This is a genomic window from Campylobacter bilis (assembly GCF_016806695.1).
GTDB classification, from domain to species: domain Bacteria; phylum Campylobacterota; class Campylobacteria; order Campylobacterales; family Campylobacteraceae; genus Campylobacter_D; species Campylobacter_D bilis.
Genome location: NZ_WUED01000002.1, coordinates 57,672 through 115,342, shown reverse-complemented (window position 1 = coordinate 115,342; position 57,671 = coordinate 57,672). Strand labels below are relative to the sequence as shown.

The window sequence follows — 57,671 nt, the reverse complement described above, 5'->3', positions numbered from 1 at the left end:
TACTAGCGTTTTGTAATCTTTTTTCTAGTTGTATTATTGTATCAGTATTTCGCTTAATAAGTCTTTTTTTTAATTCTTCTTTATTTTTTGTAGTCACAAAGACAGACACGATATTATCTTGCATCTTTTCCTTTACAATCTTAAAACCTTGCACATCTATATCAAAAACAACTATTTTTCCTTTACATAAAGCATTTTTAGTATGTTTAAAAGAAGTACCATAAAAATTTTCATGTACTTTTGCCCATTCTAAAAAATAATCATTATTTATATCTTTTTGAAATTCTTCGCGGGAAACAAAATAATAATCAACTCCATTTTTTTCATCTTCTCTTGGTGCACGCGTTGTAGAAGAAATAGAAAAATAAAGTTCATCTTGAAATTCATCAAAAAGTTTTTTTAAAAGAGTTGATTTACCTGATCCACTAGGACCTGAAACCAACAAAATAAAACCTTGCAATTTCTCAATCCTCATTAAAACTAATATTTATATTTATATTCATATTCATGCCCTTAAGTGCTGCTTTTAAAGCATCACCTTTAATACTTGAAGTAATAGCTCCTGCTATACTCTGACTAAGCTCATTAACTATTTCTTCATTGGCATCATTTTTCAATTTTACAAGATGAGTTTTTTCATCTTTTACCAATACTTCTTCCCCAAGAGCTTCTTGTATCTCACTTTCTGTTAAAGCATCAAAATCATTAAAATGCGGCACAACAAGTTCCTCATCATGAGTTGGCAATTCTTCCTCATTTAAAATCGGCTCGTCTTTAAAGTCTTCTAAAACTTTATTACTATCATCATTTTTAAGATCATCAAGCTCATCAAGCTGTGCTAATTCTTCTTTAATTTGATCTTGAGTGCTTAAATTAGAAGCAAAATCTTGTATTTGTTCTTGTATCTGTTCTTCTACAACAGGATCAAATTCCTCTGTAGTTTCTTGTAAATTTTCATCTTCTTTTGCTTGACCTAAAAATTCAGCATCCTCAGGAATATCGTCAAAACTCATTTCTTTTTCTTGTTCTTCAACAGAAATTTCATCTAAATTAGGATCTAATGGAGTTTTTAATTCATGATCTTTTGCAAGTTCTTCTTCATTTTCTATAGTATGTAATTTTTCTTCTAAATTAGGCTTGTTTTGATCTTGAGATTGTTCTTCTTCTGTGTGATGATCTTGTAGTATTTGAGTTTTTTCTCCATCAACAAGACTTTCTTCTTCAATCTTATCATTTAAACTTAAGTCTTCTAAATCATTGTCTGAATTTATATTTAAGCTATCATCATCAAGCGTATCATCTAAATTTAAATCAGCTGATAAATCATCATCAATATGAGAATTTTCATCATTATTTAAAACTAAAGATTGCACTAAGTCAGGTTCTTTAACATCTTGATCATTAAACAAATTTAAAAAATCTGTAGGTAAAAAAGGTTTTTGCAAAATTTGCACATCAAGATCTATATCTTGATTACGTGGAGCTAAAAAAATCAATCTTTCACATTTTTCTTTAAGAATCTTTAAAGGTGCAGGAGTATCACTATCTACAACAATGACATCATAATGGGATAAATTTTCATTATAAGCATCAAGCTCTTCAAAATCACAAGACATTTTTTTTGCACTCAAACTCACAAGCCTTGAAACTACAGGGTTTTCATTTAAAAGTAAAATTTTCATCACTTTAATCCTTGAAAAATAATTATCATTTTACGATAATTTCATTTATCCTTTCCTTAGGAAAAAAAAAGAGTTTGCATATGTGTTAAAACTTCTAAAATTAAATTCTTAAAATATTGCATCATCACAAGCAAAATAGCCATCAAAACTACAAAACCTATGGCAATTTTTACAGGATATCCAATTACTAAAAGATTAAATTGTGGCATAGTTTTCATCAAAATTCCAAAAACAACGTCCGCTAAAAGCGAAATCGCAAGTATAGGAAAACTCATAGTAAAACCTATAATAAAAATATTTAACATACCTATATTTAAATAATGCATTAAATTTTCATGCAAATAAAACCCGCCTAAATTAATGTATCCTAAAGAATGGCTTAAAAATAAAAGCATTAAATGATGCCCATCAAAAGCAAGAAAAAATATCAAAGCCAATAAATTTAAAATTTGTGCTGTAATAGGCATAGCAATACCTAAACTTGGATCTAATACATTTGCTATAGTAAAACCCATAGTAAATGCGATTTGCTCACCCGCCATCATAAGAATAACAAAAATGATTTGTAGCATAAGTCCAGCTATCATCCCAAAAACCACTTCACTAATAAGCTGTAAAATAAAAAAACTATCCAAATGTAAAGACTCTAGCTTTGCCAAAGGATATAAATAAATAGTTAAAAAAAGAACTAAAGTACTTTTGATTATCACAGGAATAGAATTATGTGAGAAGAAAGGAAAAAAAACCATAAGACCACTCATTCTAGCAAAAAGCAACATAAAAGTTACAACATTTTTATCACCTAAATAATTAATAAATTCCATGAGTGTTTATAGTATAGGTTTTATCACAAAAACTTGCAAGCTTACTATCATGAGTAACAAAAAATAAAGCTGCATTATTTTCTTTAACATAAGAAATTAAAAGTTCTATCACATTTTGTGCGTTTTCAAAATCCAAATTTCCCGTAGCTTCATCTGCAAAAATAAGTTTTGGTTTTTTACAAAGTACACGTGCAATACTAACACGTTGTTGTTGTCCTCCGCTTAATTTGCTTATTTTTTGATTTAGAAGTTTATCAATGCCTAAATTTTTTAAAATTCCCTCATCCAAACTTTCTCCTGATAAAACGCTAGCAAGTTCGACATTCTCCAAAGTAGAAAAGCCTTTAAATAAATAATGCGTTTGAAAAATAATCCCAAAATCATAACGACGAATTTTAATTCTTTCATTATCGCTGACTTGATAAAGATTGCAACCTTTAAAAAAAACCTCACCTTTTTTTGGACGTAATAAAGAAGAAAGTATGTGTAAAAGAGTAGATTTACCGCAACCACTAGTGCCTTGTATAGCGACACAATCTTTCGCATTTAAATGTAAATTTAAATTATCAAAGAGCGGATAATCAAAACTATGCCCAATATTTTCCGCTCTTAAAAGTTCCATTTTAACTGTTTTTAAAGTTGCGCTGCAACTTCAGCTGCAAAATCTTCGGTTTTCTTTTCTAATCCTTCACCTACTTCAAAACGGATAAAATCAACGATTTTAATTTTCCCACCCCATTCTTGTTCTTTTTGACTAATTACTTGTTCTACGGTTTTTTTATCATCCATAACATAAAATTGACCCATTAAAGTAAGCTTACTATCAAGCTGCGAATTCTCCGCGATAAAACTATTCATTTTACCTGGAATAATATTATCCCAAATTTTTTCAGGTTTTCCTTGAGCTTTTAATTCTTCTTTAATAGCATCTTGGGCTTTTTTTAAAATCTCATCATTAAGTTGCTTACGGCTTGCAAATTGAGGAATTTTATGTTCAGGTTTATTAGGATCTTTAAGTCTGCGTCTTTCTTCATTTTCTTTTTCAAGTTCAGCAACCAAAGCCTTATATTCATTTTCTATAAAAGCCATATCTAAATCTTCATAACTCAAATAACTTGGTTTCATTGCAGCAATATGCATGCAAAGTTGCTTTAAAAAATCTCTTGATTTTAAAGCCATTTCAGCATTATCACAAGTAGCACCGATAATAACTCCTACACGTCCATTAGTATGAATATAGCCATTTACAACGCCATTTTCACCTGCTTTTAAAGTAGCAAATCTTCTTACAACTAAATTTTCACCTATAGTTGCAATTTGACTTTTTAAATATTCTTCAAATTGTACGCCTTTAATTGTACTTAAATAAAGTTCTTCTACAGTTTGCAAACCATTGTTTTGAATGTGAGTTGTTGTATCTTTTGTCAAAGCAATAAATTGATCATTTTTAGCCACAAAGTCTGTTTCAGAATTAATCTCACTTACAGTCGCACTTGTAAAATCATCGCTTATCTTTACACTCACCAAACCTTCAGCCGCAAGTCTATCAGCTTTTTTAGCAGCCTTACCTAAACCTTTTTCTCTTAAAAGCTGAACGGCTTTATCAAAATCACCTTGAGTCTCACTTAAAGCATTTTTACAATCCATCATTCCCGCTCCCGTGCTTTCACGGAGTTCTTTTACCATAGCAGCAGTAATTTCAGTCATTATTCTTGCTCCTCATCAAAGTCTTCTATAGCTTCATCTAAAACTTCTTTTTTCTCTTCATCTGTGATTTCTTTTTCTTCGTTTACTACAGGCTGATCATCTTGCTCTCTTAAAGCCTTGCCTTCATTAATAGCCTCAGCCATTTCTTGACAAAAAAGCTGTACTGAACGGATGGCATCATCATTTCCTGGAATTGGATAAGTTACCAAATCAGGATCACAATTAGTATCAAGCGGTGCTACTACAGGGATTTTTAATCTATTAGCTTCTTGAACAGCAATTTTTTCTTTTACCGTATCAATAACAAAAATCATATCAGGTTGTGTTTTCATATAACGGATACCACCAAGATAAGCTAATAATTTTTCTTTTTTTCGAGTAAGCATTAAAGCTTCTTTCTTAGTTAAAAGCTTAATACTTCCATCTTCTTCCATTTTTTCAATAACTTCTAATTTTCTAATAGATTGACGTATAGTTCCAAAATTTGTCATCATACCACCAAGCCATCTATGATTGACATAAGGCATACCGCATTTTTCAGCATATTCTTTTATCGCTCCTCCTGCTTGCTTTTTAGTTCCAACAAAAAGTATGGTTTTACCCTCAGCAGCAGCATCACGGACAATATTATATGTATATCTAAAATATCTTAAGGTTTTTTGTAAATCAATTACATAAATGCCTTTTCTTTCACCAAAAATAAATTTTTTCATTTTTGGATTCCAACGTCTTGTTTGATGCCCAAAATGAACACCACACTCTAATAAATCTCTCATACTGACCATAAAATTCTCCTTAACAATTTAGCTTTATTCCTCCGCATCCTTTAATTTTACAAGCTAAAAGGATTGATGCGTGTGAAATGAAAGTGTGATTATATCGAATTGAAGTTTAGTTTTTACTTATAAATATATTCTTTAGTAAGGCTTAAATTGTTATTGATTTCTTTAGTAATTAAAAATTGGAACAAATCTACACTTCCAATACGAAAAGCAGACGCACAAGAACGCAAATACAAATTCCACATTCTTATAAATTCCTCATCATAGTTTTTTCTCACCTCATCTAAAACTTGATTGAAGTTTTGCTCCCATAAATCCAAAGTTTTAGCATAATGAATTCTTAAACTTTCAGCTAAAAGAAGGTGAAAATCCCACTCGCTCATAGTACTTACAACTTCCCTTAAAGAAGGTAAATAACCCCCCGGGAAAATATACCTATCTATCCAAGCATTAGTATGACCTTCAAACATAGCTAAAATAGAGTGTAAAAGCATAGTTCCTCCTGGCTTTAACACTTGCTTAGCTTTCATAAAATAAAGCCCTAAATTTTCCTTACCCACATGTTCAAACATACCCACTGAAACAACTTTATCAAAATAATTTTCAAATTCTAAATCTTGATAATTTTGAAGCCTTATTTCTACTTTGTCCTCAAGTCCTAATTCTTTTACTCTTTCTTGAGCTTTTTTGCATTGTTCTTGCGAAATAGTAATCCCTAGAACTTTAACTCCATATTTTTGTGCCGCTGTTATAGAAAGCCAACCCCAACCACAACCAATATCTAAAAGCTTCTCATTTTGCTTTAAATCAAGTTTTTTAAGAGTGTGTTCTATTTTATTAATCTGAGCCTCATAAAGCGTATCATTGCAATTTTTAAAATACGCACAAGAATAACTCATCGTATCATCAAGCCAAAGTTTATAAAAATCATTGCCTATATCATAATGGCTCTTAATATTTTTACTTTCTTGTTTTTGATTGATTTTACTTAATACTTGTTCTTTATTTTTTAAAAAACGTCGATTAGAAAAATAATACAACACTTTAGCAATTTCATCATAATCACCTTCTATATCAAGTTTAGCTTCCATATAATGTTTAGCAAAAACTAAACTTGTATCCTCAAATAATTTTAAAAAAGGAATTTTTTCTTTAAAAATTAAAGAAAACTTACTAGGTTTTTTTCCAATAAAAACTTCTTCTTTATCCCAAAAAACAATTCTAAAATCTCCATAATTCCATTTTTTTAAAATAAATTTAATTAATTTTTTTTCTAACATAAAAAATACTCCTAAATATATAAAAATAATTTTACAGCGTAAAGTATCTCTCTTTGAATATTAAAATTTAATAAAAATGTAGAAAAAATGGGATTTTTTACCACTAAAAGGCAAATAGTGGTAAAAATGTAATATTAAAATGTTATATCAATGTAATTTAGACCAAACAGAACGTTTCCAAGCTACAGCAAAAACACTTAAAATCACAAAGAAAGCTATAATGTAAAGCCCAAGAATTTTTCTTTCTTCTTTTTTACTATCACCTACTTGTTCGATATAAGATATAACTTTAGCTTGTGCAGATTCTTTTAAGCCTACTCTTGGCATAGCAGTTCCTGGGAGAAGTTTTTGCGTATTATTGATAAAATCATGTAAATACTCTTGACCACGGGATCTAATCATCATAGAAAGATCAGGTGGAACCGACCCTAAATAAGCTTTTAAATCATTTTTATTTGATGGAGCAAAGAAATTATCATATTTCATATCATGACAACGTCCACAAGCCTCAATAAAAGTAGCTTTATTTTTAGCAAAAGCTATATCTTTTTGCATTAAAGCTAATTTTTGATCATTATTTTCCATATTAGCATATTTAACTTCAACTTCTTTTTTAATAGCTAAGTTCTGATTGGCTTCAAATTGAAGGCTTACTTCTTTAAGATAAGCAATAACATTAGCTATATTCTCATTTACAAGATCTTGGCTGTCTCCTGAAGTTTCACTATTATAAGCTGTCATGATAAAAGCATCTGCAAATTTATGATCAACTTTTAAAGCAAGTGCAGGATGCATGATCAAAGCAGCTAAAAACTTCTCATCAAATATAGCGCCTGCTGAACTAAGATCAGGTGGGACAACCCCCATAGAAGAATCAGTAATATTTGCCATAATTCCATCTTCTTTTATACCATGACATGCAAAACAATTATTATTAAAAAATTCTTTCCCTTTTTTTGCATCGCCTTTAGCAAAATCTATTTTTGCAACCTCAGCCCAAAGGGCTTCGATTTTATTTAAATTCGCTTTAGCCTCATCAAGTTCTTTTTGTGCACTTTTAATTTTTGCTAAATCGCCCAAAGCTTGTGCTTCTTTTAAAGCTAATTCCTTATTTTGGACTGTATTTTTTGCAAAAGTAGTATCTTCAACAGCAAAATCAAAATTAGCAGGAGTAACATGAGGTTTCATTACCGAGTGTGCATAAGGCTCTACGCCCCAATACACAAGTGCAGTAAAAACAACTACTACTAAAAATATTTTTAATTCTCTCATTATTTAGCTCCTTTTTTTTCCATAATTGTAATAATTGGTAAAACTACAATAAGCAAAAGTAAAAACACAACAGAAGCATAAAATCCAACCCAAGCATTAACACCTGTTGGAGGAAGTTTTCCATAAATTGTAAGAACAATCAAATCAATCAATAAAATCCAAAACCAAATAAAAAATAAAGGTCTTTCATGTGCTGGTTTTACAACATCGCTTCTATCAAGCCAAGGAAGCAAAAAGAAAATCACCTGGGCAATACCAAAAGCAAGCAAACCTATATCAAAAGCTTTAATACCAGCAATATCAAAGAAAAATCCTCTTAAAACCTCATAACTCCACAAAAAATACCACTCAGGATAAATATGTGCTGGAGTTTTAAGTGCATCTGCAGGATCAAAATTAATAGGATCCATTGCAAAATCGAATTTAAAACACACTAAATAAAAAAAGAAAATCATAAAAAAGCTTATATACATAAAATCTTTAGATAAAAATCCTGGCCAAAAAGGAATGACTTTAGAACTTTTTGTATCCCCTGCCATGTATTTTTCAGCTTCCAAATCAAAATCTAATTCCTCAGAAATTTCATTATTTACATGAGGAATTCTTAAAGAGTAAAAATGAAATACTATAATAGCTATAATAACTATAGGAAGTAAGCATACATGCAACATAAAAAATCTTGTTAAAGTCGGATCAGAAACTGCATAATCTCCGCGAATCCAAATCACAAGTTCAGGACCAATAAAAGGAATACCACCAAAAAGATTTGTAATAACTTGAGCTGCCCAATAGCTCATTTGACCCCAAGGAAGCATATAGCCACTAAAAGCTTCAGCAGAAAATACTACAAACAAAAGCATACCGCTAACCCAAATCATCTCACGGCCCTTTTTATAAGAACCATAATAAATTCCTGTTAACATATGTATATATATAATTAAAAATACAATTGAAGCGGCAACACCGTGCATATGACGCCAAAGCCAACCATAATCTACTTCTTGCATGATAGTTTTATTAACACTATCAAAAGCAAGTGCTGTATCAGGCTTATAATACATCACAAGCAAAAGCCCTGTAACAAAAAGCACTGCAAACAAAGTAGTTAAAATAACCCCCATGGCCCAAAGAAAATTAATTTGCTTTGGTATCCAATATTTTATCATCAAAACATCAAGTAATTTGTGTATTGCAAGTCTTTGATCAAGCCAATCTAAAAGACCATCAGCTTTTCTAATTTGTGCCATCTTAAGCCTCCGCTATCATTTTTTTATACTCAGAACCTTCTTCACCTAAAACAAGTTTGGTTCCATCAATTTTAAAAGGAGGAATTTCAAGAGGTTTTGGAGGAGGTCCAAAAACATTTTTTCCACTAGTATCAAATTCTCCACCATGACAGGCACATTTGAATAATTGCTCACTAGCTTGATAAGCAGGTATACAACCTAAATGCGTACAAAGCCCTATAACTACAGTATAAGCCGCATTTGCTACAATAACATCGCGTTTTGCATCTTTTGGCATATTTGCATCTTTTTTCAATATAAAAATGGGTTTTTTACGCCATTCTATAGTTCTAAGTTCTCCATCTTGCATTCCAGATAAATCTACTGTAGTAAAGCCTGCAGCTTTAACACTTGGAAGGGGATCCCAAGTTTTTTTCATCGCGACAAGCGAGAAAACACCGCCCACAGCAGCTACGCTTCCAAATGCGAAACCTATAAAGCTTCGTCTACTCTTAGATGTAGCCATAACTTGTCCTTTCGATTTTTAATTATTTAACAAAACTAGAATTCTATCCAAATTAAAATAAATTTTTTCTTTGTTTTGATTAAGTTTTGATTTTATGTATTAATAAAAATAAAGAAAGAAGACATTAGATAGAAAACTCAAAAAATTGAAAAAATACGCAAAATAATTTCATTAAATTTTTAAAAAACAAAATAAACTATAAAATAATAAAAATTAATTTTTTTTCTTTTGTATTTTTATATAAATTTGTAAAATATCAAGTGCTGCAGGAGTGATTCCACTGATCTGACTTGCAGCAAAAAGGGTGGGTGGCTTATGATAATTAAGCTTTTCTACAACCTCATTGCTTAAACCACTCACTTTCGCAAAATCAAAATCATGAGGAATTTTAAGCATATTTAAACTTTTCATTTTTTCTACCTGGGCTTTTTGCATACTTATATAATGGTAGTATTTTGCTTCATTTAAAATTTCTCTTAAAGAATGCTCATCCATAATTTCAAACATAGGATCGAGTTTTTTTAATTTTTCTATATTAAAACTAGATCTTGCAACAATTTTTTGAAGATTTACAATGGAAGAAATTTTATCCTCACCCAAGCTGTCTAAAAAAGCATTGTTTTGGTTATTTGGAGTCAACTCTGTAGAAAGCAAAAACCCAAGTCCTTTATCAAAATTATTTTTAATATTTTGAATATACATAAAATCTTCATCATTTAAAAGCCCCATATCATAGCCATATTTTCCAAGCCTAAGTATAGCATTCTCTTCCCTTAAAAGCAATCTAAACTCAGCTCTTGAAGTAAACATCCTGTAAGGTTCTTTTGTGCCTTTAATCACCAAATCATCAATTAAAACACCAATATAAGCCTCATCACGTCTTAAAATAAAAGGCTCTTTTGCATCTATACTCAAACACGCATTAATTCCGGCCATAAAACCTTGTGCTGCAGCTTCCTCATAACCTGTTGTTCCATTAATCTGTCCTGCACAATAAAGATTATTAATTTTTTTAAGCTCTAAAGTATGTTTTAATTGGGTAGGTTCTATATAATCATATTCTATAGCATAACCAAAACGCGTAATTTTAGCTTTTTCAAAGCCCTTTATTGTATGCAACATTTGAATTTGCACTTCATAAGGCAAAGAAGTTGAAAAACCATTAATATAATACTCTGTTGCATCAATAGTTTGAGGCTCTATGAAAAGATGGTGACTTTGCTTATCAGAAAAACGTTTGATTTTATCCTCTATAGAAGGACAGTATCTAGGCCCTACACCTTCAATCTGTCCTGTAAATAATGGAGCACGATAAAAATTCTTTTTAATAATTTCATGTGTGGTATCATTGGTACGTGCTATATAGCAAGGAAGTTGCTTGGGATTGAAATTTTTTGAACGAAAACTAAAAGCCTTAGGATACATATCTCCATTTTGAATTTCAAGTACGCTAAAATCAATAGTTTTTGCATCCACTCTTGGACAAGTTCCTGTTTTTAAACGCCCTATTTTCAAACCTAAAGTTTGCAAATAATTACCAAGTTTAAGCGAAGCTAACTCCCCTACTCTTCCTGCTTCAAGTTTATTTTCACCCACATGAATAAGACCATTTAAAAAAGTTCCTGTTGTAAGTATCACCTTTTTAGTAAGGTATTTATTTTCTAAATTTGTTTGCACACCTTTAACTTCATTATTTTCTAAAATTAAAGCCGTAGCTTGCTCTTGAGAAATTTCTAAATTTGACAATTTTAAAAGTTTATTGCGTGTAATAATACGATATTTATCCATATCAATTTGAGCTCTACTGCCTTGTACAGCCACGCCTTTACTTTCATTTAAAATGCGAAATTGTATCCCTGCTTGATCTGTAATTTCACCCATAAGTCCGCCCATAGCATCAAGCTCTTTTACTAAATGCCCTTTAGCAAGTCCACCTATAGCTGGATTACAGCTTGCTGCTCCTATTTGATCAATTAAAGTAGTTAAAAGTAAGGTTTTCTTACCCATTCTAGCGGCTGCAGCACTTGCTTCAATCCCTGCATGACCGCCACCTATAACAATGATATCAAACATATTTTGCCTTGAAAAATGATAAATTTTTAAGAAAGATTATATAATATTTAGACTTAAAACAAACTCGTTTTTAAATCTAAGAAGCCTTATTGATTTTCTTAGATATGTCAATAGTACTGTTAAGATTATTTGCAATTTGGGCTAATTTTTAATTTTTACACAAACTATTCTATATATCAAAATTGCTTTTTTTAATTCTTTAACAAAGAATTAAAAAATTTATCTCAATTTGTTTTAATCGCCAACCTTTTTTAACTTTATTGAAAAATAATAAACTATAATTAAAAAATACATCTTAATTTTATATTAATTATAAATTACAAAGTAATATTATTAGCAAATACTTCATCAACAATACCAAAACTCTCAAGCAATACATCAAAGTTATCATCACTCTGGGTGATAGACTAAATAACTTTAAAAATAATCAAAATAAATTTGTTCATAAAAAATATTGTTTCTTTAATACACTCTTAATAAAATATTTAGCCTAAAAAATGCCAAATATCAAAAATTAAAATACTTTTAAAAAATATTTTTTATAATTTAAAAAACTTTTAATTTGAAATGCAAATGTTTTATCTTAAAAATAAAAAGATCAAATCTCAAGGAGGATGCTTGGAAACTTTAAATCAAACTTTCACAAAAACAAATCCACCTTTATACAAACGTATTATAAAAAGCCTTGGATTTTGGGTCATTATAGGCATTATAACAGGTATTATACTTGGATATACAGATAAAGAATTAGCTATTGCTAGCAAACCAGGAATTGATTATTTTATACAAGCTTTAAAATTACTCATTGGTCCTATTATTTTTGTCACTTTGATTTTAGGGATTATAAGCCTTGAAAGCTTAAAAAAAGTAGGAAGCATAGGTCTTAAAGCAGGAATTTATTTTGAAGTTGTAAGCACACTTGCCCTAATTATTGGTATTTTTATGGCAAATATTATGCAACCTGGACACGGGATGAATCTTGATCCTAATAAAATAGACTCTAAAAGTGTAGAAAAATATATTGTTCAAGGCACTCAAGTTGATGCAAGTTCAGAAATCATACATATTTTAAAAAACGCCATACCTACTGATATCATCACGCCTTTCACACAAGGAAAAACTATACAAGTTTTATTCCTTGCTATTATTAGTGCTTTAATCATTTCTTTAATGAAAACAGAAGATAAACAAGCCATACAAAGATTTTTTGAAATCATACAAAATTTTGTCTTTAAAATCTTACAAATTATTATGTATTTTAGTCCTATTGCAGCATTTTCAGCCATGGCTGTACTCATAGCACAATATGGAATTAACTCTTTAATCAATCTTGCTTATTTGCTTTTAGTGATGCTCATTTCATGTCTTATATTTATATTTGGAATTTTAGGCCTGATTTGCTATTTTGCAAAAGTAAATATATTTAATTTCATGAGATTTATATCAAGGGAGGTATTGATTGTTTTTGCAACTAGCTCAAGCGAATCTGCTCTTGCTCCTTTAATGCGTAAACTTGAAAAAGCAGGAATTTCTAAAACAACCGTAGGACTTGTCCTATCCACAGGATACAGCTTTAATCTTGATTGTACCAATATTTATTTAGCTATGAGTCTTATTTTCTTAGCACAAGCTTATAATGTTAATTTAAGTTTAAGTCACGAAATCAGCATTCTAATAGTTTTAATGATAGCCTCAAAAGGTGCAGTAGGTGTCACTGGATCAGGCTTTATAGTACTAGGAAGCACCTTAACAGCTCTAGCAAACATGCAAATTGCCGAAGCAAATGCAACTTTAGCACAGGTGTTACCTGTAGCTGCAATAAGCGTTCTTTTAGGAGTTGATAAATTTATGTCTGAAATGAGATCTGTAGGAAATCTATGTGGAAACAGTGTCGCGGCTTTAATCGTTGCAATCTGGGATAAACAAATCAATTGGGAACAATTCAATTATGCTATAAATAATCCAGAAAAATTTCATAATGCAGGAATGACTTAATACGTTCTTTGAAGAAAATCGTATCGATTTATTTCTTTTAAAGCATTGTCTTTTTTTCTAAATTGTTTTAAAAAGTCTTCCTTAAAATTGAAGCTAAACCCCAATCGAACAACAGTATCATCAATGCTTTCTCTAGCATTGTAATCACGATGCAATAAATTTAAACTAAACACACTATAAGGAGAATAAGACATTTGATAATTTATTTTATCATTGTCTTTGCTTATATCAAAAGCAAAAGCCGTATAAGCAGGAATTACAAAACTTACTCCAAGTTGCAAATTCTTTTCTGCTTCATTAGGTATATAATAATTACTATAAGCTTTTATAAAATTACTATAGCCAAATTCTGCACCAAAACTTTTAGTATCTTTTTGTTCTTTTTGCTTGTCTATAAAACCATTAACTCCAAATAAAAAATCATCTTTTTCATAACGATTGATTAAACCTCCTGAGTAATTATAATTGCTTTGATCTATAAAAAGTTCTTTTTGAAAAAGCAAAGAATTATTCTCCCACTCATAAAGAGAATTTAAATTTTTAACTTGAGCATTTTCATTTTCAAAATCTAAATTTCCATCTGTTTTATCTATGCCATTATTGTTTTCTAAAACTTTTGAAAGTAAATTATCAAAAGTACTTTGCAAATCGATATTTTCTTCTGGAATTTGCGGTGCTTTTTTAATTTTTTTATAATCAAAATATTTCCAAGAATTTCTAGAATTATTTTTAGCTAAAGCATCTGCAAGCTCATCACAATGTAACAAAGAAAAAAATATAATAATACAAAAAACCCCTCGCATCTTTTCCATATTCCCTCTTTAATTATTGAAATATTATTATAAAAAATTAATACAAATAAAAATCATATCTTTCAAAGCTTGAAAAATAAACTTGCAAATTTAAAGCAAATATGTGTATAATTAAAATAAAAAAGGTTTGTCAATGCAAAAAGACAATTTAATAGCTTTTATTATTTTTATTATTAGTACTATTGCATTTATTATATGGGGCTTTGGCTATATTTCACAACATCAATTAATTCTTTTCCTTCTTGCTTCTATATTTGGTATTTTTATGGCATTTAACATAGGTGGAAATGATGTTGCAAATTCTTTTGGAACAAGTGTTGGTGCTAAAACTGTAACTATCAAGCAAGCTTTAATCATTGCTGCTGTATTTGAACTTAGCGGAGCAATCTTTGCTGGTGCAGAAGTTACCAAAACTATACGCAGTGGTATTGTTGTCTTTCCTAATTCTCTTGATCCTATGCTTTTTGTCATAATTATGCTTGCAGCACTCTTAAGTTCTGGAATTTGGATTTTTATTGCCACCAAAAAAGGCCTACCCGTATCAACAACACACAGTATAGTTGGTGGAATAGTAGGTGCTAGCATGATGATGGGCTTTTTGAAATTTGATGGAATTCAAACCTTTTCAATGGTCCAATGGAGTGAAATTTTAAAAATTGTTATTTCTTGGGTAGCTTCTCCACTTTTAGGGGGTATTGTAGCTTATATTATTTATTCTTATATAGACAAGAAAATCTTAAAACCCTCAGAAAAACTCAACAACACTTTAAAAAATATCAAAAAAGAAAAGAAAAAATTTAAAGAAGAATATTTTTTAGAACTGAAAAATAAAAGCTTTGAAGAACAAGTTAAAGAACTTAGTTCCATAGCCTTAGAAGAAGACGAGCAAGGAAACAATTTTTATAAAAACAAAATGAAAAATTTTAAAGAACAAGAAAAAAATATCGATATTTATTCCATTTTAAAAACCCACATACCAATCATTGGCTGTATTGCTGCTACTATTATTGCTACTATGTTTTTATTTAAAAGCTTAAACAATGTCAATACTTTAAATGTTTTACAAAATTTCTGGATTATAGGAATTATAGGAACTATAAGCTATGTAGGTACATTTGCCATAGTTAAAATCGTTAAAAAAACAGAACTTAATAAAACCACCAATAGAATTTTTTCATGGTTTCAAATATTCACCGCATCTAGTTTTGCTTTCTCTCATGGTGCTAATGATATTGCTAATGCTATTGGACCTTTTGCAGCTATTTTAGATGTTTTAAAAAACGGTGCTATAAATGCAACCTCTCCTGTACCTTTTGCGGCTTTAGCCATGTTTGGAGTTGCCTTAGTTACAGGACTTTGGTTTTTAGGCAAAGAAGTGATCACTACAGTGGGTTCAAAACTTGCAAATATACGTCCTACCACAGGCTTTTCTGCAGAACTTGGAGCAAGTGCTGTAATACTTCTAGCAACGCAATTTGGAATTCCAGTTAGCTCAACACACACTCTTATAGGAGCTATTTTAGGCATAGGAGTTTATAACAAAAACGCAAATTGGATTATGATGAAACCTATAGGATTAGCTTGGATTATTACCTTACCTGCTGCAGGTATTATAGCCGCATTGATATTTTTAGGATTTAAACTGTCTTTAGGAATCTAAAACATTTTTTCCTTTAATCATATGCATTTTAACTTTTCCAAAAAGTTTATCTTCCGCATAAAGTGAATTTTTTGGAAGTTCAAGTTCTTCATTTTCATCAAAAAAAATCAAATTAGCTTCTTTTCCTTCTTCTATAATGCCGCTATTAAGTCCTAAAAATTCACTAGGATTTTTACTTGTAAACTGACAAAGTTCTTGCCAACTTAAAAAATTATCCTTAATTAAAAAAGTATAGCAAAGACTTACAAAATCACAAATACTATGTATACCAAAAGCTGCTTCATCAAAGGCCAATTCTTTTAAAGAAAGGGATTTAGCACTATGTAAAGAAGTTAAAAAATGTATTTTACCATCCTTTAAAGCTTTTTTTAAAGCATAACTATCCTCTTTAGATCTTAAAGGTGGCATAAGTTTTGCTGCGGTATTAAAACCCTCACAAGCCATATCATTTTTAATAAGATGATGTATGCTCACAAGTTTTAAATCCTTTTCATGCAATAAATCTAAAGAATCTTGCAAACTTAAAAGATCAAAAACCGCTTTGTTTTTATAAAATTTAGCAAGTTCTTTCATTTTAGCTACTTGACTTGTTTCAGCAATTTTACTCATACCTATAAGCCCTAAATTAAAACTTATCTCACAATCATTCATCACACCATTATCATCAAAATCTTCATCATAGCAGCGTACTAATAATGGTGCATTTTTCATAAAAGCATATTGAGAAGCAATTTTTAAAGTATTTGCATCTAAAGCACTATCAAGTTCTAAAGCACAAGCACCTTTGTTTAAAAGAGTGGCTAGATTTTTAAGTTTACCACTTTTATTTTTAACACGTATACTTGAAAAAATTTGCACTTTTCTTCGGATTAAATTTTGCAAAAATAAAGCAAAACTTTCTTCATCAAAATCCATACAATCACGCAAAATTATAGCCGAAATTCCTCCCTTTAAACATTCCTCTTCAATAAGATCCAAATGGGCTAAAGAAAATTTATCATTCTTTAAATTTACACATAAATCTACAAAAGAAGGGAGCACACTCATACCCTTAGCATCTAAAATTTGCTTACCTTGTAAATTAGAAGCTATGGCCTTAATCTTTCCTTCTTCAATTTCTATATCTTGCAAATAAGTTCCATAAATTTTCGCATTCTTAATTATCATCAATTTTCCTCAATCATCATTTTGTCTTAATAATTTTTGCGTCGCTTCATAAACACTTTTACCTCTAAAAATCGCTACTATCTCATTAGTAATAGGAGTATAAATACCTTTAGACTTTGCCAATTTCTCAATAGCATAAGCTGTTTTAACCCCTTCTGCTACTTCTTGTAAATCATGTAAAATCTCTTCTAAGGTTTTATTTTGTGCCAAAGCTAATCCTACACGATAATTCCTAGAAAGTACACTAGAAGCTGTTAAAAACAAATCTCCTGCCCCACTAAGTCCTAAAAAAGTTTCTTCTTTAGCACCAAAATATTTTCCAAAACGATGCATTTCTATTAACCCTCTTGAAATCAATGCTGCTCTTGCATTATTGCCAAATTTTAAGCCATCACTAATCCCACTTGCAATAGCCAAAACATTTTTATAAGCTCCACAAATTTCAGCACCACGTACATCATCATCAATATAAGTTTTAATAAAATCAGGAAAAAAACTTGCAAATTTTTTACAAAGTTCTAAATTAGCACCACTAATCATTAAAGCTGTGGGAAGCTTTTGCATTACTTCAGCTGCAAAAGAAGGGCCACTTATAACACAAAAATTTTCCTTTGGTATAAAATCTAAAAAAATTTCATCTAAAAATTGACAAGTTTGATCTTCTATGCCTTTTGAAGCGATTAAAATTTTTTGTCCTTTATAAATAAAATGCTCCTTAAGCCATGCACGAATACCTTGAGAACTTAAAGCAAAAACGACATACTCACATTCTAAAGCCTGTTTTATACTTACAAAATCCTCCAAATCGCGCGGATGAGGAGAACTAATAAAGCAAATATGATTTTCTTTTAAAGCCAAATGTAAAGCACTGCCCCATTTTCCTGCACCAATAACTGCTATACTCATCAACCAAGCTTTGCTTTTAAAATTGTATTAACCTTACCAGGATTGAAAGCCCCCTTACCCTCTTTCATAACTTGCCCTATAAAAAATCCAAAAAGCTTATCTTTACCATTTTTATATTCTAAAACTTTATCTGTATTTGCATTTAAGATTTGTTCAATCACTACTTCAATAGCCAAATCATCACTCACTTGTTCAAGTCCTAATTGTTTAATGGCTTGATCAATCTCTATAGAAGTATTTTCAAAAACATAAGCTAAAACATCCTTAGCTGCTTTTGCACTTATAGTACCATCTTCTATGCGTTGGATCAATTTTCCAAGTTTTTTAGCATCTACAGGAGAATTTTCTATGGTAAGCTCTCCTTTTAAAAGTCCCATAAGCTCAGTATTTAGCCAATTAACACAAAGTTTAGGATTTAAATTTTGAGAAATCAAATTTTCAAAAAAATGGCTCATTTCAAGCGAACTTACAAGAATTTCTGCATCACTTTCTTTTATACTCAAATCCTTAATAAAACGCTCTTTTTTCTCATCAGGAAGTTCAGGGATTTTTATACTTAAAAATTCATCTTTTAATAAAACAGGTAGTAAATCAGGATCAGGGAAATAACGATACTCTGCAGCTTCTTCTTTATCACGCATGCTTTTTGTAATTAAATTTGTAGTGTCAAAAAGTCTAGTTTCTTGGATTACCTCTTTTTCATAAGTACCATCCTCCCAAGCCTCGCTTTGTCTTTTTATCTCATATTCTATAGCTTTTTGAATAAAACGGAAAGAATTAAGATTTTTAATCTCTACCCTAGTATAAAGCTTAGTGTCTCCTTTAGGTCTTATACTCACATTAGCATCACACCTAAAGCTTCCTTCTTGCATATTTGCATCAGAAATATCTAAAAAACGTATAATAGCGTGCAATTTTTTAAGATAAGCCACCGCTTCATCACTACTTTTAAGCTCTGGCTCACTCACTATTTCAAGCAAAGGCGTTCCTGCACGATTTAAATCTATTTTAGATAAATTATTTTCATGGATATTTTTTCCTGCATCCTCTTCTAAATGCGCCCTTGTAATACCTATGCGTTTGTTTTCTCCATTTACATTGATAAACAACTCTCCTTTTTCTACTATAGGAATGTCAAATTGTGAAATTTGATAAGCCTTTGGCAAATCAGGATAAAAATAATTCTTACGATTAAAAACACTTTTTTTATTAATCGTTGCATTTACAGCTTTTCCAAAAGCTAAAGCTTTTTTAACAGCTTCTTCATTTAAAACAGGCAAAGCCCCAGGCAAAGCTAAACAAGTAGGACAAACATTGGTATTAGCATTTTCTCCAAAAGAAGTTGCACATGAACAAAAAATTTTCGTTTTAGTATTTAATTGAGTATGAACTTCAAGTCCTATAACTACTTCAAACATGATTTTTCCTTGAAATTTTAATGCTTTATTTTATCGATTTTTCTTTTAGAAAGGCTTTAAATATTAGTTTTAAATGCTATAATCTTCAAAACAATTTATATATAAGGAGTTAAAATGCCATTACTTGATAGTTTTAAAGTTGATCATACTAAAATGCCAGCACCCGCTGTACGTTTAGCTAAAACCATGAAAACACCTAAAGGTGATGATATTAGCGTCTTTGATCTACGTTTTTGTATACCTAATAAAGACATAATGAGTGAAAAAGGAACACACACTTTAGAGCACTTATTTGCTGGTTTTATGAGAGATTATTTAAATTCTGACTCGGTTGAAATTATAGATATTTCACCTATGGGTTGTCGTACAGGTTTTTATATGAGTTTGATTGGAACTCCTGATGAACAAAGCGTTATTAAAGCTTGGGAAGCTGCAATGAAAGATGTTTTAAATGTAAGCGATCAAAGCAAAATTCCTGAACTTAATATCTATCAATGCGGAACTTATAAAATGCATTCTTTAGATGAAGCTAAACAAATTGCACAAAAAGTTTTAAATTCACATATAAGTGTGATGGATAATGAAAAATTAAAGCTTGAAAATATTTAAAGCTTAATCCTTAAAAATTTTAAGGATTAAGCTTTCTTTAATATATTTTCTTTTATAATCTTGCAAAATTAAATTCAACAACTAGGGAGAAAATAATGAAACTGATGTGTCAGATGTGTAGTATCTAGTACGTCCTTTGGCTTGGCATTATATTTCCAAAGGTTCAAAAGACGGATAAGGAGATGTAATGTAGAGAAAAGTCACAAAATTTATTTTTTCATGAATTTACAATCTTACTTATGGTTTAGAACCATCTAAAACTTTACTATCTTCTTATCCTTAAAATAAAATAATTTTTAAGGAAAACAATGAATCCACTCATATTTAGTTTAAAAAATTATAAAGTGAGTAAAACACTTTTAAGCTTTTTTATTTTTAAAATAGCAGCAATAAATTCAGCTTCACATAAGGAGGATAAATGACTGTATTTGCAAAAGTTTTTTGCGTAGCAACTCTTTTTAGCGGTTTTGTATGGGTAAATGAAGAAATAAAAATTGGATCTTCTATCACTCCACATGCTGATATTTTAAGATTTATTAAACCTACTTTGCAACAGCAAGGTTATAATTTAAAAATTTATGAATTTAATGATGGGGTAATTCCTAATATTATGGTCGAAAACGGTGAGCTTGATGCAAACTATTTTCAGCATGAGCCTTATTTAAAAGAATTCAATCAAAGAAAAGGCACTCATCTTATAAAAGTAGCTAGCATTCATATAGAACCTATGGCTATATACTCTAAAAAACACAAAGAATTCGCCCCTAAAGGAGGAGAAAAGATCTCTATACCCAATAATCCTACGAATGAAAGCCGTGCTTTAAGAATTATAGCAAGCACAGGACTTATAGAGATCAAGGGCAATGAGCTTATCATCCCTTTAGATATCACAAACAATCCTAAAAAGCTTAAATTCATAGAATTAAGAGACGCACAACTTGCTAGAAGTTTAGAGGATGTAGATTATTCTCTTATTAATAGTAATTTTGCTATTTTAGCAGGCTTAAATCCTGTAAAAGATGGACTCTATACAGAAAGCAAATACGCTGAATATAGCAATATCATTGCTGTAAAGCAAGGGAATGAAAACCTTCCTAAAATCAAGGCTTTAATCAAAGCCTTACAAAGCAATGAAGTTAAAAATTTATACAAGATACATACCAGGGTGCTTTAATCCCTACATTTTAAGGAGAAAAATATGAAAAATTCAATCATTTCTTACCCAAGAATAGGTGCAAATAGAGAATTAAAATTTGGCGTTGAAAAATACTTTAAAAATCAAAGTTCAAAAGAAGAACTTTTGCAAATTGCTAAAAATTTAAGAACAAAACACTGGCAAGAGATCCAAAACTTTGGAATTGATTTTATTCCTAGTAATGATTTTTCATTCTATGATAATGTTTTAGATGCTGCTGTGCTTTTTAACATCATCCACACAAAATATAAAAATTTAAATTTAGAACCCCTGGATGAATATTTTGCTCAAAGTCGCGGCTATCAAGGCAAAAATGGAGACACCACAGCTTTAGCAATGAAAAAATGGTTTAATACAAATTACCACTATTTAGTACCTGAATGCGATGATGCAAATGCCATAGCCTTAGTAGGGGATAAAATCTTTAAAGAATACCTTGAAGCAAAAGAACTAGGCATAGAAACAAAACCTGTTTTAATAGGAATTTTTACACTTTTTAAACTCATTAATTTTAAAGACGAAAAGACTAAAGAACTTGCTAAGGAAAAACTCCTAAAAGCCTATGAAGAACTTTTAACTAAATTAAACACATTAAAAGTGCAATGGCTCCAATTTGATGAACCTTATTTAGTTTATGATTTAGATCAAAATGATCTAGCTTTATTTGATCAATTGTACACAAAGCTTTTAAATCATAAGCAAAATCTTAAAATCTTACTTCAAACCTATTTTGGTGATGTAAGAGACATTTATCCTAAACTTTTACAAACTCAATTTGATGGCTTAGGGCTTGATTTTATAGAAGGAAAAGAAAGTTTAAAGCTGATAGAAAAATACGGTTTTGCCAAGGACAAAATACTTTTTGCAGGGATAATCAATGGGAAAAACATTTATGCTAATGATTACACAAAAAGCTTAAAACTCATTAAAGAACTTCAAAAGCATACTAAAAATATCGTTTTAAACACGTCTTGTTCGCTTTTACATGTGCCTTATAGCACAGAATTTGAAAAGCAATTAAACCCAAGTTATCTTAAAATTTTCTCTTTTGCAAAAGAAAAACTTAAAGAATTAAAAGAACTTAAAGAAATTCTAAATACTAATGAAGAAAATCCTCTTTTAAAAACCAATCAAGAATTATTTCAAAATATCCCTCAACGTACAGATGAAAAAGTTAAAGCCAGGCTTCAAACCCTCAAAAAAGAAGATTTTATAAGACAACCTGAATTTAAAAAACGTATTTTAATTCAAAAAGAATTTTTACAACTTCCTCTTTTACCGACTACAACCATAGGTTCTTTCCCTCAAAGTGCTGATGTAAGATCAAATCGTCTTGCCTTTAAACAAGAAAAAATTTCAGCTACAAGCTATACAGAATTCAATCAACAAAAAATTAAAGAATGTATAGCAATACAAGAAGAAATAGGACTTGATGTTCTTGTACATGGAGAATTTGAAAGAAATGATATGGTAGAGTATTTTGGAGAAAATTTAAAAGGTTTTTTATTTACTCAAAACGGTTGGGTACAAAGCTATGGAACAAGATGTGTAAAACCTCCTGTAATTTGGGGCGATGTATCCCGTATTAAACCTATTACCTTAGCATGGGCTAAATTCGCTCAAAGTCTAAGTAAAAAAATCGTAAAAGGCATGCTTACAGGCCCTGTAACCATACTAAATTGGTCTTTTCCAAGAGAAGATATTAGCCTAAAAGAAAGTGCCCAACAAATAGCCTTAGCTCTAAGGGATGAAGTTTTAGATCTTGAAAATGCAGGTATTAAAATCATACAAATTGATGAAGCAGCCTTAAGAGAAAAGCTGCCTTTAAGAAAAAGCGATTGGCATAGTCAGTATTTAGACTGGGCTATTCCTGCTTTTAATCTTGTACACAGTGGAGTAAAAACCGAAACACAAATCCACACCCATATGTGCTATAGTGAATTCAATGATATATTAAAAGAAATTGATGCTATGGATGCAGATGTGATATCTTTTGAAGCTTCAAGATCAAATCTTAGTCTTTTAGACACCTTAAAAGCTATCCATTTCCAAACCGAAGTAGGACCAGGAGTTTATGATATACACAGTCCTAGGGTACCAAGTGTAGAAGAATTAAGCATCACTATAAAACAAATTTTAAATAAATTACCTAAAAAACAAATCTGGATCAATCCTGATTGTGGACTTAAAACAAGATCTTATGAAGAAGTAATAGCAGCTCTTAAAAATTTAGTTATTGCTACACAAAAAATAAGAGAAAGCTTATAAAAGGAGGTTTTATGTGTAGTTTCTCTTTTGAGATTTTCCCACCAAGAAAAGATGAAAGCATTAAAAATCTCAATACTATTTTAGATGATTTAGGGCAATTAAGCCCTAATTTCATTAGTGTGACTTTTGGTGCTGGAGGTTCTGTTAATTCAAAAAACACTTTAGAAACTGCTACTTTAATTCAAGATCAATATAAATTCCCTAGCATAGTGCATTTACCTTGCATCCATGCTAATAAAGATAAAATTACAACTATACTTAAACAATGCAAAGAAAGAAAACTTGAAAAAATTCTTGCCTTAAGAGGAGATGTATGTAATAGTGTAGAAAAAAGCAAGGATTTTTCTTACGCAAGTGATTTAATCTCTTTTATCCAAGAAGAAGGAGGCTTTGAAATTTATGCAGCTTGCTACCCTGAAAAACACAATGAAGCTAAAAATTTCATTGAAGATATACATCATCTTAAAATTAAGGTCAATTCAGGAACTAACAAGCTTATCACTCAACTTTTTTATGATAATGAGACTTTTTATACTTTTAAACAAAATTGTGCCTTAGCAAATATCAATATCCCCATTTATGCAGGAATCATGCCCATTACTAACAAAAGACAAGTTTTAAAAATTTCTCAACTTTGCGGAGCTAAAATTCCGCCCAAATTTACTAAAATCTTGGAAAAATACGAAAACAATACTCTAGCTTTAGAAGATGCTGGAATTGCCTATGCAATAGATCAAATTGTTGATTTAATTACTAGCGGGGTGGATGGAATTCATCTTTATACCATGAATAAATCTAAAGCAGCTATTAAAATTTACGAAGCTGTGAAACATTTACTTAAGGAAGAACTTTGTGTTGAAAAACAAAGTTAATCCTTATTTTGATTTTTAAGCTCATAATTTTCTAAAAGCAAAATAAAAACCAAAGTTAGAAGTAAACCCGGAATCAGTCCTAAACAAAGATACAAAAAAGAATTGAATTTAAAAAAGAAAAAAAAGGCGGCAAAAACCATCAAGGCTAAAGACGCACCTTTAAAAAATTCCAAAAGATAAATCAATGACCTTCCTCAATCACAGTCGCACCTGCTAAATACACATAAGTTAAAATCATAAAAATAAAAGCTTGCAAAAAAGCCATAAAAGTTAAAAGCACATAAGCTGGAAGAGGAGCAATATAAGGAACAAGAGCTAAAATTACCATTAAAAATAAATCATCACCCTTAATATTTCCAAAAAGACGGAAAGATAAAGATATAACGCGAGAAAGATGAGAAACAATTTCTATAGGAAACATCAAAGGAGCAAGTAATTTAATAGGTCCCATAAAATGTGCAAAGTATCTTACAAAACCTTGCGTTCTAATGCCTTCAAAATGATAATAAACAAAAACGATAATTGCTAAAGATAGTGTTAAATTCAAACTTGCAGTTGGAGAATGAAATCCTGGAATAATACCTATAATATTACTAAAAAAAACAATAATCCCTAAAGTTGCTACTAAAGGAAGATATTTCCTTGCACTTTTTTCACTCCCCATGGTATCACGACCCATAGACAAAACTCCTTCTAAAAAAGCTTCGCCTAAATTTTGCATACCACGCGGAACAAGTTGCATAGAACGAGTAGCCATCATAGATACAATAACAGCAATCAAAGCTACTAAACCTAAATGGAAAAAATAAGAAAAAGTATGACTGGAGTCAAGCAAAGAACTAAATAAAAATAAATCTTTCATAATTTCCTCAAAAATTTTATTCTAAGTGCTTATTCTACTCAATCCTTGCTTATATTTTAATGAAAATCACATCCATTCTAAAACTTGAGTAAGTTCTTTAGTGATAAAGCATTTAATCCCCATATCTTCTAAAGGCTTAGAAGGAATGATAGCATTTTTAAATTTTTGCATTTTTGCTTCTTTCAAACGGACATCAAGACTAAAAACCTCTCTAATTTCTCCATTTAAACCAAGCTCTCCTATAAACACACTATCCTTACTTAAAGGGCGATTTTTAAAACTAGAAATAATAGCTGCAACCACTGCTAAATCCGCTGCAGTCTCACTCACTCTTACACCCCCACTAATATTTACAAACACATCATAATGACCTAAAGGAATTTCAAGTTTTCTCTCAAGCAAAGCCAAAAGCATATCAAGACGATTTTTTTCATATCCTGTAGCACTACGTTTAGGGTAAGAACTCTCACAAACTAAAGCTTGAATTTCTAAAACCAAAGCACGAGAACCTTCCATTACAACACCTAAAGCACTTCCTGAAATTGCTTTTCCACGAGTAAAAAATCTATTAGCTAAATCCTTAGCACTCATCAAACCTTTAGCTGTCATTTCAAAAATACCCACTTCACTTGTACCACCAAAACGGTTTTTAAAACCTCTTAAAAGCCTGATTTCTTTAGTAGCATCTCCTTCGAAATAAAGCACCACATCAACCATATGTTCAAGCACTCTAGGTCCTGCAATCGCACCTTCTTTAGTAATATGTCCTATAATAAAAGTGCTGATATTAAAAGCTTTACTTACACGCATAAGTTCAAAGGTAATTTCGCGCACTTGAGTAATACTTCCTGCTGCGGAAGTTATTTTATTAGAATATAAAGTTTGTATAGAATCAATAATGAGAATTTTATAATCTTTTTTATGCACTTCTTCTAAGATATTTTCAAGACAAAGTTCAGTAAGCAAAAATAAATTAGGCGTATTAGCTTCAAGTCTATCAGCTCTTAATTTAATTTGTGCTTTACTCTCTTCTCCGCTAACATAAAGGACTTTTTTACCTTGTTTAGCTAAATTCGAAGCAATTTTTAATAAAAGCGTAGATTTGCCCACACCAGGACTCCCGCCTATAAGCACTAAAGATCCTTCAACCAAACCCCCACCTAAAACCAAATCAAGCTCATCATCACCTGTGCTACATCTTGTAAAATGTTCAAGTTCTACATCTTCAATGCAAATAGCCTCACTAGCTTTGTGAGATAAACTAACAAGTTCTTTTAAAGCCTTAATTTGATCTGCTTTTAACTCTATAAAGCTATCCCAAGAACCACATTCTGGACATTTTCCAAGCCATTTGCTTTGCTGATTTCCACAAGCTTGACATTCAAAAAGTGCTTTATTTTTTGCCATTACTCAAAAATAGGATCTAATAAAGCATCTAAATAACTGTTTGCATCAAACTCTTGCAAATCAGTCATTTGCTCACCTACTCCCATATAAAGAATAGGAAGTTCAAGCTCTCTTGCTATACTAAAAAGGGCTCCACCTTTAGCCGTACCATCAAGTTTTGTAATAATCACTCCATCAAGTTTTACAAGTTCATTAAAAGCCTTTGCCTGCAAAATCCCTGCATTTCCTTGGGTACCATCAAGTACTAAAATTTTTCTATGCGGTGCTCCTTTTAAGGCCTTATCACAGATCCTGACAATTTTTTCAAGCTCATTTGCTAAATTCTTTTGATTTTGCAAACGCCCAGCTGTATCAATAATAACCCTATCAAAATCCCTTGCTATAGCCTTATTAATAGTATCATAAGCCACTGCTGAAGGATCATGGCCTTGCTGGGTTAAAACTATTTCCACTCCAATTTTATCAGCCCAAAGTCTTAATTGCTCAATAGCTCCTGCTCTAAAAGTATCACAAGCTCCTAAAATCACTTTTTGATTTTGCTTTTTATAAAGATAAGCAAGCTTAGCAATACTTGTTGTCTTACCTGCACCATTTACCCCTAAAACAAGTTCTATAAAAGGCTTAATCTGTTGTTTTTCAAATTTTTCATAAGAAAAATAAGCACCCATCACACGCTTTAAATCCGCTTTTTTTACTTCATTTTGAGGCGGCAAATAATAAATGATTTCTTCTACTATATCATAGCTCACATCCGCCTCAAGTAAAATTTCTTCAAGTAAATCTTTAGTTATTTTTTTATTTTCGCCCTTGATATTTACTATATTTTCAAGAGTCTTAGCCAGTCCTTTTTTTAAAAAATTAAACATTAAAATACAGCCTTTTGAATGTCAATTTCTAACATTTCTTCAGGAATAAGTCCTAAATATTGATTGATCAATTTAGCATGCTTATTATAAAGAAACATAGTAGGAATACCATTTACCTTGCCTAAAGCTTTGACTAGAAGATAATTATTCTCTCCATTGGCTATTTTATAAACTATTTTATGTTGCTTTATAAACTGATTGATTTCATCATTAGTTTTATCTTCTAATAAAACACCTATTATGCTAAAATCATTTTTATATTTTTCTTGCATTTTATTAAGGTGTGGAACCTCAGCAATACAAGGGGTACACCAAGTAGTAAAAAACACAAATAAAATTGCCTTATTTTTATTATCAAAATTTAAAACTGAATTTTCTTTTTTGATAAAAAAGGTGCCTCCATCGGTCAAATTAAGGCTAAATTTCATCTCATCACTTTGACTTAGACTAGAATCTATAGTAGCATTTGCATCACTTTGCTGCTTTGTTTTTTCATTACTACAAGCAACCAATAAATAAACTATAATCATCAATGAAAATATTTTTTTAATTTTCATCTTAACTTATTCCTTTATTCTCAATTATAAAATGCTAAAATTATAACATATATAAGATAATAAGTTTTTAAAAGGCATGTATTCATGGAAAAAACAGACTTTAGAATTTTACAAAAAACACGTCTTTCAAAACACAAAAAATCTCATTTTAAGCAAGATTTTAAAATATTTAAAGAATGCTTAAAAATAATAAAATTCTTTAAAGCTAAAAATATTTTAATTTTCATTCCTTTAAGTTACGAACCTAATCTATTAAAGTTTCGTCACATTCTTAGCAAAAATTATAAACTTTTTGTTCCATTTATGCAAGATAAAAGTTTAAAAATTGTAAAATTAAGGCTACCTTTTATTAAAAAAAGGTTTGGGGTTTTAGAACCTATGAATTCTTTTTTAAAAACAAAAATCGACATAGCTATAGTGCCTGTTATTGGTGTTGATAAAAATTTAAAAAGAATAGGACATGGGCAAGGTTTTTATGACAGATTTTTTAAAGATCTCAACCATAAACCTCATATAATATTTGTCCAAAGTATTGATGCTTTTACTCAACATAATTTAACACAAAAGCATGATATTTCGGCGAAATTATATATAAACCCTTATAAAAAATATTACAAGAAAGAAAGAAAAAATGATAGAATCACTTATCGCGCTTATAACTGCCGTAGTTGGAGTTGGTATAGGGTATTTGATCGCAAAAAAGATCAATGATACTAAATACGAAATTTTTGTAGAACAAGCTAAAGCTAAAGCTAAAGCTATAGAATATGAAGCAGAACTTGTCTTAAAAGATGCAAATAACTCAATTCTTAATGCTGAGTTAGAAGTCAAAAAAAAATATGAAGAAAAAGTTCATAAAATCCAAAAAGATTTTAATCAAAAATTTGATGAACTTTTTAAAAAAGAACAAAAACTTCAGCAAGAAGAAGAAAAATTAAAAGAAGATAAAGAACAGCTTTGTAAATCAAAAAAACAAATACAAGATCTACAATTTGACGTTAATAAACTAAAAAGCAATTATCAAGAAAAACTTGATGATGTTTTAAAAATTTTAGAACACTCTACAGGATTTACGCAAGATGAAGCCAAAGAGATCATCCTTAAAAAAGTAGAAGAGAATTCTCGCGAACAAATTGCACACATAGTAAGAAAATATGAAGAAGAAGCAAAAAATGAGGCTAAAAGAAAAGCAAATTATATTATCGCACAAGCCACCTCTCGTTTTGCAGGGGAATTTGCTGCTGAAAGACTTATTAATGTTATTAATATTAAAAATGACGATCTTAAAGGTCGTATTATTGGCAAAGAAGGCCGGAATGTAAAAACCTTAGAAATGGTCTTAGGCGTTGATATTATTATTGATGATACTCCAGGTGCTATTATTGTAAGTTGTTTTAATCTTTATCGTCGTGCTATTGCCACAAAGGTTATAGAACTTTTAGTCGAAGATGGAAGAATACAACCAGCACGCATAGAAGAAATCCATGAAAAAGTATGCAAAGAATTCGATAGTGCCGTCTTAGAAGAAGGCGAAACCATAGTCATGGATTTAGGTTTAAGTAAAATACACCCTGAAATTGTCAAACTCATAGGAAAACTAAAATACCGTGCAAGTTATGGACAAAACGCCTTAGCACATTCTTTAGAAGTAGCTCATCTAGCAGGAATTATTGCTGCTGAATGCGGAGGTGATGAAAATTTAGCACGTCGTGCGGGAATTTTACATGATATAGGCAAGGCTTTAACACATGATTTTGAAGGTTCTCATGTAGACTTAGGTGCTGAACTTTGCAAACGCTATAAAGAACATCCTGTCGTTATCAATGCAATTTATGCCCATCATGGACACGAAGAAGCAATAAGCATTGAATCAGCCGCTGTATGTGCAGCTGATACTCTTAGTGCTGCAAGACCTGGTGCTAGACGAGAAGTTTTAGAAGTTTTCTTAAAAAGAGTAAGCGAACTTGAAGAAATTGCCAAAAGCAAAGAAGGTATTAAAAACGCTTATGCAATTAACGCAGGAAGAGAAATCCGCGTCATTGCTAATGCTCAATTGGTCAATGATGATGAAAGCGTGCTTTTAGCAAAAGAAATAGCAGCCGAAATTCAAGAAAAAATGCAATATCCAGGCGAAATTAAAGTTAATGTCATACGCGAATTAAGAGCTGTAGAATATGCTAAATAAAGGCTTATTATGCAAGATATGATAGACACTTTAATAAAATATGGCTATATTGTTTTATTTTTTTATTCTTTAGGTGGAGGAATGGTTGGAATTTTAGCCGCAGGGGTTTTAAGCTCTCAAGGCAAAATGGATCTTAGTCTTTGTATTATTTTAGCTTTTATTGGCAATACTTTAGGTTCTACTCTTCTTTTTATTCTTGGGAAATACTACAAAAAAGACATCATGCCTTATTTTAAAAAACATCGACGCAAACTCGCTCTAGCTATGATGAAAATCAAGCAGTATGGAACATTCTTACTTATAGGTCAAAAATTTATTTATGGATTAAAAACCTTTATCCCTATAGCAGCAGGTATAGCAAAATATAATTTTACAAAATTTTTAGCACTTAACACTCTAGCTAGTCTCATATGGGCATTTACTTTAGGATTAATTGCTTATATATTTGGGCACATTATTGAAACCATTTTTGATAAAATTAGCTCTTATGCTTATATCACACCTTTATTTTTACTCCTACTTGCAGGAATGATTTGGTTTTATCTGAGTCGATTTTCCAAAAAATAATGCCTTTATGGAATTATTTTTATACAGTTTTTAAGGAATTGTGCTATTTATTCTTAGGTGTCTTTATTATTTTTACTTTCAATATCCTTTTAGAATATTATAATTTTTTAAATTTCAAAGCTCAAAAACATTATCTCATAGAAAATGCTTTACTCTTGCACCAATACACAAAAAGAATAAAAAAAATAAAAAATACTGGGTTTTAAAAATACAAAGTAAAAACTTTACCTTTTACACTACAAGTTTTAAAGACTTAAATTTAAGCAAAAACGAATATCTCAATCTCAAAATCATAACCCAAAATATCACTTTTAAAAATTATCTCAGCAAAAACTTTTACGCTCCTGCTTATGATTTTGAAAAATTACAAGAAAAAAAACACAATTTAATTGTATCTTATTTTTTAAACCAACACCAAAATGAAAAAATACGTGAATTTTATGGTGCATTATTTTTCGCATTGCCTATATCTTTAGAACTTAGAAATGATGTTAATTACTATGGTATTGCACATCTAATAGCAATTAGTGGCTATCATATAGGCTTACTTTTTAGCTTAATCTTTTTTATTTTAGCCTCTCTTTATGGTTTTTTTCAAAAAAGATATATTTTCCTCACAGGAATTTACGCTTTGATTTAAGTATTTTAGTTTTTTCCTTTCTTTTAAGTTATGCTTATTTAATAGGCTTTGTTCCTTCTTTTATTCGCTCTTTAATTATGGCTCTTTGGGTTTTTTTATTTAGCTTATAAAAATATAAAAATCGTTCATTTTTTTACTCTTTTTTCTAGTATTTTATTATGTATAGCCCTTTATCCTAGGCTTTTATTGAGTATTGGATTTTTATTTTCTATTTTAGGGGTTTTTTATATTTTTTTATATATACATCATTTTTCAACAAAACTTAATAATTTGACAAATATCATTTTTATTAATATTTGGACCTTTTTTGCTATGATTTTACCAGTGCTTTATTTTTTCCCTTTAATCAGTTATCAACAACTTTTAGGCATTATTTTGAGTGCGGTTTTTATAGTATTTTACCCCTTGACATTGTTTTTACATTTAATCAATCAAGGGGATTTACTCAATTTTGCTTTGGATGAGTTTTTCAAATTTAAACTCTATGGAACAAATATAAACATTCCTTTTTGGATTTTTATAACTTATCTTATTGCTTGTTTAATCTCAATACGTTTTAAATTTTTAGCCCTTCTTTGCGTTTTTACGAATTTTATTCCCTTCATCATAATTATGATTTAAAAAATAATAAAGCTTAAGACCAAAAAGATAAATAATCCATGAAATATAAATCCAAATAAAGAAAAACAATATAGTAGAAAAAGATCCATAAACGCTAGCATAAGTTTTATTATAAACTATATAATACACAAATAAATTTTTAACTATATACCAAATAACTCCAGCACCAAAAGAAACAAATATCAAACTTTTAAGGCTTCCTTTATGAACAGAACTTGAATAAGATATTAAAAATAAACCCCAAATGATCACAAAGGGTAAAATTTCAAAAAAATTAAAACCTATTTTATAATCGTCTAAAGCTTCTTGGATAAAACCCGAAATATAAAAACTCAATCCAAGTCCCAAAGGAACAAGAGTTAAAAGAGTCCAATAAGAACTAATGCTTTGCCAAAGCCCTTTAGATTGATTTTTAGTAATACGATTGATCACAAAATCATAACCTGAAAAAAAAGCCAAAGAAGTAAAAGTCATAGCAATAAGCCCTACTATACCCAAATTCACACTATTTTTCAAAAAAGTGTCAATATAAGCAGTCACAACATCTTGCTGTGCAGGTATTAAAAAGGCAAAAATCACTTGCTTAGCTTTTTGATAATAAACCTTAAAACTAGAAATCTGCGTAAAAACCGAAAAACACACAAATAATATAGGTATAAAGGATAAAATAGTATAAAAACTAAGTGCAGCTGCATAATTTAAAATTTCTTTATCGCGTAAACTCAATAAAATCATAAAAAATTTTTTCAAAGTTAATCCTTTTAAAGTCCCATTTTAAAAGGATTAAGAATGTTATTTGGATCAAAAGCTTTTTTAATATTTCTCATCAATTGCATTTCAGCATCTGAAAAAGCTAAATTCATAAAAGGTGCTTTAGAAAGCCCTATTCCATGCTCTCCACTTAAAGTCCCTCCAAGTTCTATAGTCAGCTTAAAAACCTCTTCAACAGCTTCATAGCCTCTTTTTATTTGCTCTTTATCATTTTTATCTGGAATCATTATATTAGTATGCACATTCCCATCTCCTGTATGGCCAAAACAAGGTATTTCAAAGCCGTATTTTTTAGAAATTGCATCTATACCTTCAAGCAAAGCAGGAAGTTTAGAACGAGGAACAGTAATATCTTCATTAAGCTTTAAAGTACCATATATAGCTATGCTTTGAGAACAATTTCTTCTTACAAACCAAATATCTGCGGCTTCTTGCTCATCTTTTGCTATTTTAAATTCACTAGCACCACATTCTAAAAAATAGTGCTCTAAATTTTTCAAATCCTCATCAATAGCTTCTTTCACATTACCATCTACATCAGCAATCAAAATAGCACCCGCATCAAGAGGCAAACCTTTTTGGAATTTTTGCTCCACTGCTTGGATGCTAAGATTATCCAAAAATTCCATAGATACAGGGCTTACACCACTTGCAAGACTTTTATACACTGCTTGCATAGCACTTTTAACACTAGGAAAAATAGCAAAAGCTGTTTTTTTAAATTTAGGCAAAGGCACTAATCTTAAAGTAAGTTCGCTTAAAACCGCTAAAGAACCTTCACTAGCAATCAAAATCCCTGCTAGATTATAACCTGCAACATCTTTAATAGTCTTCTTGCCTGCACGGATCAATTCTCCATTAGGTAAAATCGCTCTTAAAGCCATTACATAATCTTTTGTAATGCCATATTTAGCTGCTCTCATACCCCCAGCGTTTTCACTTACATTACCTCCTAAACTAGAATACTCCATACTAGCAGGATCAGGCGGATAAAAAAGACCGTATTTGGCTACTTCTTTTTGCAAATGCATATTAATAACACCAGGCTGTACTACTGCTACTAAATTTTCTAAATCAATTTCTAAAATTTTATTCATGTGCTTTTCAAAAGCAAGCACTATCCCACCATTAACAGCCAAAGCACCACCTGTAAACCCCGAACCTGAACCTCTTGGTATCACTATAATATTATTTTGATTGCAAAATTTTAAAATTTCAATTATGTCTTCTTCAGATCTTGGAAACAATACACCATCGGGTAAATAATGCTTCTTTGTCGCATCATAGCTATAAGCTCTTTTATGGATGGGATCAAAATAAGCATTTTCTTCTCCTAAAAGCTGTTTAAAATACTGCTCAAATTCTTTTTTCATGATTTTACTCTGTCTTAGGAAGATTAATTAAAGCATTATAATATTGATAATAATTGCCTATTTCTTGGATATTAAAGTCAAAAAAATTACTTTTATATCCACCTACACGGGAATAAAAAGGCACTTGAATGCTGCTTGCTTTACCTATAGGTATTTCATAAAGCTTACTAAAATCTTGACAATCAATCAACTCTGCTTTATTCTCCAAAGCTATGAGTAAAATACCCACTGCATTATCATCACAAAATTGTCTAAAATCCGATCGCTTAGGTGAAAGGGTTGCTGTTCTAATTAATTGTGCTCCAAAAATATCAACATGGATAAAGTATATCTGAGGAAAAGCTCTAATAAGCTCTTTATAAGTTTGCTCATCAGGTGCGATAACCAAACCCCTATCATAAAGAAAATTTAAAATCACTTCATCCCCTACTTGCGGCAAGACATTAGGCAAAGGCAAGGCTTCTTGTTTTAAAGCTGAAAAAACGCTAAATTCCAATTTTACCAAGCCGTTTTCCTTAGCCACAACACTTGCTCTAGCTATAATGCTTTGAGAATTTTTAAAATGCTGTATCACCACCCCACTAGAATGAAGCTTAATTTCAGGACTGTCTTTAATATAACCATAAATATCATCAACTTTTATAAGTTCACTTTTTATAGGTTTTAAATTCAACTCAACTGCAAAAAGACCAAAATTTAAAGCCAAAAAACATATCATAATTCTAAGCAAATTTGCTCCTTGAATAAAAATTAAATTAAAATTATAATCCTTTTTTCTTAAGTAATTGTAAGAAAAATAAAGTAAAATATAGCTTTTAAATTTAAAAATTCTTTTTAAAAATTAAGGCTATTAAATTATGAAAAAAATATTATTTTTATTTATCTTTGTAATTAAAAGTTTCGCAGCTTTAAGCGTTGAAGAACTCACTTGGGATAATGGGGACACTTTACTTAAATTTTTACAAAGAAATTCCATACCTATGTCACTTTATTATGGGCTTGATAGAGAAGATCAAGAACTTGCTTCTGATATAGCCTATAAAATAAAATATCAAGTTTTAAAAGACGAAAATAATAATATAGAACAAGTATTAATACCTATTAATGATGATTTACAAATCCATATCTATAAAAACAAAGATGGACAATATAATCTTGCTTTTACTCCTGTTTCGTATCAAAAAGAAGACAGAATCTTGCATTTAACCATCAAAAATTCAGCCTATCAAGATGTTTATGAAGAAAGCGGTAGCAGTACTCTAGCACGTGCTATGGTTCGTGCTTTTCGTGGAAGTATAAATTTTCGCAATATCCAAAAAGGCGATGAACTTACACTTTATTATGAACAAAAAAGACGCATGGGGAAACTTTGGGGCGATATTAATATCAAAATGGCAACAGTTGAAATCAATAAAAATGCTCAAGAAGTTTTTTCCTACAATGATATATTCTATGATCGTGATGGTAAAGAATTAGAATCATTTTTACTGACAAAACCTGTAAATTATACGAGAATTTCTTCTCCTTTTACAACAGCAAGATATCATCCTATACTCAAACGCTATCGTGCTCATCTTGGCATTGACTACGTAGCTCCTACTGGTACACCTGTAAAGAGTGCTGGAAAAGGAATCATCACCTTTGTAGGTACAAAAGGAGGATATGGGAATGTGATCCAAATAAAACATGACTCAGGTTATATGACCTTATACGCACACTTAAGCCGCTTTGCTAAAATTAAAAACGGACAAAGGGTAAACCAAGGACAAGTAATCGCTTATGTAGGTTCAACGGGCATGAGCACAGGCCCACACTTGCATTTTGGCGTATATCTTAATAACAAAGCTATCAACCCCGCATCTGTTGTTAAAATCACTAAATCAGAACTTAATGGCAAAGCAAAAGAAAATTTCAAGCATATCATAGCAAATTATGAACAAGTGGTTAAAAAAACCATAGCTTCTAATCAAGCAAATCCTCCAAAAGAAACAGATTTTGAAAACTATATAGAATTTTAATTACTCAATAATGCCTTATCTTTAGCATTGATTAAAGAATTAAGAAGCATCATAAGATCTTCTTTCTCTTTATTATCGATCTCTAAAAAATTTGCATCAATCAACTCAGATACTAAAACTTCATTTAGCAAATCTCCATCACCAAATTCTCTTGCTTTTTGAATGATTTTAAGCACTCTTAAATCTCTTTTTTCATACACAATCAGCCTTTTAAATAAACTACACTCGCAAAACGTTTTGAAGTTTGGTTTCTGCGATAAGAAAAAAAACTATCATTATCAAAACTACAAATTTCACAATCTTGGATATGGTTTATGCCTAAGTTTTTAGCTTGGAATTTTACCAAAGCTTTTAAATCCAAATTATTTCCTTTTATAAAGGATCCAAAATTTCGTTTAGCAAATTCTAAAATCTCTCCACTAAGCTCATAATTTTTCATACAAATACCTGGTAAAATAAAAAGATGAAATTGACTCAATTTTAAGCAAGGATTTTCTGAAATAATCTTATTTAAACATACTTTTAAAATATTTTCAAAACTCCCCTTCCTACCTGAATGCAAAGCTGCTATAATACCCTCTTCATGATATAAAATCAAAGGCAAACAATCCGCACTTAAAACACAAAGTGCGATTTTTTTCTCCTTGCTAATCAAACCATCACAACAAAGATTTTTCAAATTTTGGTCATAAAGCTTAACCTTATTAGAATGAATTTGATCCATAAAAACACATTGTTTTATACCCTGAACACCTAAATGTGAAAAAATATTTTCATAATGTATTTTAGCTTTAAAAGAATGATAATCTTTATCATAAGCGCAAAAAATACCTATTTTTTCATCGTCTAATAAAGATAAGAAATTCTCTCTACCTCTTCCCATGATAATCCTTCTTTGCCTTTTAATTGCACATGAATATAACGTGCAAGCAAATCGCTTTCTATATTGATTTTTCTTCCTATTTTATATTTTTTAAATAAAGTTTCTCTAAAAGTAATAGGTATGATTGTAAGTCTTATGCCTGTATGAAAAACTTCATTGATAGTAAGACTTACCCCATCTATACCTACACTACCTTTTTGTGCCATAAACATCATAGCTTCTTTAGGTAAAGAGATAAAAAAATTGATTCCATTTTCATCTTTTTGAATTTTTTCAAGCGTACCGATAAAATCAATATGCCCTTGCATTAAATGCCCATCGATCCTATCACCATATCTTAAAGCAGGTTCTATATGAACTTCATCTTTTAAATTTTCAACAACAATGCTTTTGCGTGTTTCATTACAAAGCTCTACTTCACAACCTTCTTTATCAATATTTATCACACTTAAGCAAGCCCCATTGACAGCTAAACTATCGCCCAAATTAGGACGGTATTTAGTCTTCAAGCTTAAGACATTAGCATGATAGGACCTTACCTTTGCAATCTCTCTAATCAATCCATTAAACATTACTTACCTTAAAAAATCATTTAATAATTCATTAATTGCTTTATCTGTTTTTTTATCAGGATCTTTAGAATCATTATTTGGTCTGACTCCAATAACATTTTTAATAGAATTAAGCACACTTTGGGCATTTAAACTGATCTTAGGATGCTCTGTGGTTCCTTTAATGCTTCCTTTAAAATTCGCTTTATCAAACTTAATATCAAAAGGTAAATTTAAAGCACCACTTTTAGAATCTAAAGCACCTGATTGAATCAACACATAGGAACGATCCGCTTTCATATTTAAATCTAATTGAATATTTTCTTTATTGATCAAAGCCTTAGCCTTAACGGTACTATAAACATCGTTTGTAATATCTCTACTGATTAAAATTTTTAAAGTATTAGTAATAAGATTAGGCTTTAATCTACCATCTTTCATATCCAAAAACACTTCTCCTTTTTCATTTAAAAGATTATAATTTGCTTTAAGATTTGCCTTACCTTGATAAATATCGATAAAATCCAAACTCTGAGCTAAATTACTTAAATCTATACTATTTGCATTAAGGGTTAAAAGATTGTCTTTAAACGTACTTTGAAGTCTTCCTTCAAAAAGATTTGCACTATTTATAGTAAAATCAAAACTTTTATCAAAAAGCAATTTCCCATCAAATTCTGCCTTACCCTTAAGTTTTCTATCAAGCAAGAAGCCTAATTTTGAAAAATCCTTCACATTTAAAATAAAATCTGAATTCAAAAGCATTTTACTTCCATCAAAAGTACCCTTAAAGCTTTTTAAATCAGCCAAAGAAGAATTTAAAACAGTATCAAATTCAATAATATTTTTATTAAAATTAAACCTAGTATTTAAATCATAATTTGTATTATTTGGAAATTTTTTACTTAAAATTTTACTTAAAACTGCAGCATTAAATACACCCTTAGCTTCCAAATCCATATTCCCGCTTAGATGATTTAAATCCAAATCATCTAAATTTCCTTTTGCATTAATAATCCCACTAGCATAATTTGGCATACCTGCTATGACAAAGAGTTTAGATAAATCAAGATTATCAATATTTAAATCCAGTTTTTTGCCCTTTGAAATAGCTTTGATTACACTATCTGCTAGCTTAGCATTTAAAGCTAAATTTTGTATTTTCTTATCTAAGACATGAACCTTAGCATTAATATCTGCTTTACCTTCTATATTTTGTCCATTTATAAAATTTAATTGGGATAAATCATCTATAAAAGCATTAAAATCTGCTATTAATTCACCATTTTTTAGATTATAATTCCCACTAAATTTTTTGATATTTAATACATTAGATGTTAAAACAGCATTATAAAAAATATCATTATTTTTAGCATTAGCCTTAGCATCTAAACTTAACATAGTATCAAGAAGCTTTATTTTAGCTATATTTTTAAATTCATTTGTATTTAATTTTACATTATCAATCTTTGCCTCAAAATCAAAATTAGAAAAATCTAAATCCGCATTAATAAGTTTTGCATTCAATTCCCCATTAATCAAATCCCCATAACCTCCAAGGGCTAATAATTTCTCAAGACGTGCTTTGTTAACAACAACGAAAAGCTTTTTATCTTCTAAATTTGCCTTTATTTCTCCACCAAGTCCTGTAAGTTGAGCATTTAAAGCTGATAAAGCATGGTTGGTTAAACTAGCTTCACCTGATATTAGCATGCTTCCATTAAGCCTTGTCTTAGTAAGCCTCTCAAGCTTTGCAAGAGAAGGAATATGAAGTGTAAAATCTGTATCCAAAGTATTTTTATTAATATCATAAAGAGTTTTTTTAGCCTGTAAGATAAAATAATCATTATAAATCTTGCTTACAACATGGATTTTATCATTTTTAATATCAGCTAGAATTTCTGCTTTAGGATTAGAATCAAGAGGCAAATCTAAAGAAAAATCTTTTTTTATAGCCTCATAGTTTATATATTTTGTATCAAGTTTAATGATAATATTTCCATCAGGTTTTAAATCTTGAGCTGAAATTTTCGCCTGAGCATTTAAAAAACCTTTAGCATAAACAGGATAAGATAAAAAATGCAATAATTCTTCAATTTTAATGTTTTTCGCATCTAAATTCAAAGCAATAAGATTATAATCATACACTCTAGCATCTAAAAATGCTTCAGATCCCAATAAATAGCCTTTACCATCTATAATAAAATCGCTTGCTTTGCCCTTAATTTTTCCAATGAAATTTGAATTTTGATCTGAATTTAAAGCTAAATTTTTAGCATGTTTTAGATCTAAAGCGATTTTATAATCTAAATCAAAAGCTAGTTTTAAAAGGCTTAAATCCCCCTCTATACTAAAATTAGCCACATTTGGAAGATTTGCCTTAATATCAAGACTTGAAAAACGCAGACTAAAATGCGTGATATTAAGATCTAATCCTGTGTTTTGTTTAATTTTATCCTGAGCTATATTAGCAATTATACCATTTCCAAAATTAGTAAAAAGCATGGTATAAACAATAATAAAAAACACAGCAATCAAAGCCACAAAACCATAAAAAAACTTTTTCATTTTTTATCCTTTAGTTTATTATATAAATAAATCTTAGTCTATTAAACTAAACTTTTATAAATATTTTTATTTAAAGTATTGACAAAATTCATTTTTTATAGTATGATTTTATCACTCAAAATTAAAGAGTGCCAAAAATCAATTTTTTAAGGATGGACAAAATGAATTTTCAACCTTTAGGAAAACGTGTTTTAGTTAAACGCGTCGAAGAAACCAAAACAACAGCTTCTGGCATAATTATACCAGATAATGCTAAAGAAAAACCTTTAATAGGAGAAGTAGCAGCAGTAAGTAAAGAAATAAACGATATATCAAATGGAGATAAAATTGTATTTGCTAAATACGGCGGAACAGAAATCAAGCTTGACAATAATGAATATTTAGTTTTAAATTTAGATGATATCTTAGGAATTTTAAAATAAAAGGATAAACAATGGCAAAAGAAATTATTTTTTCAGATGAAGCAAGAAACAAACTGTACGAAGGTGTTAAAAAACTTAATGATGCAGTAAAAGTCACAATGGGACCTCGCGGACGCAATGTTTTAATCCAAAAAAGTTTTGGTGCCCCATCTATCACTAAAGACGGCGTTAGCGTTGCAAAAGAAGTAGAACTTAAAGACGGTCTTGAAAATATGGGTGCTTCACTTGTAAGAGAAGTAGCAAGCAAAACAGCCGATCAAGCAGGTGATGGAACAACAACTGCAACAGTTTTAGCTCATGCGATTTTCAAAGAAGGTCTAAGAAACATCACAGCAGGTGCTAATCCTATAGAAGTAAAACGCGGTATGGATAAAGCTTGTGAAGCTATCGTAGCAGAACTTAAAAAGCTTTCTCGCGAAGTAAAAGATAAAAAAGAAATAGCACAGGTTGCAACAATTTCAGCCAATTCTGATGAAAAAATCGGTAATTTAATTGCTGATGCTATGGAAAAAGTAGGTAAAGATGGAGTTATCACTGTCGAAGAAGCAAAATCTATCAATGATGAACTAAACGTAGTTGAAGGCATGCAATTTGACAGAGGTTATTTAAGCCCTTATTTTATTACCAATGCAGAAAAAATGACAGCAGAACTTTCAAACCCTTATATCCTGCTTTTTGATAAAAAAATCACTAATTTAAAAGACCTACTCCCTATATTAGAACAAATTCAAAAAACAGGTAAACCTCTTTTAATCATTGCTGAAGACATTGAAGGTGAAGCACTTGCAACTTTAGTTGTCAATAAACTTCGCGGAGTGTTAAATATTTCTGCTGTAAAAGCACCAGGTTTTGGCGATAGAAGAAAAGCTATGCTTGAAGATATAGCTATATTAACAGGAGGAGAAGTGATTGCTGAAGAACTTGGAAGAACACTTGAAAGTGCTACCATACAAGATCTTGGACAAGCTTCTAGCGTAATCATCGATAAAGATAACACCACTATAGTAAATGGTGCAGGTCAAAAAGCAAATATTGATGCAAGAGTTAATCAAATTAAAGCACAAATTGCTGAAACAACTTCAGATTATGATAGAGAAAAATTACAAGAAAGACTTGCAAAATTAAGCGGTGGAGTTGCAGTTATCAAAGTAGGTGCAGCAACAGAAACTGAAATGAAAGAGAAAAAAGATCGCGTTGATGATGCCCTAAGTGCGACCAAAGCAGCGGTTGAAGAAGGTATAGTTATTGGTGGTGGTGCGGCCTTAATCAAAGCTAAATCTAAAATCAAACTTGATTTAAAAGGCGATGAGGCAATAGGTGCAGCTATTGTAGAAAGAGCTTTAAGAGCACCTTTAAGACAAATTGCTGAAAATGCTGGCTTTGATGCAGGCGTAGTTGTAAATAGTGTTGAAAATGCTAAAGACGAAAATACAGGTTTTGATGCTGCAAAAGGCGAATATGTTAACATGCTAGAAAGCGGAATTATCGATCCTGTAAAAGTAGAAAGAATAGCTTTACTCAATGCAGTTTCAGTAGCTAGCATGCTTTTAACCACAGAAGCAACCATTAGTGAAATCAAAGAAGAAAAACCAGCTATGCCAGATATGAGTGGCATGGGCGGTATGGGTGGCATGGGCGGTATGATGTAAGCTTGCTTAAGCCTTTATCAGCAAGGAATTTCCTTGCTGAACCTACCAACTTAGTTTAAAAACACTTCCTTTATTTTCCACTGAGTTACAAATAATCTTAATAGCATTATCTTCACACACTCTTTTAACCAAAGAAAGTCCTATGCCAAAGCCTCCCTTATCAGCATTAAATCTTGCATATCTATCAAAAATATGTTCTAGATTTTTTTTAGCAATGCCATAGCCCGTATCAGCAATACTTAAAAAATTAATTCTCAAACAAATAGCAATTTCTCCACCTTTTTTATTATATTTAATCGCATTGCTTAAAAGATTATCTATTAACTTAGAAATTTGATTTTTAGATGCAAAGATACTTGCTTGATGCAAATCTAATTTTAAGGTAATTTTCTTTTGTTCAAAAAAAACTTTAAAATATTCTAATCTCTCTTCTAGTAATAATTTTAAATCAAGCTGTTGCTTTGTATTTTCTAAAGCATTAGGAAAATTATAAAAAACAAGATCAGAATACACTTGAGATAGACTTTTTGCAGCCAATGTTATTCTTTTGAATTTAGCTTCATTTTCCCAATTTTGACATTTAAGCTGTTCTATACTTGCTAAAATAACACTCAAAGGAGTGTTTAACTCATGCATAGAATCTTTAATAAAACGATCAAGCGTGCTGATTTTATCTTCTAAAGGCTTTAAAGCAATCTTAACTAAAACATAAGCCACCAAACCCAACACACAAAAAGCCATAATAGCAAAACCAAAAACCTTCACTCTAATCCAAAACAAACTCTTACTAACATCTTCACCTTGTATTAAAATTTGCAAGCTTTCATGCGTATTAGCCTCTTCATTACCAATATGCCTTAAAAAATAATAATCCGTACTCATAGGGGCAAGAAAAAAGACTTTATCATCATAAATTCCTTTGCCTTCAAGGTCGGTTTTTGCTTTTCTAAAATCAAAATCTAAATTATTAAAAAGCGTTTCATTAGTGTCAAATATGGCAAATTTTAAAGCTGTGCTTTGAGCAATATTTTTTGCACTTACTTTTATAGGAGTAAAACGAGAATTTATAATACTAAGGACAATGTTTCTGTGATTTTCTCTTAAAGATATGCCTTTTAATAATATAAGCTCTTCATTGAGTTTTTGATACCATAATGTAAAAAAAATAGTTAAAAAAACACCCGTAGTAGTAAGATAAATGACTAAAATTTGTCGTATGACTTTTTTAGCCATAACAATACCCTCTGCCTCTTTGATTGATAATTTTTTCTTTTCCTAAAAGTTTACGCAAATTCTTTACATAAGCCCTTAAGCTTAACTCACTAGGCTCTTCATCATAATCCCAAAGTTCTTCAAAAATTCTTTCCACACTTAAGAAATTATTCTTATTTTTAAGTAACAAAGATAAAAGTTTAATCTCTTTACTAGGTAAAGCTAAAGCCTTATTACCACAATAAAGAATCTGAGAAACTAATTCAAACCTAAATCCATCGCCCAAATCTTCAAAATCTTCATTTTTATGAGAAAAGGATCTCTTAAGCAAAGCCTTAACTCGTACGCAAAGTTCAGCAAGCTCAAAAGGCTTTTTAATATAATCATCACAACCTGCATCAAAACCTTCTTTTAAATCATTAGTTGAATTTAAAGAAGTCATAAAAATAGCTGGGGTTTGCTTAGCATTCTTTCTTAATTCTTTAAGTAAAGAAAATCCATCACCCAAAGGTATCTTAACATCCAAAATCCAAAGATCAAAATGCTTTTCATAGGCTAAATCAAAGGCTTCTTGTGCATTATCGCACAAACACACCTCATATCCTTCATCGTTTAAAAACTCTTCAAGAATTTCACTCAAACTTAAATCATCTTCTAAAAGCAAAATTTTAGTACCCATACTTTCATCTTTCTTAATTTAGGATCTTTGCACCATTGTATCAAAAATCTTATGAAATATTGAATAAAATTTCATTTTTATTTAATTTACTTTTACTATAATCTTTAGGTATAAACAAATTATTCCTTAAAGAGTCAAAATGCTTCCAAAATGGGATAACAGCTGCAGTGTGCACAATGCTAAAATTGACAATCAACATAAAAAACTTTTTGAACTCGCTGCAAAAGTTGAAATCGCATCGGACAGATCTGTAAGCAAAAATGAAATAAAAAAACTTTTAACCGAATTTTTCAATTACATGAAAAATCATTTTCATGATGAAGAAAAATACATGCAATTAATCAACTATCCTAATTTAGAAGAACACCGTCAAATCCATAAAGAAATCATCCAAACCATGATCAATCTCATCAAAGATGTCAAATCCACTAATGATCTTAAAGAAAAACTTTATATCATAGTCAAAAAATGGCTTTTAGAACATATACTCTATGAAGATATGAAAGTTGAAAAATGGAGAAGCTTATCTTTAAGTACCGATGATGAAAGCGATATTAGCTTTGAGGCTATTGAAAAAGAGGATAATGAACAATTGCAATTTTATCTTTATACTTGCCATTGCCCTAATAAAATCCACGATGTTCCTTATAATATTCAGCAAAAAATAGAATTTGAAGGCCACAATTTTACTTGTAAAACGTGTAAAGAAAGCATTAAATTTTATAAAAAGCATTTGGATAAGATAAATCAATAAAAATAAAATATCTGGCTCCGGATGTAGGATTCGAACCTACGACCAATCGGTTAACAGCCGACTACTCTACCGCTGAGCTAATCCGGAATGTAGAAAATAAAATGTGATTATATTGAAATTAAGAAACTTTGTCAAGAGTTTTAATATAAAAATATATTTTCATCACCCATTATTCTTTGACAATAATATTTTTAAGATTTCTAAAATAGAAGAAATTCACCCCATTTTCATATAAATAATCAAGCTTCATACCATGCGATTGCAAAATAGTGTTTACAATGTAAAGCCCAAGCCCAAAACTTGATTTTTGCTTTGAACCCTGAGTAAAAGCTTGAGTATAGTATTCTAAAGTATTATTTAATTCTGGTCCACGATTTTTAAAACAAATATAATCATCTATAATATCAATTTGCACAAAACCATCTTCAGAATGTTTAATACCATTATCTATCATATTTTTAATAGCTGTAGTAAAAAGTTTAAAATCCACATTTACAAAAAAACTTCCATCCATAAAAATACGTATATTGCTATCATCTCGCATTGCAATTTCTTTAGCTTCATCTAAAACATCTAAAATATTATACTTCTTTCTATTGATAAAAGCCGCACCTGAAGTAATTTGCTCAATAGCAGCAAACTCATTAATGAGAATTTCAAGCCTATTAAATACCCCATTTAAACGCTGCTTATATTTATTATCTTCTATCATTTCAAGAGTTAAAAGACCTTTAGTAATAGGTGTTTTAAGCTCATGCATGATATTTCTTAAAAAAAACTGACGGGATTGATTTAATTTTCTAATTTGCACAATAGCTTGATAAAAAGCCTCACTAACTTGTGAAATTTCATCAACTCCAGTGCTTACATCTTCTATATCATTAAGCTTTCCTTGTGCGAATTTATCAATTTGTTTTTTAAGCCTTTTAAGGGGTTTTAATTTTTTAAATATATAAATATAAAGCAATACAAGGATACAAATGACAGCTACAGCTATAGCCTTAATAATAAAATATCTATAAGTTTGATAATCTTGATCTTTATAAAGATGAACTTTACCATCATAAATAATGTTTAAATAAACTTGTCTATTATACGAAATGATTTCAATCAAACCATTATTAACTTCAACCCTAGCCAAAACATCACCTCTAAAAAGAACTCTACGAATTTGTTTAGCTTCTGTTATTTCATCCATTTGATTATAATTTTTGGTTTGCTCTTCAAATTCTTTTTCACTAATAACTCCTGCAAAATTTAAAAGCCGTGCATTAGCTATTAAAGAATACTTGGTATTTAATTCCCTTGTATAATTTTGCTGATCGTATTCTATTAGCCATAAAAAACCTAAAACAACACTAACGCCAGCAAAAATAAAAATAAAAGTTATAGTATAAAAAATCGAAGACTTATTCATTGAGTAAGCTTATAGCCTATTCCCCGAATAGAATGGATATATTTAGGAGTTTTTGGATCATCGCCCATTTTTTGTCGGATCCTGCTAATGATTACATCTATGCTTTTATTACTAGAATCCTCACTGATAGAAGAACAATTATAAACCAACTCTTCACGACTTACCACACCACCTTCTTTTTTAATCAAATAACTCAAAATATCAAATTCAGCATTCGTTAAAGTAAGCTCTTGACCTTTCATAGTAATAATATGTTTGTATTGATCATACACTAAATCTTTAACACTTTTTGCTATAGCACTTTTAGTATTTAAAATGCGTCTTAAATGACTTTTAATACGTGCTTGAAGCTCTTTAGGATTATAAGGCTTTGGCAAATAATCATCCGCACCTAATTCTAAAGCATTGACCTTATCTGTAATATCATGTCTAGCACTTGAAATAATAATAGGCGTATCGTATTTTTTACGAATTTCTTCACATACCTCAAGCCCATCAAGTCCTGGCAAAGAAAGATCTAAAATAATAAGCTGATATTCTTTTAACGCAAGTTTAGAAAGTCCTATATAAGGCTCATGTGCTATGTCTACTTTCATATCGAATTTTTCCAAATATTCAGCTGTAATCTCTGCTAATTCTAAATCATCTTCTATCATAAGGATATTTGTCATTGCATTCCTTTATTTTAAACTTGATTTTAATTTTAAACTAAAATTTATAACGAAAGGAAATTCCTTTCGTAGTTTTTACTTAAGTATAAGTAAAGTCGCAAAACCATTACGATATACCCAAACTTTAATCAATTCTTTTTTATTTGCCTGTTTTAAGGCTTGATCAAGATCTTTTAAATTTTTAATCTCATTTTGTCCAACACCTATAATGATATCCCCTTCTTGAAAACCAGAATTTTTACCCTTACTCTTTTCTTTAACACTATCAACTAAAACACCATTAATGTCTTTTGGAATTTCAAAACGTTCTTTAAATCTAGGATCTAAATTTCTCAAACTCAAACCATCTATTAAATCACTTTGCACACCTTTAGGATTTTCTTTTTCTCCTTTAAGAATAAAAGTGGTTTGTCTGTTTTCTTTATCCCTTTCATAGCTTAATGAAATCTTTTGACCAATTTCTAAAGTCCCTATATAGTTTTTAAGATCAATAGGGTTTTTAATCACTTTATCATTAACTTTAATCACCAAATCTCCACGTTTAAGCCCTGCTTCATCAGCACTTGAACCTTTTTGAACATCAGTAATTAAAGCTCCTTCTTGATTTTTATAAGCTTTTTTAGTATCCCCTTGCAAAGCTAGAATAGTAACACCTAAAAATCCTCTATCAATCTTACCTTTTTCTATAAGCTTTTTAGCTATATCTTTAACCATGTTTGAAGGTATAGCAAAACCTATGCCATTATTTCCTCCACCGCGTGATAAAATTGCAGAATTAATTCCCACTAAATAACCACGACTATCCACTAAAGCTCCACCTGAATTCCCAGGATTAATAGAAGCATCTGTTTGAATAAAATTTTCATATTGGTTTAAACCTATATTATCCTTATTTAAAGCTGAAATAATCCCACTAGTCACACTAAAACCAACCCCAAAAGGATTCCCTAATGCAAAAACAACATCCCCTTCCATCAAATCATCTGAATTGGTGAAAGTGATAGCTGAAAGATTATTAACTTCGATTTTAATTACAGCTAAATCTGTTTTAGGATCTTTACCTATAAGCTTAGCCTTATACTCAGTATCACTACCTAATAAATTCACACTAATACTATCTGCATCCTCAACAACATGATTATTAGTTACAATATAGCCATCTTTTGAAATAATCACTCCTGATCCTAAAGAACTCACCACTTCTTTATCGCTTTTTCCTTTTCTTTGTGGAAAATCAAAATCAAAAAATTGCTTAAAATAAGGATCATTAAAAAAATCATCCAAAGGACTAGGACGATTTGAACGAGTAACGGTTTTAGAAGTTGAAATATTTACAACTGATTTTTTAGCATCTTTAATAGCATCATGGTAAGAAAGCACCACATTTCCAGCAGCTGGATTAACACGATTGGCCACTGTAGTAGACTCATTAAAATTAATATTTGCAGCAAATAAAACCCCTGCTAAACTCAACGATAAAAGAATTTTTTTCATTTTTACCCCTTTTTGCTTTATTAAAAAATAAATTAGTTCGTAAAATATTTTACTATGTTTATAAGTATAAAACCGAAAATTTACAAAATTGTAAATAAAACCTTGAGTGATAAAAATTTATAAAACTTGATTGACTTAGGCTAAAGTTTATGCTATAATATTTTCCATAAATATAATTGAAGAAAAATTTTTCTAAGGAAATATAACATGAATAGTTTATATCAAACCCTAGGGGTTAATAAAAATGCCAGCACAGATGAAATCAAAAAAGCCTATCGTCGTCTAGCTAGAAAGTATCATCCTGATATCAACAAAGAAAAAAATGCTGAAGAAAAATTTAAACAAATCAATGCAGCTTACGAAATTTTAAGCGATGAAAAAAAACGTGCGCAATACGACCAATATGGCGATTCCATGTTTGAAGGAAAAAGCTTTCAGGATTTTTCAAGAAACGCTGGTAGTGTCAATTTAGATGATATTTTAAAAGACTTATTTGGTGGAGGCTTTGGCGGGCAAACAAGAGGTGGTTTTAGCGGTTTTTCTTCAAAAGGATTTAATAGTAGTTTTAAAGACTTTGAAGAAGAAAATCTAGATACTAATTTAGAACTTCGCATTCCCTTTGAAAAAGCTGTTGTAGGAGGAGAACATAGTTTTAGCTTTGAAGGTCAAAGTATTAAATTTAAAATCCCACATGGCATAAAAGAAGGCGAAAAACTTAGAATCCGCTCCAAAGGCAAACAAGGATACAATGGGATGCACGGGGATTTAATTATTATTGTTAAAATAGAAGAAAATCCTCGCTATGAAAGAGATGATGATGATTTATATCAAAAAATAGACATCCCTCTTAAAACCGCACTTTTTGGAGGAAAGATAAGCGTACAAACTCTAAAAGAGAATAAAAAAGAAGTCACAATTAGTATAGCACCTAATTCTAAAAACGGTCAAAAAATTCGCTTAAAAGGCTATGGAGTTCAAAACAGAAAAAACGATATTTATGGAGACATGTATTTGATTTTAAATGTCATTTTACCAAATACAGAGAGTTTTGATGAAAAATTCATAGAACTCTTAAAAGAAAAATTACCTTAAAAGAAAGGAGTGAAAATGGATCACCATTATGATGAACCTGTATATTTAATCAGCGTTGTGGCTAAGGTTTTAAGTATACATCCTCAAACCTTAAGACAATACGAAAGAGAAGGCTTAATCGAACCAAGCAGAACCGATGGAAAAATCAGACTATATTCCCAAAGAGATATCGATCGCATTAAGCTTATATTACGTTTAACACGAGATATGGGAATCAATCTTGCTGGAGTTGATGTGATTTTAAAATTAAAAAACCAACTTCACGAATTTGAAAATCTCATTGATGAATTACGCTTAGAATTAAGCAAACAACAAGACAAACAAAGCACAAGTAAAGCTATAATTAAACATAAAAATAGTTTTGATTTAATTTTTTATGAGAAAAAATAAAAACATATGGATAATTTTTTAGAAATTTTTTTAATCACCGTTGCCATAGCTATAATTTTAAATGTCATTTTTAAGAAATTTGAAATTCCAACCATCATAGGATATATAGCAGCAGGAGAAATTATTTCTGAAATTTATCATTTAAGCGCTAAAGGAGAAATAACTCATATAGCCGAATTTGGCATAGTATTTTTAATGTTTACTATAGGACTTGAATTTTCTTTTAAACATCTCATGGCAATGAAACAAGAAGTATTTTTAAATGGTTCTTTGCAAATGCTTACTTGCGGCTTTGTTTTTATGCTTCTTGCTATAGGAATTTTAGGACTTGGCGATAAAAGTGCTATAATAGCAGGCTTTGCCTTAGCACTTTCATCCACAGCTGTTGTACTTAAAATTCTAAATGACAATGGAGATATTAATGAACAATATGGAAGGAAAGCTTTAGGAATTTTACTCTTTCAAGACATAGCTGTAATTCCTCTGCTTTTGCTTGTAGATATTTTCTCATCTAACAACCAAAACATAGAAAAACTTCTTTTTACCACACTCATTTCAGTGCTTATTTTAATTGCATTATTGTTTTTCATAGGCAAATACTTAGTAGATAGAATTTTCAGACTTATTGTGCGTACCTCTTCTCAAGAAATTTTTATTAGCACAGTTTTATTTATGGTCATTGGCGCAAGTTTTTTAGCAAATTATTTTGGATTTTCTTATTCTTTAGGAGCTTTTATAGCAGGGGCTTTGATCGCAGAAACTAAATATAAACATAAAATCGAAGCAGATTTAATCCCTTTTAGGGACTTGCTTTTAGGACTTTTTTTTATTACAGTAGGGATGCAAATTCAACTTGATATTGTGACTCAAAATTGGTTTTTAATCATAGCTTTAACCCTTCTTGTTATGGCTTTAAAATTTGGGATAGTCTTTGGCTTTTTATTTCTTTATACCAAAAAAAGAGTGGCCTTAAAAACAGCTTTTTCTATAGCACAAATAGGCGAATTTGCTTTAGCTATTTTTTCTCTTTTGCAAGCAAAAAATATGCTAGATATTAAAACTTCTCAAATTCTCATTGCAGTTTCTATTCTAACAATGATCATTACTCCTTTTATACTAAACAATATAAGAAAAATAGCCAATGTCGTAGAAGATATCACCTTAAACACAAATACAGTGAAAAACATCGATAATAATCTCAAACTTAAAAACCACATCGTTGTTTTTGGCTATGGACGTTTAGGGCAAGAAGTTGTGCAAAAAATAAAAAATACTGGGGTGCCTTATTTGGTACTTGAAAGCGATTTAAATTTAGTAGAATTAGGAGTAAGCCGCGGCGAAAATGTGGTTTTTGCCAATGCTGCACAAGAAGAAACTCTAAAAATTGCTAATATTGAAGAATGTGCTGTAGTAATTATCACAGTAAGCAATGAAGCCAAATTAGAAATTCTTTGCCAAGTTTTAGCCAATTATCCAAAACCTATAGATATGATAATCCATGTTAATGGTACTTTAAAAAAGATGCTTTTTTCTAGTATAGATGAAAATATACACATTATCCGTTCAGAAAAAGTCATAGCTAGAAATTTAGTCCAAGAAGCACTAGAATGCAGAATCCACAAAAATACCTAAGGAAGAATTTTAAAAAAAATGAAGAAAAAGCCTTGCGTGTGAAATATCTAAGGAATCTTGAAAAATTTTTTAAAGGTGCTATTTGTGCATTAAAAAAAGAAAATTTTGATAAAATTAAATTTCAAGAAAGAATGCTAAAAAATGCGAAATTTTTCGAAAAAAGCTGTGCTGTAAACCTTAATTCAAATTATGCAAAAAATCTTGAATTTTTTGTAAATGCTTGCTTAGATTTTTCCAAAGAAAAAAATGAACTTTTAAACCTTGCTAATGCTTTAGACAAGGAAAAAAAACAAAGCCAAAGAAAAGAAAAACACAAAAACTATTTAAAGGACTATGAATGATCAATGTATTTTTTGACATGGATGGAACTTTAATTGACAGTGCTAATGCTATTACTTGCGCTATTAATGAAATACGCAAGGATTTGAACCTCAACGCACTTTCAAGACAAACCATTATGCAAACAATCAATACACCTAATATCAACTGGGCAAAAGAACTTTATAATATAGACAATTTCCATCATTCAAGCTTTAAAGAAGGCTATGAAAAATATTTTATAAAACACTATGAACAAAGCGTGGTGTTATATGATGGCATTAAAGAATTATTACAATTTTTAAAAAATAAAAATTGCTTTTTAGCCATTGCTACAAATGCTCCTCAAAGCTCGCTTGCTAATATATTAAAAAAACATGGCATCATTCCTTATTTTGATAAAATTTTAGGCGTAAGTTTTGATATAAAACCAAAACCTCATCCTATGATGCTAGAACTTTTAAAAAATGAAGCTGTTTATAAAACAAGTCTTTTTATAGGTGATAGCCAAAAAGATCAAGAATGTGCAAGGAATGCTAATTTACCTTATTTGCATGCTAAATGGTATCAAAAGGATTTAAAAGAAAATGAATTTAGCAATGTTGATGAACTTAAAAGCCTTTTGCAAAAGTATTTATAAGTTTTTTAATGAAATTAAGTTAAAATAAAACAAATTTTTAAAAGAGTAGATCATGAGTGAATTATTAATAGAAATAGGCACAGAAGAATTACCTGCTTTTCCTTTATTAAAAGAATTAAAACATATAGAAACAAAATGGAAAAAGCTTTTAGAAGAATATCGCTTAATAAGTGATTTTAAATTTTATTACACCCCGCGTCGCTTGGTATTTTTTCATGAAAATTTCCCAAATAAACAAGAAGACACTCTTGCTGAATTTATAGGTGCACCTAGAAATCTTGCGTATAAAGATGGTATTTTAACACCTGCAGGCGAAAGCTTTTTACAAAAAACAGGTATAAGTGAAAAAGAACTCGAATTTAAGCAAATCAAAGGCAAAGAAGTCTTATATCATCAAAAAACCATCAAAGGCTTGCAAAGTGAAGAAATCTTAGCTCAGATAATAGAAAGTTTTCTTAAAAACTTGAATTTTGGAAAAAGCATGCGTTGGGGGGCTAATACTTTTGAATTCATTCGTGCTATCCGTTCTATAGTCTGCATACTTGATGATAAATTGGTTAATTTTCAAAGCTATGGCGTTAAAAGCACTAAAAAAACCTTCGTACACAGAAGCATAAGCTATGATTTACAAGAATTTAACACCGCAAAAGAATATTTTAAACTCTTAGAAAAAAATTTCATCATCTTAGATCCTCTTAAAAGAAAAGAAAGAATACTCGAACAATTTAGACTCTTAGAAAGTCAAAAAAACATTCAAATCTGTGAAGATGAAGAACTTTTAGCCGAAGTTGTTGCTATTACAGAGTATCCAAACGCACTTTTGGGTAGCTTTGAAGAACAATACCTTCAAATTCCTCATGAAGCCATTATCACTTCTATGAGAGAAAATCAACGCTATTTTGCAGTATTTAATGAAACAAGTTTAAGCAATCATTTCATCGTAGTTAGCAATGCAGTATGCAAAGACTACTCAAAAATCATCCATGGAAACGAAAGGGTTTTACGTGCAAGACTTAGCGATGCTATGTTTTTTTATCAAAATGACATACAAGATGGCCTAAATCCCGAAAAACTTGCCACAATAACCTATCTTGAAGGCTTAGGAACCATGCAAGATAAAAGCTTAAGAGAGATAAAGATCGCTGAAATTTTATGCCAAATGCTAAAAAATGATAAAATCTCAAATATCACTACAGCAATCAAATACTCCAAAGCAGATTTAACTACACAAATGGTTTATGAATTTACTAATTTACAAGGCATTATGGGAAGTTATTATGCACGAAAAATGGGCTTAGATTATGAAATTTGTCTAGCCATTAAAGAACAATATCTTCCAGATTCAGAACAAGCCCCTCTTCCAAGTACTGAATTTTCAAGCATAGTTGCCCTTGCAAACAAGCTTGATAATCTTATGGGACTTTTTAGTATAAGCAAAATTCCTAATGGAACAAAAGATCCTTATGCCTTAAGACGTGCTGCTAATGGGATCATTAAAATCATTTTAAATTTAAACAAAGAATTAGATCTGCAAATTTTACTAGAAAAACTCGCAAACCAATATAAAAAATTTGACATACAAATTTTAAAAGATTTTATTTTTGAAAGGCTTTATACCTTTTATGAAGTTAACACTTCTTTTATTAAAGCAGTTCTTAGCTCAAAAAATACCGATCTTATCCATATTAACCAAAGTGTTAATGCCCTTATCAAACTTAGTAAAAAAGCTAATTTTAACGAAAATTTTGCTACTTTTAAAAGATTGGCCAATATTGCACAAACCTCCTTATGCCAAATCGATGAAACACTTTTTGTAGAAGAAGCAGAAAATAAACTTTATGAAGCTTTTAAAGAAAAACTTCAAACCCATTCTTTAGAAGAAAAACTTGAAAATCTCTTCGCACTCAAGCCTTTTATTGATGAATTTTTTGACAAAGTCATGATCAATGATCAAAATGAAAAACTCAAAAACAACCGTCAAGCTCTAGTTTATAGAATTTACCAAGAGTTTTTAAAGATTGCTGATCTTAAAGAGTTGAGTCTATGAAATTTTTTTTGGTTTTTTTAAGCTTTAGCCTTTGGCTTTTTGGTTCACAAAACCTAGAACTTATTAAAGGCCAAACTCTCATTTTAGATTTTAATAAAAAAGATTTTATTGCTTTAAAAAAAAATGATCAAAATATCCCCACTTTTACACATCCTAAAAATCAAGAAAAAATTCTAGCTATATTTGCTTTATCTTATAAAAATCCACCTTTAAATACAAAACTCATAGCATTTTACAAAAACAAAAAAGAAGAAATCCTGATAAAAACCCTACAAGGACACTATAAAAGCGAAAAATTAAATGTCGAAAATAAAAAGATTTTTCCTCCTAAAACCGAACAAAAACGCATTGCTAAAGAATTCCAACAAGCTAATGTCATTTACAATTCTTATACTCCAAAAGCATTGTTTGACAGCACTTTTAATATGCCTTTAAATTCTGCTATTACAAGCGATTTTGGAAAAGCAAGAACTTTTAATGAAAAAGTAGCAAGCTATCATAGCGGGACAGATTTTAAAGCTTCTATAAACACTCCTATTTACGCGACTAACTCAGGCATAGTAAAAATCGCTAAAAATCGCTATTTTGCAGGAAATTCAGTAGTAATTGATCATGGCTTGGGAATTTATTCTCAATACTATCATCTTTCTAAAATCATTGTTAAAGAAGGACAAAAAGTCAAAAAAGGTGAACTTCTAGGGCTTAGTGGAGCTACAGGTAGAGTAAGTGGACCACATTTGCACTTTGGAATCCTTGCTGGAGGCAAACAAGTTGATCCTTTAGATTTCATTTCCAAATTTAATGCATTATTTCAATGAAATTTAGTGACTTTTTTCATATTTGGCTGCATGAAAACTACTATAAAAATGGAGTAAATATAGGCAAAAATGGAGATTTTTTCACTGCTGTTAGCGTGGGAAATCTCTTTGGCACACTTTTGGCAAAACACTTTTTATACTTAATCGATCAAAAAATTCTAAAAACGCCTTTAGAACTTGTTGAAATAGGAGCTAATGAAGGATATTTAAGTCGTGATTTTCTATCTGCCTTACTCGATTTAAGACCACAAATTTTCCCAGAACTTTCTTTTTTTATCATAGAACCACATGAAAAATTAAGAATCTTACAAAGAAAAACTCTACATGCAGTCGATTTCACTCACAAAAGCAGTCTTAAAGAATGCCATTTTAAAAATGCTTTTTTCTTTTGTAACGAACTTTTTGATAGTTTTACTTGCGAATTAATAAATGATGATAAAATGGCCTTTGTTGAAGACTTTAAACTCATTTTTAAACCTATGCATAAAGATTTAAAAAGAAAATGCCTAGCCTTAAATCTCCAAAAAGGAGAATACAACACCCAATTAGAAGATTTTTTTAAAGATTTAAACGAGGCTTGCGAACAGTTTATTTTCGCGGGTTTTGATTATGGTAGCTATGATAATACACGCTTTAGTATAAGAATTTATCGCCAACACGAAGTCTTTAACCCTTTAGAATGCAATTTAAAAGATTTCTTTGGCAAAAGCGATCTTACTTATAATGTTAATTTCAATCACCTTCAAAAACTCATAAAAGAATTAAATTTTAAACTTTTAGAATTTAAAAAACAAAGCCTTGCTTTAATTGATTTTGGTTTTGAAACGCTGCTTAAAGAATGTAAGGATAAAAATCAAAAAAGTTATGAAAATTTCCTCTTGCAAAGTAAAATTTTATTTTTTAATTTCGATGAAAAATTCCACTTTTTTGAATTTCAAAAAACTAAAACTTGATATTTTTCATACTTGCTAAACAAAGCCCCTCTCTTAAGCCCTCATCAATGACTAAAAGTTTATGCCTGTCAAATAAGGCATAAAAAAGCAAACATCCTGCACTTAAATATTTATTTCGCATGCTTACTTGTTTCATAGTCTTATGCTCTTGCATATAAAATAACTTAATAGCATAATTTAAAAAATCCTTATGGCAAAGCCGCGTGCCATTTATCTTACTTGCTTCATAGCCCTCATAAATTCTATTTTGCTTTAAAGCGCTTAGCATGGTAGGAACACCCGAATTTAAAATCACAGTTTTTACCTTAAAAGATTTAAGAACTTTTTTTATTTTATCAACCTCATCAAAAGCTTTAAAAGCAAGATATTTTAAACGATTATCTTTGATTAAAAAATGAATTTTTAATTTTTTATCTTTTATACGCGTGATAAATTGTGGATATTGTTTAAGAATTTTATTATAAAAAGTATTTGTTTTAAAACCTAAATATTGATTTTTTTCATAAAAACTAATAATACCAAAATCAAAACTTATAAAAGAATTTTTAAAAGCCAATTCACAAGAAGCACCACCTAAATCACAATACGCAAATTCTCCCCAAATTCCAAGCTCTAATAAACCTGCTTGCATGCCTAAAACACTCATTTTAGCCTCGATTTTAGGATCGATGAGTTCAAAAATAATTCCAAATTCTTCTTTAAGATTATCAAAAATCTCTTGGGTATTACTTGCCTTCCTAAAAGCCGCTGTGGCAACAGCTTTTGCTTTGCTTAAATCTTGCTCTTTGGCTAAAACCTTTAAAACATCTTTTAATTTTTTTATAGCTTCTTGAGAAATTTTCCCACTTTGATTTAAATTCCTTGCTGCACCCACAACAAATTCATATTCTTTTATTTTTTTGAATTCTTCATCCATTTGCACAGCTCTTAAAGTATTTGATCCCAAATCTATACCTAACATCGCCTTCCTTATTTAAATTTTATAGTATAATAGCGAAAATTCTATTAAGGAAAAACATGCTTTTGGGTATAAATATCGATCATATAGCTGTTTTAAGACAAGCTAGAATGGTAAATGATCCAGATCTCTTAGAAGCTGCTTTTATAGCCGCAAAATTTGGCGATCAAATCACCTTACATGTAAGAGAAGATCGACGCCACGCTCAAGATTTTGACCTAGAAAATATTATCCGTTTTTGCAAAAGTCCTATTAATTTAGAATGCGCTTGTAATGATACGATTTTAAATCTAGCTCTTAAACTCAAACCCCATCGCGTTACCTTAGTACCTGAAAAAAGAGAAGAACTCACCACAGAAGGCGGAATCAATTTAAATCATAA

General features: G+C 30.2%; 54 protein-coding genes, 1 tRNA gene and 2 pseudogenes (2 of these 57 cut by a window edge). 23 read left to right on the top strand and 34 right to left on the bottom strand.

Features of this window, described 5'->3' with window-relative positions; genetic code table 11:
• From gmk to mnmG, 11 genes are all read right to left on the bottom strand, one after another.
• Positions 1 to 475 carry the 5' portion of a guanylate kinase gene (gmk, locus tag GRQ01_RS01390; protein ID WP_158334066.1) on the bottom strand. 158 nt of this gene lie to the left of the window's left edge, so the window shows 475 of its 633 coding nt (coding positions 1-475); its start codon is at positions 473 to 475; its stop codon lies beyond the left edge, outside the window.
• Positions 465 to 1,682, bottom strand: a complete 1,218-nt coding sequence (locus GRQ01_RS01385; protein ID WP_158334065.1) for a hypothetical protein — start codon at positions 1,680 to 1,682, stop codon at positions 465 to 467. The genes gmk and GRQ01_RS01385 overlap by 11 nt, the downstream gene beginning before the upstream one ends.
• Positions 1,683 to 1,738: 56 nt before the next feature.
• On the bottom strand, positions 1,739 to 2,506 hold the full coding sequence (fliR, locus tag GRQ01_RS01380) for a flagellar biosynthetic protein FliR (RefSeq protein WP_158334064.1): 768 nt from the start codon (positions 2,504 to 2,506) through the stop codon (positions 1,739 to 1,741).
• Positions 2,493 to 3,128, bottom strand: a complete 636-nt coding sequence (locus GRQ01_RS01375) for an ABC transporter ATP-binding protein (protein WP_158334063.1) — start codon at positions 3,126 to 3,128, stop codon at positions 2,493 to 2,495. The genes fliR and GRQ01_RS01375 overlap by 14 nt, the downstream gene beginning before the upstream one ends.
• 11 nt (positions 3,129 to 3,139) lie before the next feature.
• Positions 3,140 to 4,213: a translation elongation factor Ts gene (tsf, locus tag GRQ01_RS01370; protein WP_158334062.1), complete on the bottom strand. Its 1,074-nt coding sequence runs from the start codon at positions 4,211 to 4,213 to the stop codon at positions 3,140 to 3,142.
• Complete coding sequence (gene rpsB / locus GRQ01_RS01365; RefSeq protein WP_158334061.1) at positions 4,213 to 4,998, bottom strand: 30S ribosomal protein S2; 786 nt, start codon at positions 4,996 to 4,998, stop codon at positions 4,213 to 4,215. Before rpsB ends, tsf begins: the two co-directional genes overlap by 1 nt.
• Before the next feature lie 113 nt (positions 4,999 to 5,111).
• Positions 5,112 to 6,275 carry an SAM-dependent methyltransferase gene (locus tag GRQ01_RS01360; protein ID WP_158334060.1) on the bottom strand — a complete coding sequence of 388 codons (1,164 nt, stop codon included), beginning with the start codon at positions 6,273 to 6,275 and terminating at the stop codon, positions 5,112 to 5,114.
• A gap of 147 nt (positions 6,276 to 6,422) precedes the next feature.
• Positions 6,423 to 7,547, bottom strand: a complete 1,125-nt coding sequence (locus GRQ01_RS01355) for a c-type cytochrome (protein WP_158334059.1) — start codon at positions 7,545 to 7,547, stop codon at positions 6,423 to 6,425.
• Positions 7,547 to 8,794 carry a cytochrome b gene (locus tag GRQ01_RS01350; protein WP_158334058.1) on the bottom strand — a complete coding sequence of 416 codons (1,248 nt, stop codon included), beginning with the start codon at positions 8,792 to 8,794 and terminating at the stop codon, positions 7,547 to 7,549. Before GRQ01_RS01350 ends, GRQ01_RS01355 begins: the two co-directional genes overlap by 1 nt.
• A 1-nt stretch (position 8,795) precedes the next feature.
• A complete protein-coding gene (gene petA, locus GRQ01_RS01345) occupies positions 8,796 to 9,299 on the bottom strand; it encodes a ubiquinol-cytochrome c reductase iron-sulfur subunit (RefSeq protein ID WP_158334057.1) in 504 nt (167 codons plus the stop codon).
• A 213-nt stretch (positions 9,300 to 9,512) separates the two neighbouring features.
• Positions 9,513 to 11,372 carry a tRNA uridine-5-carboxymethylaminomethyl(34) synthesis enzyme MnmG gene (gene mnmG, locus GRQ01_RS01340; protein ID WP_158334056.1) on the bottom strand — a complete coding sequence of 620 codons (1,860 nt, stop codon included), beginning with the start codon at positions 11,370 to 11,372 and terminating at the stop codon, positions 9,513 to 9,515.
• 618 nt (positions 11,373 to 11,990) lie between these two features.
• On the opposite strand from mnmG, the gene GRQ01_RS01335 reads away from it, so the two are divergent.
• Positions 11,991 to 13,367, top strand: a complete 1,377-nt coding sequence (locus GRQ01_RS01335) for a cation:dicarboxylate symporter family transporter (RefSeq protein WP_158334055.1) — start codon at positions 11,991 to 11,993, stop codon at positions 13,365 to 13,367.
• Here GRQ01_RS01335 and GRQ01_RS01330 read toward each other — a convergent pair.
• Positions 13,364 to 14,170: an inverse autotransporter beta domain-containing protein gene (locus GRQ01_RS01330; RefSeq protein ID WP_158334098.1), complete on the bottom strand. Its 807-nt coding sequence runs from the start codon at positions 14,168 to 14,170 to the stop codon at positions 13,364 to 13,366. The genes GRQ01_RS01335 and GRQ01_RS01330 overlap by 4 nt on opposite strands.
• 142 nt (positions 14,171 to 14,312) lie before the next feature.
• Here GRQ01_RS01330 and GRQ01_RS01325 point away from each other — a divergent pair, with 142 nt between their 5' ends.
• Positions 14,313 to 15,839, top strand: coding sequence for an inorganic phosphate transporter (locus GRQ01_RS01325; RefSeq protein ID WP_158334054.1), 1,527 nt, complete (start codon positions 14,313 to 14,315; stop codon positions 15,837 to 15,839).
• On the opposite strand, the gene GRQ01_RS01320 is transcribed toward GRQ01_RS01325, so the two are convergent.
• From GRQ01_RS01320 to gatB, 3 genes are read right to left on the bottom strand one after another with little or no spacing between them, the layout of a single operon-like run.
• The gene (locus tag GRQ01_RS01320; protein WP_158334053.1) at positions 15,828 to 17,006 is read right to left on the bottom strand and encodes a metal-dependent hydrolase; all 1,179 of its coding nucleotides are present in this window, start codon (positions 17,004 to 17,006) and stop codon (positions 15,828 to 15,830) included. The genes GRQ01_RS01325 and GRQ01_RS01320 overlap by 12 nt on opposite strands.
• A gap of 9 nt (positions 17,007 to 17,015) precedes the next feature.
• The gene (locus GRQ01_RS01315) at positions 17,016 to 17,915 is read right to left on the bottom strand and encodes an NAD(P)H-dependent glycerol-3-phosphate dehydrogenase (RefSeq protein ID WP_158334052.1); all 900 of its coding nucleotides are present in this window, start codon (positions 17,913 to 17,915) and stop codon (positions 17,016 to 17,018) included.
• Positions 17,912 to 19,330 (bottom strand): Asp-tRNA(Asn)/Glu-tRNA(Gln) amidotransferase subunit GatB, encoded by a 1,419-nt coding sequence (gene gatB, locus GRQ01_RS01310; protein WP_158334051.1) that lies wholly within the window; start codon positions 19,328 to 19,330, stop codon positions 17,912 to 17,914. Before gatB ends, GRQ01_RS01315 begins: the two co-directional genes overlap by 4 nt.
• 114 nt (positions 19,331 to 19,444) lie before the next feature.
• Between gatB and luxS the strand changes: the two genes are divergently transcribed.
• From luxS to metF, 4 genes and pseudogenes are all read left to right on the top strand, one after another.
• On the top strand, positions 19,445 to 19,939 hold the full coding sequence (luxS, locus tag GRQ01_RS01305; protein WP_158334050.1) for an S-ribosylhomocysteine lyase: 495 nt from the start codon (positions 19,445 to 19,447) through the stop codon (positions 19,937 to 19,939).
• 418 nt (positions 19,940 to 20,357) lie between these two features.
• Positions 20,358 to 21,127: pseudogene (locus GRQ01_RS01300) on the top strand (MetQ/NlpA family ABC transporter substrate-binding protein).
• Positions 21,128 to 21,137: 10 nt separating this feature from the next.
• Entirely contained in the window at positions 21,138 to 23,402 is a 2,265-nt protein-coding gene (gene metE / locus GRQ01_RS01295) for a 5-methyltetrahydropteroyltriglutamate--homocysteine S-methyltransferase (RefSeq protein ID WP_158334049.1), read from the top strand.
• Positions 23,403 to 23,413: 11 nt separating this feature from the next.
• Positions 23,414 to 24,274 (top strand): methylenetetrahydrofolate reductase [NAD(P)H], encoded by an 861-nt coding sequence (gene metF, locus GRQ01_RS01290; protein ID WP_158334048.1) that lies wholly within the window; start codon positions 23,414 to 23,416, stop codon positions 24,272 to 24,274.
• Here metF and GRQ01_RS01285 read toward each other — a convergent pair.
• The 5 genes from GRQ01_RS01285 to GRQ01_RS01265 form a co-directional block, all read right to left on the bottom strand.
• Positions 24,271 to 24,459: a hypothetical protein gene (locus tag GRQ01_RS01285; protein ID WP_158334047.1), complete on the bottom strand. Its 189-nt coding sequence runs from the start codon at positions 24,457 to 24,459 to the stop codon at positions 24,271 to 24,273. The two genes, metF and GRQ01_RS01285, sit on opposite strands and share 4 nt — an antisense overlap.
• Positions 24,456 to 25,136, bottom strand: a complete 681-nt coding sequence (locus GRQ01_RS01280) for a F0F1 ATP synthase subunit A (protein ID WP_158334046.1) — start codon at positions 25,134 to 25,136, stop codon at positions 24,456 to 24,458. The genes GRQ01_RS01285 and GRQ01_RS01280 overlap by 4 nt, the downstream gene beginning before the upstream one ends.
• Positions 25,137 to 25,202: 66 nt before the next feature.
• A complete protein-coding gene (gene radA / locus GRQ01_RS01275; protein ID WP_158334045.1) occupies positions 25,203 to 26,543 on the bottom strand; it encodes a DNA repair protein RadA in 1,341 nt (446 codons plus the stop codon).
• Positions 26,543 to 27,409: a signal recognition particle-docking protein FtsY gene (ftsY, locus tag GRQ01_RS01270; RefSeq protein ID WP_158334044.1), complete on the bottom strand. Its 867-nt coding sequence runs from the start codon at positions 27,407 to 27,409 to the stop codon at positions 26,543 to 26,545. The genes radA and ftsY overlap by 1 nt, the downstream gene beginning before the upstream one ends.
• Positions 27,409 to 27,966, bottom strand: a complete 558-nt coding sequence (locus tag GRQ01_RS01265) for a TlpA family protein disulfide reductase (RefSeq protein WP_158334043.1) — start codon at positions 27,964 to 27,966, stop codon at positions 27,409 to 27,411. Before GRQ01_RS01265 ends, ftsY begins: the two co-directional genes overlap by 1 nt.
• Before the next feature lie 84 nt (positions 27,967 to 28,050).
• Between GRQ01_RS01265 and GRQ01_RS01260 the strand changes: the two genes are divergently transcribed.
• From GRQ01_RS01260 to GRQ01_RS01245, 4 genes and pseudogenes are all read left to right on the top strand, one after another.
• On the top strand, positions 28,051 to 28,677 hold the full coding sequence (locus tag GRQ01_RS01260; RefSeq protein WP_158334042.1) for a 5-formyltetrahydrofolate cyclo-ligase: 627 nt from the start codon (positions 28,051 to 28,053) through the stop codon (positions 28,675 to 28,677).
• Positions 28,598 to 30,151 (top strand): ribonuclease Y, encoded by a 1,554-nt coding sequence (rny, locus tag GRQ01_RS01255; protein WP_158334041.1) that lies wholly within the window; start codon positions 28,598 to 28,600, stop codon positions 30,149 to 30,151. Before GRQ01_RS01260 ends, rny begins: the two co-directional genes overlap by 80 nt.
• A gap of 9 nt (positions 30,152 to 30,160) precedes the next feature.
• Positions 30,161 to 30,718 carry a DedA family protein gene (locus tag GRQ01_RS01250; protein ID WP_158334040.1) on the top strand — a complete coding sequence of 186 codons (558 nt, stop codon included), beginning with the start codon at positions 30,161 to 30,163 and terminating at the stop codon, positions 30,716 to 30,718.
• A pseudogene (locus GRQ01_RS01245) lies at positions 30,718 to 31,979 on the top strand (ComEC/Rec2 family competence protein). The gene GRQ01_RS01250 and the pseudogene GRQ01_RS01245 overlap by 1 nt, the downstream one beginning before the upstream one ends.
• On the opposite strand, the gene GRQ01_RS01240 reads toward GRQ01_RS01245, so the two are convergent.
• The 3 genes from GRQ01_RS01240 to GRQ01_RS01230 are packed head-to-tail and all read right to left on the bottom strand — an operon-like array spanning position 31,923 to position 34,841.
• A complete protein-coding gene (locus GRQ01_RS01240) occupies positions 31,923 to 32,729 on the bottom strand; it encodes a YihY/virulence factor BrkB family protein (protein ID WP_158334039.1) in 807 nt (268 codons plus the stop codon). The pseudogene GRQ01_RS01245 and the gene GRQ01_RS01240 overlap by 57 nt on opposite strands.
• A gap of 11 nt (positions 32,730 to 32,740) precedes the next feature.
• Entirely contained in the window at positions 32,741 to 34,123 is a 1,383-nt protein-coding gene (locus GRQ01_RS01235; protein WP_158334038.1) for an FAD-linked oxidase C-terminal domain-containing protein, read from the bottom strand.
• Positions 34,124 to 34,127: 4 nt separating this feature from the next.
• Positions 34,128 to 34,841: a plasminogen-binding N-terminal domain-containing protein gene (locus GRQ01_RS01230; RefSeq protein WP_373447879.1), complete on the bottom strand. Its 714-nt coding sequence runs from the start codon at positions 34,839 to 34,841 to the stop codon at positions 34,128 to 34,130.
• A gap of 139 nt (positions 34,842 to 34,980) precedes the next feature.
• Between GRQ01_RS01230 and pgp5 the strand changes: the two genes are divergently transcribed.
• Complete coding sequence (gene pgp5 / locus GRQ01_RS01225) at positions 34,981 to 36,141, top strand: peptidoglycan metallopeptidase Pgp5 (protein WP_158334036.1); 1,161 nt, start codon at positions 34,981 to 34,983, stop codon at positions 36,139 to 36,141.
• Here the strand turns inward: pgp5 and GRQ01_RS01220 are convergent.
• The 4 genes from GRQ01_RS01220 to GRQ01_RS01205 are packed head-to-tail and all read right to left on the bottom strand — an operon-like array spanning position 36,138 to position 40,143.
• Positions 36,138 to 36,341: a hypothetical protein gene (locus GRQ01_RS01220; protein ID WP_203121125.1), complete on the bottom strand. Its 204-nt coding sequence runs from the start codon at positions 36,339 to 36,341 to the stop codon at positions 36,138 to 36,140. The two genes, pgp5 and GRQ01_RS01220, sit on opposite strands and share 4 nt — an antisense overlap.
• A 2-nt stretch (positions 36,342 to 36,343) precedes the next feature.
• On the bottom strand, positions 36,344 to 37,024 hold the full coding sequence (locus GRQ01_RS01215) for a purine nucleoside phosphorylase YfiH/LACC1 family protein (RefSeq protein WP_158334034.1): 681 nt from the start codon (positions 37,022 to 37,024) through the stop codon (positions 36,344 to 36,346).
• Positions 36,988 to 37,596, bottom strand: a complete 609-nt coding sequence (gene ribE, locus GRQ01_RS01210; RefSeq protein ID WP_158334033.1) for a riboflavin synthase — start codon at positions 37,594 to 37,596, stop codon at positions 36,988 to 36,990. The genes GRQ01_RS01215 and ribE overlap by 37 nt, the downstream gene beginning before the upstream one ends.
• A gap of 3 nt (positions 37,597 to 37,599) precedes the next feature.
• The gene (locus tag GRQ01_RS01205; protein WP_158334032.1) at positions 37,600 to 40,143 is read right to left on the bottom strand and encodes a translocation/assembly module TamB domain-containing protein; all 2,544 of its coding nucleotides are present in this window, start codon (positions 40,141 to 40,143) and stop codon (positions 37,600 to 37,602) included.
• Between the two features lie 161 nt (positions 40,144 to 40,304).
• Here GRQ01_RS01205 and groES point away from each other — a divergent pair, with 161 nt between their 5' ends.
• Together groES and groL are read left to right on the top strand one after the other, a co-directional pair.
• Positions 40,305 to 40,565 carry a co-chaperone GroES gene (groES, locus tag GRQ01_RS01200; RefSeq protein WP_158334031.1) on the top strand — a complete coding sequence of 87 codons (261 nt, stop codon included), beginning with the start codon at positions 40,305 to 40,307 and terminating at the stop codon, positions 40,563 to 40,565.
• Between the two features lie 11 nt (positions 40,566 to 40,576).
• The gene (gene groL, locus GRQ01_RS01195) at positions 40,577 to 42,214 is read left to right on the top strand and encodes a chaperonin GroEL (RefSeq protein WP_158334030.1); all 1,638 of its coding nucleotides are present in this window, start codon (positions 40,577 to 40,579) and stop codon (positions 42,212 to 42,214) included.
• Between the two features lie 42 nt (positions 42,215 to 42,256).
• Here groL and dccS read toward each other — a convergent pair whose 3' ends face one another.
• The gene (gene dccS, locus GRQ01_RS01190) at positions 42,257 to 43,447 is read right to left on the bottom strand and encodes a two-component system sensor histidine kinase DccS (RefSeq protein ID WP_158334029.1); all 1,191 of its coding nucleotides are present in this window, start codon (positions 43,445 to 43,447) and stop codon (positions 42,257 to 42,259) included.
• On the bottom strand, positions 43,440 to 44,105 hold the full coding sequence (gene dccR / locus GRQ01_RS01185) for a two-component system response regulator DccR (protein WP_158334028.1): 666 nt from the start codon (positions 44,103 to 44,105) through the stop codon (positions 43,440 to 43,442). Before dccR ends, dccS begins: the two co-directional genes overlap by 8 nt.
• Before the next feature lie 139 nt (positions 44,106 to 44,244).
• Between dccR and GRQ01_RS01180 the strand changes: the two genes are divergently transcribed.
• Positions 44,245 to 44,859 (top strand): bacteriohemerythrin, encoded by a 615-nt coding sequence (locus GRQ01_RS01180; RefSeq protein WP_158334027.1) that lies wholly within the window; start codon positions 44,245 to 44,247, stop codon positions 44,857 to 44,859.
• 12 nt (positions 44,860 to 44,871) lie between these two features.
• Here GRQ01_RS01180 and GRQ01_RS01175 read toward each other — a convergent pair.
• From GRQ01_RS01175 to htrA, 4 genes are all read right to left on the bottom strand, one after another.
• Positions 44,872 to 44,946, bottom strand: a tRNA-Asn gene (locus GRQ01_RS01175).
• 82 nt (positions 44,947 to 45,028) lie between these two features.
• Positions 45,029 to 46,276: an ArsS family sensor histidine kinase gene (locus GRQ01_RS01170; protein WP_158334026.1), complete on the bottom strand. Its 1,248-nt coding sequence runs from the start codon at positions 46,274 to 46,276 to the stop codon at positions 45,029 to 45,031.
• Positions 46,273 to 46,947, bottom strand: a complete 675-nt coding sequence (locus tag GRQ01_RS01165) for a response regulator transcription factor (protein ID WP_144674326.1) — start codon at positions 46,945 to 46,947, stop codon at positions 46,273 to 46,275. Before GRQ01_RS01165 ends, GRQ01_RS01170 begins: the two co-directional genes overlap by 4 nt.
• 75 nt (positions 46,948 to 47,022) lie before the next feature.
• Positions 47,023 to 48,441: a serine protease HtrA gene (gene htrA / locus GRQ01_RS01160; RefSeq protein ID WP_158334025.1), complete on the bottom strand. Its 1,419-nt coding sequence runs from the start codon at positions 48,439 to 48,441 to the stop codon at positions 47,023 to 47,025.
• 207 nt (positions 48,442 to 48,648) lie between these two features.
• Here htrA and GRQ01_RS01155 point away from each other — a divergent pair, with 207 nt between their 5' ends.
• Genes GRQ01_RS01155 through GRQ01_RS01120 form a run of 8 tightly spaced genes read left to right on the top strand, consistent with a single transcriptional unit; the run spans position 48,649 to position 56,331 of the window.
• Entirely contained in the window at positions 48,649 to 49,533 is an 885-nt protein-coding gene (locus GRQ01_RS01155) for a DnaJ C-terminal domain-containing protein (protein ID WP_158334024.1), read from the top strand.
• A 15-nt stretch (positions 49,534 to 49,548) separates the two neighbouring features.
• Positions 49,549 to 49,923, top strand: coding sequence for a heat shock protein transcriptional repressor HspR (locus tag GRQ01_RS01150; protein ID WP_158334023.1), 375 nt, complete (start codon positions 49,549 to 49,551; stop codon positions 49,921 to 49,923).
• A 6-nt stretch (positions 49,924 to 49,929) separates the two neighbouring features.
• Positions 49,930 to 51,555, top strand: a complete 1,626-nt coding sequence (locus tag GRQ01_RS01145; RefSeq protein ID WP_158334022.1) for a cation:proton antiporter — start codon at positions 49,930 to 49,932, stop codon at positions 51,553 to 51,555.
• Complete coding sequence (locus GRQ01_RS01140) at positions 51,531 to 51,896, top strand: hypothetical protein (protein WP_158334021.1); 366 nt, start codon at positions 51,531 to 51,533, stop codon at positions 51,894 to 51,896. Before GRQ01_RS01145 ends, GRQ01_RS01140 begins: the two co-directional genes overlap by 25 nt.
• Entirely contained in the window at positions 51,893 to 52,513 is a 621-nt protein-coding gene (locus tag GRQ01_RS01135; protein WP_158334020.1) for an HAD family hydrolase, read from the top strand. The genes GRQ01_RS01140 and GRQ01_RS01135 overlap by 4 nt, the downstream gene beginning before the upstream one ends.
• Before the next feature lie 52 nt (positions 52,514 to 52,565).
• On the top strand, positions 52,566 to 54,560 hold the full coding sequence (glyS, locus tag GRQ01_RS01130; protein ID WP_158334019.1) for a glycine--tRNA ligase subunit beta: 1,995 nt from the start codon (positions 52,566 to 52,568) through the stop codon (positions 54,558 to 54,560).
• Positions 54,557 to 55,378, top strand: a complete 822-nt coding sequence (gene pgp3, locus GRQ01_RS01125) for a peptidoglycan metallopeptidase Pgp3 (protein WP_158334018.1) — start codon at positions 54,557 to 54,559, stop codon at positions 55,376 to 55,378. Before glyS ends, pgp3 begins: the two co-directional genes overlap by 4 nt.
• Positions 55,375 to 56,331: an SAM-dependent methyltransferase gene (locus GRQ01_RS01120; RefSeq protein WP_158334017.1), complete on the top strand. Its 957-nt coding sequence runs from the start codon at positions 55,375 to 55,377 to the stop codon at positions 56,329 to 56,331. Before pgp3 ends, GRQ01_RS01120 begins: the two co-directional genes overlap by 4 nt.
• On the opposite strand, the gene GRQ01_RS01115 is transcribed toward GRQ01_RS01120, so the two are convergent.
• Entirely contained in the window at positions 56,321 to 57,292 is a 972-nt protein-coding gene (locus GRQ01_RS01115) for a Ppx/GppA phosphatase family protein (RefSeq protein ID WP_158334016.1), read from the bottom strand. The two genes, GRQ01_RS01120 and GRQ01_RS01115, sit on opposite strands and share 11 nt — an antisense overlap.
• A 56-nt stretch (positions 57,293 to 57,348) precedes the next feature.
• On the opposite strand from GRQ01_RS01115, the gene GRQ01_RS01110 reads away from it, so the two are divergent.
• A protein-coding gene (locus tag GRQ01_RS01110) for a pyridoxine 5'-phosphate synthase (protein ID WP_158334015.1) crosses the window boundary here: on the top strand, positions 57,349 to 57,671 show its 5' portion. 451 nt of this gene lie beyond the right edge of the window; only the first 323 of its 774 coding nucleotides appear in the window; the start codon lies at positions 57,349 to 57,351; its stop codon lies off the right edge, out of view.

Excerpts from the sequence above, each read along its gene's own strand:
- GRQ01_RS01115 (WP_158334016.1), bottom strand. The coding sequence starts at position 57,292 with ATGTTAGGTATAGATTTGGGATCAAATACTTTAAGAGCTGTGCAAATG.
- radA (WP_158334045.1), bottom strand. The coding sequence starts at position 26,543 with ATGGCAAAAAATAAAGCACTTTTTGAATGTCAAGCTTGTGGAAATCAG.
- dccS (WP_158334029.1), bottom strand. The coding sequence starts at position 43,447 with ATGGCTAAAAAAGTCATACGACAAATTTTAGTCATTTATCTTACTACT.
- GRQ01_RS01215 (WP_158334034.1), bottom strand. The coding sequence starts at position 37,024 with ATGGGAAGAGGTAGAGAGAATTTCTTATCTTTATTAGACGATGAAAAA.
- GRQ01_RS01265 (WP_158334043.1), bottom strand. The coding sequence starts at position 27,966 with ATGAAAATTAAAAAAATATTTTCATTGATGATTATAGTTTATTTATTG.
- GRQ01_RS01260 (WP_158334042.1), top strand. The coding sequence starts at position 28,051 with ATGGAAAAAACAGACTTTAGAATTTTACAAAAAACACGTCTTTCAAAA.
- groES (WP_158334031.1), top strand. The coding sequence starts at position 40,305 with ATGAATTTTCAACCTTTAGGAAAACGTGTTTTAGTTAAACGCGTCGAA.
- GRQ01_RS01355 (WP_158334059.1), bottom strand. The coding sequence starts at position 7,547 with ATGAGAGAATTAAAAATATTTTTAGTAGTAGTTGTTTTTACTGCACTT.
- GRQ01_RS01205 (WP_158334032.1), bottom strand. The coding sequence starts at position 40,143 with ATGAAAAAGTTTTTTTATGGTTTTGTGGCTTTGATTGCTGTGTTTTTT.
- pgp5 (WP_158334036.1), top strand. The coding sequence starts at position 34,981 with ATGAAAAAAATATTATTTTTATTTATCTTTGTAATTAAAAGTTTCGCA.
- GRQ01_RS01155 (WP_158334024.1), top strand. The coding sequence starts at position 48,649 with ATGAATAGTTTATATCAAACCCTAGGGGTTAATAAAAATGCCAGCACA.
- ribE (WP_158334033.1), bottom strand. The coding sequence starts at position 37,596 with ATGTTTAATGGATTGATTAGAGAGATTGCAAAGGTAAGGTCCTATCAT.
- GRQ01_RS01170 (WP_158334026.1), bottom strand. The coding sequence starts at position 46,276 with ATGAATAAGTCTTCGATTTTTTATACTATAACTTTTATTTTTATTTTT.
- GRQ01_RS01150 (WP_158334023.1), top strand. The coding sequence starts at position 49,549 with ATGGATCACCATTATGATGAACCTGTATATTTAATCAGCGTTGTGGCT.
- ftsY (WP_158334044.1), bottom strand. The coding sequence starts at position 27,409 with ATGTTTAATTTTTTAAAAAAAGGACTGGCTAAGACTCTTGAAAATATA.
- GRQ01_RS01235 (WP_158334038.1), bottom strand. The coding sequence starts at position 34,123 with ATGAAAAAAGAATTTGAGCAGTATTTTAAACAGCTTTTAGGAGAAGAA.
- groL (WP_158334030.1), top strand. The coding sequence starts at position 40,577 with ATGGCAAAAGAAATTATTTTTTCAGATGAAGCAAGAAACAAACTGTAC.
- rpsB (WP_158334061.1), bottom strand. The coding sequence starts at position 4,998 with ATGGTCAGTATGAGAGATTTATTAGAGTGTGGTGTTCATTTTGGGCAT.
- GRQ01_RS01250 (WP_158334040.1), top strand. The coding sequence starts at position 30,161 with ATGCAAGATATGATAGACACTTTAATAAAATATGGCTATATTGTTTTA.
- htrA (WP_158334025.1), bottom strand. The coding sequence starts at position 48,441 with ATGAAAAAAATTCTTTTATCGTTGAGTTTAGCAGGGGTTTTATTTGCT.
- GRQ01_RS01280 (WP_158334046.1), bottom strand. The coding sequence starts at position 25,136 with ATGAAAGATTTATTTTTATTTAGTTCTTTGCTTGACTCCAGTCATACT.
- GRQ01_RS01330 (WP_158334098.1), bottom strand. The coding sequence starts at position 14,170 with ATGCGAGGGGTTTTTTGTATTATTATATTTTTTTCTTTGTTACATTGT.
- GRQ01_RS01135 (WP_158334020.1), top strand. The coding sequence starts at position 51,893 with ATGATCAATGTATTTTTTGACATGGATGGAACTTTAATTGACAGTGCT.
- dccR (WP_158334028.1), bottom strand. The coding sequence starts at position 44,105 with ATGGGTACTAAAATTTTGCTTTTAGAAGATGATTTAAGTTTGAGTGAA.
- GRQ01_RS01230 (WP_373447879.1), bottom strand. The coding sequence starts at position 34,841 with ATGATATGTTTTTTGGCTTTAAATTTTGGTCTTTTTGCAGTTGAGTTG.
- GRQ01_RS01120 (WP_158334017.1), top strand. The coding sequence starts at position 55,375 with ATGAAATTTAGTGACTTTTTTCATATTTGGCTGCATGAAAACTACTAT.
- GRQ01_RS01165 (WP_144674326.1), bottom strand. The coding sequence starts at position 46,947 with ATGACAAATATCCTTATGATAGAAGATGATTTAGAATTAGCAGAGATT.
- GRQ01_RS01385 (WP_158334065.1), bottom strand. The coding sequence starts at position 1,682 with ATGAAAATTTTACTTTTAAATGAAAACCCTGTAGTTTCAAGGCTTGTG.
- GRQ01_RS01375 (WP_158334063.1), bottom strand. The coding sequence starts at position 3,128 with ATGGAACTTTTAAGAGCGGAAAATATTGGGCATAGTTTTGATTATCCG.
- GRQ01_RS01325 (WP_158334054.1), top strand. The coding sequence starts at position 14,313 with ATGCAAAAAGACAATTTAATAGCTTTTATTATTTTTATTATTAGTACT.
- GRQ01_RS01145 (WP_158334022.1), top strand. The coding sequence starts at position 49,930 with ATGGATAATTTTTTAGAAATTTTTTTAATCACCGTTGCCATAGCTATA.
- GRQ01_RS01350 (WP_158334058.1), bottom strand. The coding sequence starts at position 8,794 with ATGGCACAAATTAGAAAAGCTGATGGTCTTTTAGATTGGCTTGATCAA.
- GRQ01_RS01180 (WP_158334027.1), top strand. The coding sequence starts at position 44,245 with ATGCTTCCAAAATGGGATAACAGCTGCAGTGTGCACAATGCTAAAATT.
- fliR (WP_158334064.1), bottom strand. The coding sequence starts at position 2,506 with ATGGAATTTATTAATTATTTAGGTGATAAAAATGTTGTAACTTTTATG.
- metF (WP_158334048.1), top strand. The coding sequence starts at position 23,414 with ATGTGTAGTTTCTCTTTTGAGATTTTCCCACCAAGAAAAGATGAAAGC.
- GRQ01_RS01360 (WP_158334060.1), bottom strand. The coding sequence starts at position 6,275 with ATGTTAGAAAAAAAATTAATTAAATTTATTTTAAAAAAATGGAATTAT.
- gatB (WP_158334051.1), bottom strand. The coding sequence starts at position 19,330 with ATGTTTGAAGTAGTTATAGGACTTGAAGTTCATACTCAATTAAATACT.
- luxS (WP_158334050.1), top strand. The coding sequence starts at position 19,445 with ATGCCATTACTTGATAGTTTTAAAGTTGATCATACTAAAATGCCAGCA.
- tsf (WP_158334062.1), bottom strand. The coding sequence starts at position 4,213 with ATGACTGAAATTACTGCTGCTATGGTAAAAGAACTCCGTGAAAGCACG.
- petA (WP_158334057.1), bottom strand. The coding sequence starts at position 9,299 with ATGGCTACATCTAAGAGTAGACGAAGCTTTATAGGTTTCGCATTTGGA.
- mnmG (WP_158334056.1), bottom strand. The coding sequence starts at position 11,372 with ATGTTTGATATCATTGTTATAGGTGGCGGTCATGCAGGGATTGAAGCA.
- GRQ01_RS01140 (WP_158334021.1), top strand. The coding sequence starts at position 51,531 with ATGCAGAATCCACAAAAATACCTAAGGAAGAATTTTAAAAAAAATGAA.
- pgp3 (WP_158334018.1), top strand. The coding sequence starts at position 54,557 with ATGAAATTTTTTTTGGTTTTTTTAAGCTTTAGCCTTTGGCTTTTTGGT.
- rny (WP_158334041.1), top strand. The coding sequence starts at position 28,598 with ATGATAGAATCACTTATCGCGCTTATAACTGCCGTAGTTGGAGTTGGT.
- metE (WP_158334049.1), top strand. The coding sequence starts at position 21,138 with ATGAAAAATTCAATCATTTCTTACCCAAGAATAGGTGCAAATAGAGAA.
- glyS (WP_158334019.1), top strand. The coding sequence starts at position 52,566 with ATGAGTGAATTATTAATAGAAATAGGCACAGAAGAATTACCTGCTTTT.
- GRQ01_RS01320 (WP_158334053.1), bottom strand. The coding sequence starts at position 17,006 with ATGATAATTAAGAATGCGAAAATTTATGGAACTTATTTGCAAGATATA.